The sequence below is a fragment of the Burkholderia sp. BCC0506 genome (assembly GCF_902833145.1).
In the GTDB taxonomy this organism is placed as follows: Bacteria; Pseudomonadota; Gammaproteobacteria; order Burkholderiales; family Burkholderiaceae; genus Burkholderia.
Window position 1 is genome coordinate 114,234 of record NZ_CADFEN010000007.1, and the last position, 57,671, is coordinate 171,904.

51 protein-coding genes and 1 pseudogene (2 of these 52 cut by a window edge) are annotated in these 57,671 nt (G+C 66.4%); 40 read left to right on the forward strand and 12 right to left on the reverse strand.

The window, feature by feature from the left end; translation table 11 throughout:
• Positions 1-40, reverse strand: partial view of a LysR family transcriptional regulator gene (locus HWX62_RS17905; RefSeq protein ID WP_175931492.1) — the 5' portion only. 866 nt of this gene lie to the left of the window's left edge; only the first 40 of its 906 coding nucleotides appear in the window; its start codon is at positions 38-40; its stop codon lies beyond the left edge, outside the window.
• Positions 41-280: 240 nt separating this feature from the next.
• Here HWX62_RS17905 and betC point away from each other — a divergent pair, with 240 nt between their 5' ends.
• The 4 genes from betC to HWX62_RS17925 all read left to right on the forward strand — a co-directional run bounded on the left by betC (position 281) and on the right by HWX62_RS17925 (position 5,723).
• Positions 281-1,816 carry a choline-sulfatase gene (betC, locus tag HWX62_RS17910; RefSeq protein ID WP_175931491.1) on the forward strand — a complete coding sequence of 512 codons (1,536 nt, stop codon included), beginning with the start codon at positions 281-283 and terminating at the stop codon, positions 1,814-1,816.
• A gap of 45 nt (positions 1,817-1,861) precedes the next feature.
• Positions 1,862-2,830, forward strand: a complete 969-nt coding sequence (choX, locus tag HWX62_RS17915; protein WP_175931490.1) for a choline ABC transporter substrate-binding protein — start codon at positions 1,862-1,864, stop codon at positions 2,828-2,830.
• A gap of 260 nt (positions 2,831-3,090) precedes the next feature.
• A complete protein-coding gene (locus HWX62_RS17920) occupies positions 3,091-4,230 on the forward strand; it encodes a porin (protein ID WP_175931489.1) in 1,140 nt (379 codons plus the stop codon).
• A gap of 242 nt (positions 4,231-4,472) precedes the next feature.
• Positions 4,473-5,723: an MFS transporter gene (locus HWX62_RS17925; RefSeq protein ID WP_175931488.1), complete on the forward strand. Its 1,251-nt coding sequence runs from the start codon at positions 4,473-4,475 to the stop codon at positions 5,721-5,723.
• A gap of 12 nt (positions 5,724-5,735) precedes the next feature.
• Here the strand turns inward: HWX62_RS17925 and HWX62_RS17930 are convergent, their stop codons facing one another.
• From HWX62_RS17930 to HWX62_RS17950, 5 genes are all read right to left on the reverse strand, one after another.
• On the reverse strand, positions 5,736-6,098 hold the full coding sequence (locus tag HWX62_RS17930) for a YbjQ family protein (RefSeq protein WP_175931487.1): 363 nt from the start codon (positions 6,096-6,098) through the stop codon (positions 5,736-5,738).
• A gap of 131 nt (positions 6,099-6,229) precedes the next feature.
• Entirely contained in the window at positions 6,230-7,480 is a 1,251-nt protein-coding gene (locus HWX62_RS17935) for a M20/M25/M40 family metallo-hydrolase (RefSeq protein ID WP_175931486.1), read from the reverse strand.
• Between the two features lie 79 nt (positions 7,481-7,559).
• Positions 7,560-9,272 (reverse strand): M36 family metallopeptidase, encoded by a 1,713-nt coding sequence (locus HWX62_RS17940; RefSeq protein ID WP_175931485.1) that lies wholly within the window; start codon positions 9,270-9,272, stop codon positions 7,560-7,562.
• Between the two features lie 478 nt (positions 9,273-9,750).
• On the reverse strand, positions 9,751-10,695 hold the full coding sequence (locus HWX62_RS17945) for a GlxA family transcriptional regulator (protein ID WP_175931579.1): 945 nt from the start codon (positions 10,693-10,695) through the stop codon (positions 9,751-9,753).
• Between the two features lie 109 nt (positions 10,696-10,804).
• The gene (locus HWX62_RS17950; protein WP_175931484.1) at positions 10,805-11,767 is read right to left on the reverse strand and encodes a helix-turn-helix domain-containing protein; all 963 of its coding nucleotides are present in this window, start codon (positions 11,765-11,767) and stop codon (positions 10,805-10,807) included.
• A gap of 241 nt (positions 11,768-12,008) precedes the next feature.
• Here HWX62_RS17950 and HWX62_RS17955 point away from each other — a divergent pair, with 241 nt between their 5' ends.
• The 13 genes from HWX62_RS17955 to HWX62_RS18015 all read left to right on the forward strand — a co-directional run bounded on the left by HWX62_RS17955 (position 12,009) and on the right by HWX62_RS18015 (position 23,633).
• A complete protein-coding gene (locus HWX62_RS17955; protein WP_175931483.1) occupies positions 12,009-13,166 on the forward strand; it encodes an amine dehydrogenase large subunit in 1,158 nt (385 codons plus the stop codon).
• A gap of 7 nt (positions 13,167-13,173) precedes the next feature.
• Positions 13,174-13,728 (forward strand): MauE/DoxX family redox-associated membrane protein, encoded by a 555-nt coding sequence (locus HWX62_RS17960; RefSeq protein WP_175931482.1) that lies wholly within the window; start codon positions 13,174-13,176, stop codon positions 13,726-13,728.
• Positions 13,725-14,360 (forward strand): methylamine dehydrogenase accessory protein MauD, encoded by a 636-nt coding sequence (mauD, locus tag HWX62_RS17965; RefSeq protein WP_175931481.1) that lies wholly within the window; start codon positions 13,725-13,727, stop codon positions 14,358-14,360. The genes HWX62_RS17960 and mauD overlap by 4 nt, the downstream gene beginning before the upstream one ends.
• 39 nt (positions 14,361-14,399) lie before the next feature.
• Positions 14,400-14,939 carry a methylamine dehydrogenase light chain gene (locus HWX62_RS17970; protein WP_175931480.1) on the forward strand — a complete coding sequence of 180 codons (540 nt, stop codon included), beginning with the start codon at positions 14,400-14,402 and terminating at the stop codon, positions 14,937-14,939.
• Positions 14,936-15,436, forward strand: a complete 501-nt coding sequence (locus HWX62_RS17975) for a cytochrome c (protein ID WP_175931479.1) — start codon at positions 14,936-14,938, stop codon at positions 15,434-15,436. Before HWX62_RS17970 ends, HWX62_RS17975 begins: the two co-directional genes overlap by 4 nt.
• Positions 15,433-15,960, forward strand: a complete 528-nt coding sequence (locus HWX62_RS17980; protein WP_175931478.1) for a cytochrome c — start codon at positions 15,433-15,435, stop codon at positions 15,958-15,960. The genes HWX62_RS17975 and HWX62_RS17980 overlap by 4 nt, the downstream gene beginning before the upstream one ends.
• A gap of 33 nt (positions 15,961-15,993) precedes the next feature.
• Positions 15,994-17,499, forward strand: a complete 1,506-nt coding sequence (locus HWX62_RS17985) for an aldehyde dehydrogenase family protein (RefSeq protein ID WP_175931477.1) — start codon at positions 15,994-15,996, stop codon at positions 17,497-17,499.
• A gap of 400 nt (positions 17,500-17,899) precedes the next feature.
• Complete coding sequence (locus HWX62_RS17990) at positions 17,900-18,853, forward strand: choline ABC transporter substrate-binding protein (RefSeq protein ID WP_175931476.1); 954 nt, start codon at positions 17,900-17,902, stop codon at positions 18,851-18,853.
• A 61-nt stretch (positions 18,854-18,914) separates the two neighbouring features.
• Complete coding sequence (locus HWX62_RS17995; RefSeq protein WP_175931475.1) at positions 18,915-19,844, forward strand: 3-keto-5-aminohexanoate cleavage protein; 930 nt, start codon at positions 18,915-18,917, stop codon at positions 19,842-19,844.
• Between the two features lie 90 nt (positions 19,845-19,934).
• Complete coding sequence (locus HWX62_RS18000) at positions 19,935-20,900, forward strand: L-carnitine dehydrogenase (RefSeq protein WP_175931474.1); 966 nt, start codon at positions 19,935-19,937, stop codon at positions 20,898-20,900.
• A 10-nt stretch (positions 20,901-20,910) separates the two neighbouring features.
• Positions 20,911-21,399, forward strand: a complete 489-nt coding sequence (locus HWX62_RS18005; RefSeq protein WP_175873927.1) for a thioesterase family protein — start codon at positions 20,911-20,913, stop codon at positions 21,397-21,399.
• A gap of 57 nt (positions 21,400-21,456) precedes the next feature.
• Positions 21,457-22,413 carry an alpha/beta hydrolase gene (locus HWX62_RS18010; RefSeq protein WP_175931473.1) on the forward strand — a complete coding sequence of 319 codons (957 nt, stop codon included), beginning with the start codon at positions 21,457-21,459 and terminating at the stop codon, positions 22,411-22,413.
• Positions 22,414-22,436: 23 nt separating this feature from the next.
• On the forward strand, positions 22,437-23,633 hold the full coding sequence (locus tag HWX62_RS18015) for a TauD/TfdA family dioxygenase (RefSeq protein ID WP_175931472.1): 1,197 nt from the start codon (positions 22,437-22,439) through the stop codon (positions 23,631-23,633).
• Between the two features lie 190 nt (positions 23,634-23,823).
• Here HWX62_RS18015 and HWX62_RS18020 read toward each other — a convergent pair whose 3' ends face one another.
• The 3 genes from HWX62_RS18020 to HWX62_RS18030 all read right to left on the reverse strand — a co-directional run bounded on the left by HWX62_RS18020 (position 23,824) and on the right by HWX62_RS18030 (position 25,781).
• The gene (locus tag HWX62_RS18020; protein WP_175931471.1) at positions 23,824-24,123 is read right to left on the reverse strand and encodes a DUF4148 domain-containing protein; all 300 of its coding nucleotides are present in this window, start codon (positions 24,121-24,123) and stop codon (positions 23,824-23,826) included.
• A 215-nt stretch (positions 24,124-24,338) separates the two neighbouring features.
• Positions 24,339-25,325, reverse strand: a complete 987-nt coding sequence (locus HWX62_RS18025; protein ID WP_175931470.1) for an oxidoreductase — start codon at positions 25,323-25,325, stop codon at positions 24,339-24,341.
• Positions 25,326-25,490: 165 nt separating this feature from the next.
• Positions 25,491-25,781, reverse strand: a complete 291-nt coding sequence (locus HWX62_RS18030; RefSeq protein WP_006484717.1) for a DUF3331 domain-containing protein — start codon at positions 25,779-25,781, stop codon at positions 25,491-25,493.
• 665 nt (positions 25,782-26,446) lie between these two features.
• Between HWX62_RS18030 and HWX62_RS18035 the strand changes: the two genes are divergently transcribed.
• The 10 genes from HWX62_RS18035 to HWX62_RS18080 all read left to right on the forward strand — a co-directional run bounded on the left by HWX62_RS18035 (position 26,447) and on the right by HWX62_RS18080 (position 36,871).
• Positions 26,447-27,211: an SDR family oxidoreductase gene (locus HWX62_RS18035; protein WP_175931469.1), complete on the forward strand. Its 765-nt coding sequence runs from the start codon at positions 26,447-26,449 to the stop codon at positions 27,209-27,211.
• A gap of 57 nt (positions 27,212-27,268) precedes the next feature.
• Positions 27,269-28,111, forward strand: a complete 843-nt coding sequence (locus HWX62_RS18040; protein WP_089470377.1) for an ureidoglycolate lyase — start codon at positions 27,269-27,271, stop codon at positions 28,109-28,111.
• A 23-nt stretch (positions 28,112-28,134) separates the two neighbouring features.
• Positions 28,135-29,412 (forward strand): L-fuconate dehydratase, encoded by a 1,278-nt coding sequence (locus HWX62_RS18045; RefSeq protein WP_175931468.1) that lies wholly within the window; start codon positions 28,135-28,137, stop codon positions 29,410-29,412.
• A 79-nt stretch (positions 29,413-29,491) separates the two neighbouring features.
• The gene (locus HWX62_RS18050; RefSeq protein WP_175931467.1) at positions 29,492-30,268 is read left to right on the forward strand and encodes an SDR family oxidoreductase; all 777 of its coding nucleotides are present in this window, start codon (positions 29,492-29,494) and stop codon (positions 30,266-30,268) included.
• A 12-nt stretch (positions 30,269-30,280) separates the two neighbouring features.
• Entirely contained in the window at positions 30,281-31,819 is a 1,539-nt protein-coding gene (locus HWX62_RS18055) for a sugar ABC transporter ATP-binding protein (RefSeq protein ID WP_175931466.1), read from the forward strand.
• A gap of 27 nt (positions 31,820-31,846) precedes the next feature.
• Positions 31,847-32,884: an ABC transporter permease gene (locus tag HWX62_RS18060; protein ID WP_175931465.1), complete on the forward strand. Its 1,038-nt coding sequence runs from the start codon at positions 31,847-31,849 to the stop codon at positions 32,882-32,884.
• A gap of 76 nt (positions 32,885-32,960) precedes the next feature.
• Complete coding sequence (locus tag HWX62_RS18065; protein WP_175931464.1) at positions 32,961-33,902, forward strand: ABC transporter substrate-binding protein; 942 nt, start codon at positions 32,961-32,963, stop codon at positions 33,900-33,902.
• A 70-nt stretch (positions 33,903-33,972) separates the two neighbouring features.
• On the forward strand, positions 33,973-34,863 hold the full coding sequence (locus HWX62_RS18070) for an amidohydrolase family protein (RefSeq protein WP_175931578.1): 891 nt from the start codon (positions 33,973-33,975) through the stop codon (positions 34,861-34,863).
• A 67-nt stretch (positions 34,864-34,930) separates the two neighbouring features.
• Entirely contained in the window at positions 34,931-35,698 is a 768-nt protein-coding gene (locus HWX62_RS18075) for a FadR/GntR family transcriptional regulator (protein ID WP_175931463.1), read from the forward strand.
• 27 nt (positions 35,699-35,725) lie between these two features.
• On the forward strand, positions 35,726-36,871 hold the full coding sequence (locus tag HWX62_RS18080; protein WP_175931462.1) for an alpha-hydroxy acid oxidase: 1,146 nt from the start codon (positions 35,726-35,728) through the stop codon (positions 36,869-36,871).
• A 51-nt stretch (positions 36,872-36,922) separates the two neighbouring features.
• Here HWX62_RS18080 and HWX62_RS18085 read toward each other — a convergent pair whose 3' ends face one another.
• Entirely contained in the window at positions 36,923-38,164 is a 1,242-nt protein-coding gene (locus HWX62_RS18085; protein WP_175931461.1) for an FAD-binding oxidoreductase, read from the reverse strand.
• A 745-nt stretch (positions 38,165-38,909) separates the two neighbouring features.
• On the opposite strand from HWX62_RS18085, the gene HWX62_RS18090 reads away from it, so the two are divergent.
• The 9 genes from HWX62_RS18090 to HWX62_RS18130 all read left to right on the forward strand — a co-directional run bounded on the left by HWX62_RS18090 (position 38,910) and on the right by HWX62_RS18130 (position 52,152).
• Positions 38,910-39,608: a YfiR family protein gene (locus HWX62_RS18090; RefSeq protein ID WP_175931460.1), complete on the forward strand. Its 699-nt coding sequence runs from the start codon at positions 38,910-38,912 to the stop codon at positions 39,606-39,608.
• Positions 39,605-40,873: a diguanylate cyclase gene (locus HWX62_RS18095; protein ID WP_175931459.1), complete on the forward strand. Its 1,269-nt coding sequence runs from the start codon at positions 39,605-39,607 to the stop codon at positions 40,871-40,873. Before HWX62_RS18090 ends, HWX62_RS18095 begins: the two co-directional genes overlap by 4 nt.
• An 86-nt stretch (positions 40,874-40,959) precedes the next feature.
• Positions 40,960-41,469 (forward strand): OmpA family protein, encoded by a 510-nt coding sequence (locus tag HWX62_RS18100; protein WP_175931458.1) that lies wholly within the window; start codon positions 40,960-40,962, stop codon positions 41,467-41,469.
• Between the two features lie 279 nt (positions 41,470-41,748).
• Positions 41,749-43,620, forward strand: coding sequence for a type VI secretion system baseplate subunit TssF (tssF, locus tag HWX62_RS18105; RefSeq protein ID WP_175931577.1), 1,872 nt, complete (start codon positions 41,749-41,751; stop codon positions 43,618-43,620).
• 131 nt (positions 43,621-43,751) lie between these two features.
• Positions 43,752-45,872 carry a type VI secretion system tip protein TssI/VgrG gene (tssI, locus tag HWX62_RS18110; protein WP_175931457.1) on the forward strand — a complete coding sequence of 707 codons (2,121 nt, stop codon included), beginning with the start codon at positions 43,752-43,754 and terminating at the stop codon, positions 45,870-45,872.
• 22 nt (positions 45,873-45,894) lie between these two features.
• On the forward strand, positions 45,895-46,317 hold the full coding sequence (locus HWX62_RS18115; RefSeq protein WP_174385289.1) for a DcrB-related protein: 423 nt from the start codon (positions 45,895-45,897) through the stop codon (positions 46,315-46,317).
• A 7-nt stretch (positions 46,318-46,324) separates the two neighbouring features.
• The gene (locus HWX62_RS18120; protein ID WP_244136056.1) at positions 46,325-50,944 is read left to right on the forward strand and encodes a DUF6531 domain-containing protein; all 4,620 of its coding nucleotides are present in this window, start codon (positions 46,325-46,327) and stop codon (positions 50,942-50,944) included.
• 11 nt (positions 50,945-50,955) lie between these two features.
• Positions 50,956-51,396: a hypothetical protein gene (locus HWX62_RS18125; protein ID WP_244136057.1), complete on the forward strand. Its 441-nt coding sequence runs from the start codon at positions 50,956-50,958 to the stop codon at positions 51,394-51,396.
• 492 nt (positions 51,397-51,888) lie between these two features.
• Positions 51,889-52,152, forward strand: a complete 264-nt coding sequence (locus HWX62_RS18130) for a hypothetical protein (RefSeq protein ID WP_175931455.1) — start codon at positions 51,889-51,891, stop codon at positions 52,150-52,152.
• 215 nt (positions 52,153-52,367) lie between these two features.
• On the opposite strand, the pseudogene HWX62_RS33095 reads toward HWX62_RS18130, so the two are convergent.
• Positions 52,368-52,654 (reverse strand): annotated as a pseudogene (locus HWX62_RS33095) (glucarate dehydratase); the annotation flags it as partial.
• 426 nt (positions 52,655-53,080) lie between these two features.
• On the reverse strand, positions 53,081-53,668 hold the full coding sequence (locus HWX62_RS33100; RefSeq protein WP_244136064.1) for a hypothetical protein: 588 nt from the start codon (positions 53,666-53,668) through the stop codon (positions 53,081-53,083).
• On the opposite strand from HWX62_RS33100, the gene HWX62_RS18135 reads away from it, so the two are divergent.
• From HWX62_RS18135 to HWX62_RS18150, 4 genes are all read left to right on the forward strand, one after another.
• Positions 53,592-53,795: a hypothetical protein gene (locus HWX62_RS18135; protein ID WP_175931454.1), complete on the forward strand. Its 204-nt coding sequence runs from the start codon at positions 53,592-53,594 to the stop codon at positions 53,793-53,795. The two genes, HWX62_RS33100 and HWX62_RS18135, sit on opposite strands and share 77 nt — an antisense overlap.
• Positions 53,796-54,518: 723 nt before the next feature.
• Positions 54,519-55,637 carry a branched-chain amino acid ABC transporter substrate-binding protein gene (locus HWX62_RS18140; RefSeq protein ID WP_175931453.1) on the forward strand — a complete coding sequence of 373 codons (1,119 nt, stop codon included), beginning with the start codon at positions 54,519-54,521 and terminating at the stop codon, positions 55,635-55,637.
• Positions 55,638-55,821: 184 nt separating this feature from the next.
• Positions 55,822-56,748: a high-affinity branched-chain amino acid ABC transporter permease LivH gene (gene livH, locus HWX62_RS18145; protein ID WP_175931452.1), complete on the forward strand. Its 927-nt coding sequence runs from the start codon at positions 55,822-55,824 to the stop codon at positions 56,746-56,748.
• Positions 56,749-56,759: 11 nt separating this feature from the next.
• Positions 56,760-57,671, forward strand: partial view of a high-affinity branched-chain amino acid ABC transporter permease LivM gene (locus HWX62_RS18150; protein WP_175931451.1) — the 5' portion only. The gene runs 360 nt beyond the window's last position; 912 of the gene's 1,272 nt are visible here — the first part of the coding sequence; the start codon lies at positions 56,760-56,762; its stop codon lies beyond the right edge, outside the window.

Sequence of the window (57,671 nt, forward strand, 5' to 3'; positions counted from 1 at the left end):
GCAGCGCCTGCATCGACGGTAACGGTTCGGGTTTCGACATAAGTCCCTCTAATGGCCCCATAAGGGCCGGACGCCTACCCGCGCGAATTCGGGCGGGCGATAGTGCGGCGGACGGTACGGCACATGCGCTTCACGCGCCGTCGCGCAACGCATGCCGCGATTCTAGCCAGCGCGGCCGCTGCGCGCGGCAGTTTCCGCGAACCGCCTCCGTCATGCCGGACGTCTTGCCGCCCGAGCGACGATCCGTTCCATTCGAACACCGCATTCCCCACGACTGCCGATGACGAACCCGACACCCAACATCCTGATCCTGATGGCCGACCAGCTCACGCCGTTCGCGCTGCCGGCCTACGGCAACCGCGTCGCCCGCACACCGACGCTCGACCGGCTCGCCGCCGAAGGCGTGGTGTTCGACGCCGCATACTGCGCGAGCCCGCTGTGCGCGCCGTCGCGTTTCTCGCTGCTGACCGGCAAGCTGCCGTCGGGGATCGGCGCCTACGATAACGCCGCCGAATTGCCGGCGCAAACGCTGACGTTCGCGCACTACCTGCGCGCGGGCGGCTACCGGACGATGCTGTCCGGCAAGATGCATTTCTGCGGGCCCGACCAGTTGCACGGCTTCGAGGAACGCCTCACGACCGACATCTATCCGGCCGATTTCGGCTGGGTGCCCGACTGGGACCAGCCGACCGAGCGGCCGAGCTGGTATCACAACATGAGCTCGGTGCTCGATGCGGGCCCGTGCGTGCGCACGAACCAGCTCGACTTCGACGACGAAGTGACGTTCGCCGCGAGGCAGAAGCTGTACGACGTCGCGCGCGAGCGCGCGGCCGGACACGATGCGCGGCCGTTCTGCATGGTCGTGTCGCTGACCCATCCGCACGATCCCTACGCGATCACGCGCGAATACTGGGATCGCTACGACGACGACGAGATCGACATGCCGGCCGTGCGGCTCGACGCGGCCGACAGCGATCCGCATTCGCGGCGGCTGCGCTTCGTCTGCGAGAACGATCGCACGCCGCCGACCGACGCGCAGATCCGCGCCGCACGCCGCGCGTATTACGGCGCGACGTCCTACGTCGATACGCAGTTCGGCAGCGTGCTGGCCGCGCTCGAGCAATGCGGGTTCGCGGACGACACGATCGTGATCGTCACGTCCGACCACGGCGACATGCTGGGCGAGCGCGGGCTCTGGTACAAGATGACGTTCTTCGAAGGCGGCTGCCGCGTGCCGCTGATCGTGCATGCGCCCGGCCGCTTCGGCGCCGCGCGCGTGCGCGGGCCCGTGTCGCACGTCGACCTGCTGCCGACGCTCGTCGAGCTGGCGGGCGCCGCGCCTGCCGGCGGCTGGCCGGACCCGGTCGACGGCGCGAGCCTCGTGCCGCACCTGCACGGCACGCCCGCGCACGACGTCGCGCTCGGCGAATACCTCGCGGAAGGCGCGGTTGCGCCGGTCGTGATGATCCGGCGCGGCGACTGGAAATACGTGCATTGCCCGGCCGATCCCGACCAGCTGTACAACCTGTCGGACGACCCGCGCGAACTGACGAACCTGGCCGGGCGGCCGGAAGCCGCCGATCTGCTCGCCGCATTCCGTGCGGAGGCCGCGCAGCGCTGGAACCTGCCGGAGCTGGACCGGCAGGTGCGCGCAAGCCAGCGGCGCCGGCGCTTCCATTACGCGGCGACGACGCAGGGCCGCATCCAGGCGTGGGACTGGCAGCCGTTCACCGACGCGAGCCAGCGCTACATGCGCAATCACATCGAACTCGACACGCTCGAGGCGATGGCGCGTTTTCCGCGGGTCGGACGCTGAACGTCCGGCAGCGCGAACATTCACGAACGACGGAGGAAGCGGACGATGAAACGGCAATGCAATGCAGCAATCCGAAGGATCGGCGCGGCGCTCGCCGCCGCCGCATGCGCGGCGGCGATGCAGCCCGCGCATGCCGCCGATCCGCAGACGTGCGGCGACGTGAAGATGGCGGCGCCCGGCTGGACCGACATCGATGCGACGAACGCGATGGCGGGCGTCGTGCTCAAGGCGCTCGGCTACCGGCAGGACGTGGCGAACCTGTCGGTGCCGATCACGTACCAGGGGTTGAAGAAAGGGCAGGTCGACGTGTTCCTCGGCAACTGGATGCCCGCGCAGGCGCCGCTCGTGAAGCCGTTCGTCGACGAGAAATCGATCGACGTGCTGCACGCGAACCTGAGCGGTGCGAAGTTCACGCTCGCGGTGCCCGACTACGTGGCCGCGGCCGGCGTGCATACGTTTGCCGATCTCGCGCGCTACGCGGACCGCTTCGGCGGCAAGATCTACGGGATCGAGCCCGGCGCGCCCGCGAACCAGAACATCAAGCGGATGCTGTCCGACCATGCGCTCGGGTCCGCGAACTGGTCGCTCGTCGAATCGAGCGAGACGGGGATGCTCACGCAGGTCGAGCGCGCGGTGCGCGACAAGCGCTGGATCGTGTTTCTCGCGTGGGAGCCGCATCTGATGAACACGAAGTTTCATCTGACGTATCTGTCGGGCGGCGACGCGTATTTCGGCCCGAACTACGGCGGCGCGACGGTCAACACCGTCACGCGTGCCGGGTTCGCCGGCCAGTGCACGAACCTCGCGCGGCTGTTCCGGCAGATGACGTTCTCCGTCGACGTCGAGAACCGGATGATCGCCGACATGCTCGACAACAAGACGTCGCCCGCGCTCGCGGCGCAGCGCGCGCTGAAGGCCGAGCCGGCGCTGGTCGCCGCGTGGCTCGACGGCGTGACGACGGCGGCCGGCGCACCGGGCCTGCCGGCCGTGCGCGCGGCCCTCGACGGCCGCTGATTCCCGCCCGCCGGGCGGCCGGTTTTGACCGTGCCGCCCGTCTACGTGTTTTCCCGACCCGTCGCATCGTGACCATTTAGTGTCGCCTTCAGACGGGTGACGCGAAATATGGGTTTGTATTTTTCGCCAATGGCTGCGTTATTGCGGAAAACGAAATGCCGAAGCCAGCGGGGCGGTCTGAATTGGAATCCACCGGCGCATCGCGGCACGCACCGGGACGAGATTCTATCCATCGAACGGTTCAGGGAGGGTGGTCGACAATGAAGCACAAGAAAGTTGCCGTAGCCGCCGCGCTTGCATGCGCGGCCAGTATTCCCGCCATCGGGCATGCGCAGAGCAGCGTGACGCTGTACGGGATTCTCGACGCCGGTATCACGTACGTGAACAACACGGGCGGTTCGCACGTGGTCAAGTTCGACGACGGCGTCGCCTACGGGAACCGCTTCGGCCTGAAGGGCACCGAAGACCTCGGCGGCGGCCTGAAGGCCGTGTTCGCGCTCGAGAGCGGCTTCCGTCTCGGCAACGGAAAACTCGGCTTCGGCGGCGCCGAATTCGGCCGGCAGGCGTACGTCGGCCTGCAGAACGACTGGGGCACGCTGTCGTTCGGCAACCAGCTCGACATCACGAACGAACTCGTGTCGATCTACAACATCTCGGCGTGGGGCAGCGGCTATGCGATCCACCAGGGCGACTTCGACCGCTTCAACGGCGACCGCCTGCCGAACTCGGTGAAGTTCCTGTCGAACGACATGAGCGGCTTCAAGGTCGGCGCGATGTACTCGTTCGGCAACGTCGCGGGCAACTTCCATCGCAACAGCGCATGGAGCGCGGGCGCGAGTTTCACGAAGGGCGATTTCTCGATCGGCGCCGCATACACGCGCCTGAACAACCCGAACGGCATCTATGCGTTCGACCCGTACGCGATGATCGGCACGCACACGTTCCTCGGCCAGCAGACCGTCACCGTCGATCCGGCGACCGGCGCCCGCACCGACCTGTTCGCGGACACCGCGATGAATGTCGACAGCCAGGGCACGTTCGGCATCGGTACGAGCTACACGATCGGCAAGCTGACGCTCGACGCCAACTACTCGTACACGACGATCAAGGGCTTCGGCCAGTCGTCGCACATGCAGGTGTACGAAGGCGGCGGCCTCTATCAGTTCACGCCGGCGCTCAGCTTCATCGCGGGCTACCAGCACACGCGCTTCGAAGGCCACCACTGGAACCAGGGCACGGCGGGCCTGCATTACCTGCTGTCGAAGCGCACCGACGTGTACATCTCCGGCGATTACCTGCGCGCGTCGCAGGGCGTCGATGCGGTGATCGGCTACAGCTTCACGCCGTCGACGACGCAGACGCAGGCCGATGTGCGGATCGGGATGCGGCATTCGTTCTGATTGGAGTGGGGCGGCGCAGTAACGTCTTCAGCGAGGTCTCTCTTTGGCGCGAACCGAGGTTCGCGCTTTTTTTTGTGCGATGCGTCGGCTTCGTCCGGTTCGCGGTCCGGCGGCCGGCCCGTTTTCGGCGGTTGGCATATCATCGCGGTTTGGCCGCGCCCGCACCGTTGCCGCGCACACCCCTGCGTGTGTCGTCGTTTCCGGAACGGTTGCCGCGCGCACCGCCGACCGCCGAGACCCCGATGACCACTCCCGTGCCCGATTCCAGTCCGTTATCCCCGTTACCCGCGAATCTGTTCCGCCATGCGCCATTCCAGCGCTTCTGGGGCACGCGCGTGATGTCTTCCCTTGCTTTCCAGATCCTGTCGGTCGCAATCGGCTGGTATGTGTACGCGCTCACGCACAGCGCATTCGCGCTCGGTCTCGTCGGCCTCGCGCAGTTCGTGCCGATGTTCGCGCTGACGCTCGTCGTCGGGCAGGTGGCCGACCGCTACGACCGCCGGCGCATCGCGACGATCTGCCAGAGCGTCGAGGCGCTGGCCGCCGGCGTGTTCCTGCTCGGCGCGCTGCAAGGGTGGCTGGCCGCGCCGGCCGTGTATGCGCTCGCGGCGATCGTCGGCACGGCCCGCGCGTTCGAGTCGCCGTCGGTGTCGTCGCTGTTGCCGGCCGTCGTGCCGCGCACCGACTTGCCGCGCGCGACCGCGCTGTCGACGTCCGCGAACCAGGCCGCGCAGATCCTCGGGCCCGCGTTCGGCGGGCTGCTCTATGGTGTCGGCGCGCCGGTCGCGTTCGGCACGAGCGTCGCGGCATTCGCGATCGCGGCGATGCTGAGCGGCACGATTCCGCTGCGCAGCGCGCCGCCCGCCCGCGAGCCGGTCACGTTGCGTTCGGTATTTTCGGGCATCGCGTTCATCCGGCGCGAACCGGCGATTCTCGGCGCGCTGTCGCTCGACCTGTTCGCGGTGCTGTTCGGCGGCGCGACCGCGCTGCTGCCGATCTATGCGCGCGACATCCTTCAGGTCGGCCCGTGGGGGCTCGGCGCATTGCGCGCGGCGCCGGCGGTCGGTGCGCTTGCCGGCACGCTGTGGCTTACGCGCTTTCCATTAAAGGGCCGGCCGGGCCGCGCGATGTTCGGCGGCGTGATCGCGTTCGGCGTCGCGACGATCGTGTTCGGGCTGTCGACGCATTTTGCGCTGTCGCTCGTCGCGCTCGCGGCGCTCGGCGCATCCGATGTCGTGAGCGTCGTCGTGCGCCTGTCGCTCGTGCAACTGCGCACGCCCGACGACATGCTCGGTCGCGTGAGCGCGGTCAACTCGCTGTTCATCGGCACGTCGAACCAACTCGGCGAATTCGAGTCGGGCGTGACGGCTGCGTGGTGGGGCGCGCCGGCCGCGATCGTCGTCGGCGGCGTGGCGACGATCGCCGTCGCGCTGGCGTGGATGCGGCTGTTTCCGTCGCTCACGAACATGAAGTCGCTCGAACGCGACGCGTGAGCGCGTCGCACGTCAGGCGTCCGGCGTCACGCGCACGGCCGTACCGTAGCAGATGACCTCGGTCACGCCCGAGCCGATCTCGGTCGAGTCGTAGCGCATCGCGACGATCGCGTTCGCGCCGAGCGTGCGCGCATCGGCGAGCATCTTGTCGAACGCGTGCTCGCGCGCCTTCTCGCACAGCGACGTATAGAGCGTGATGTTGCCGCCGAAGATCGTTTGAAGCGACGCGCCGAACGAGCCGACGATCGAGCGCGAACGCACGACGATGCCTTGTGCGACGCCGAGCGAGCGAACGGTCGTATGGCCGGGCAGGTCGAAGGCGGTCGTGACGCGGGCGGGCGACAGGTCGTCGATGGAGCGGGTGGGTTCGGTCATGGTGTGCAAGCGCGTGGCGAGTGGTCGAACGACGATTCTAGCCGGACCGCGAGAACGCATTCGAACGGGCGCACCCCGCAGGTGAACGCCCGTTTCGTTGCCGAGCGCGAAAACCGCTCGGCGACGCACGCTCAGCGCTTGACCGCCACGCCGGCAATGCCGCCGAGATCGACCGCATAAGCCAGCGCCAGCTTGCCGAACTTCAGCGCGTGGTTCGCCTGCCGATCCGAGTTCTCCAGCGTGTCGTTCACCGTGTGGATATACGGGCTGTCGTTCTGGTCGGCCTCGAACGGGAACGATGCCGGATACCCTTGCGCATTCCACGACGCGTGGTCCGAGCACGCATACCCGCACTGCGACGTGCCGATCGCGAGCTCCGGCAGGTAGGTCTTCGCGAGGTTCGTCACGTAGGTATTCTGCGCCGCGTTCGTATAGTCGGTGATCAGGTAGATGTCCTTCGGATCGCCCTTGTAGTTCGTCATGTCGAGCTGCAGCACGCCGACCACGTTCGCATTCTGCGTGCGGAACTGCTTCGCGATCGCCTTCGAGCCGAGCAGGCCGGCCTCCTCGGCCGCATAGCCGACGAACTTGACGGTCCGCTTCGGTCGGTAATTGTTCGCGAGCAGCACGCGCAGCGCTTCGGTCAGGCTGGCGATGCCCGACGCATCGTCGTCGGCGCCGGGCGAGCGCGTGTTCTCCGTCGTGCGCCCGACGGTCGAATCGAGGTGGCCGCCGAGCACGACGGTGCCCGCGGCCGGATCGCTGCCGCGGATCGTCAGGACCACGGATTTCTGCGGAAAACCCGTGTGCGCGAACTGCTCGACGGTGATGTCGGCGCGCGACCCCGCCAGCTGCTTCCATTGCAACGCGAGCCAGTCGGACGCGGCGACGCCGTGCGACGTCGTGTAGTAGCGGTTCGTGAAGCCGGACAGCGACGTGATCGTGCCGACGATGTTGCTGGCTTGCAGTTGCTGGAGCCACGTGCCGATCTGCGGCACGTTCGACACCGTGTACGCGGGGGCGGCCTGTTTCGCGAACGTCGCGGGCAGCGGCTGCAGCGCCTGCCGCGCGTCGTCGAACGAATCGTGCGCGACGTAGCCGGGCCCGTGACCGCGCGTGTGGTGGACGGCGTGAGCCAGCTCGCCGAGCCGGGAGTCGTCGATCTCGACGACGTGAACGGTTTCGCGACGCACGGCGCCGTCGGCCGTCTTGCCGGCGTCGACGGTCGTGCTGTATTGCGCGGTTGCGGTCGCGTCGATGCGTTGAAGCTGACGGAAGGCGGTGTCGCCGAGCGTGATCCAGACGGGCGTCGCGTGCGCGGCGGCGGTCAGCAGCATGCCGCCCAGCGCGGCGCTCAGGCGGGTCGGTTTCAGAGTAGGCATGGTCGATCTCGTGAGGATGGCGATGTCGATGAAGGGAGCGCGCCGCAGGTCGTGCGATGCGCTCCCGCCTGCTGCGGTATTACGACTTCTGCGGGACGGTCACGCCGTACGTGCAGCTCTTGTTGTACGCGTTGCCGATCGCGGTGAGCTGCGCGCTGCTGTAGCCGAGCGCGGAGGCGGCCGTCAGCACGGCCTGCGCGGCGGCCTTCTGGTTGGTCGAGCTGTTGGTCATCGACAGCCCCTTCAGGAACGCCTTGTCCATCGCCTGCGCGCCGATCGCATCGCGCGCGACGAGGTTGCACGACGCCCAGTACTGGCCGGCCGTGTGGATCTCCGCACCGCGCGCCTGCGCATAGGTGCGCCCGACGTTCCAGTTGGTCACGCGGCCGCCCCAGAACTCGTTGTGACCGTCCCAGTTGTAGACCCAGTGATACTGCGCATCCGACGGGCTCCACTGGTTGAAGTCGCGGCTGTACGCGGCGGCGAGATAGTCGCCGGTGCCTTCCGACAAGCCTTCCTGTTGCGACAGGCCGCCGTTCGTCACCCAGTCGTGGATGCCGTGGCCGAGCTCGTGGATGACGACGTCCGCGTCTTCCGCGTCGTCGACCCCGCCTTGCCCGAAGGTCAGCCGGCCGCTGCTCGACGAGTACGACGAGTTGTCGTCGCCCGATTCGCCGTGCGGGTCGTACTGCACGCCGCCCGTGTACTGGTACGGCAGCGCCTTGATGCCGAGCGTCTGGTTCACGTAACGCAGGAACGTGTCGATGTGGTAGTACGCGTTCACGGCCTCGAAATACAGGTTGCCGCGCGTGAACTCGAACGCCGGCGTGGACTGCGACGGGCACGCCTTGTCGAGCGGCGCGTCGAAATCGACGCACACCGCATACGGGCCCGTCAGCGTGTAGCGCGTGCCCGACTGCGCGAGATCCTTCAGCGTCACGCGCACGCGCGCGGCCGTGAGCTGCGTCGAATCGGCGTCGTTGCCGTCCTTGTAGCCCGTGCTGCCGTAGCTGCTCTTCGTCGGCGACAGCGGATCGGGGCGGAACACGAAGCCGGTACCGTCGGTCGCGTAGAACGCCTTGTCCTCGGCGCGCAGCACTTCGCCGCTGCCCGCGTCGATCAGCAGTTCCCAGTCGCCCTTCGGGCCGTCCTGCGGGCGGCCGCGCACCTTCCACGCGGTATGCGTGCCGGTCTTGTCGACGAACGCGACGAGCTGCGCGTCGAGATGCGTGAAACCGCTCACGCCGAGGTACGCACGGGCGCGGTCGAGCGCCTGCTGCTGGTCGACGGCCTGCGACTTGCGCGTCGTCGCGACCACGCCGTTGATCGTGTTGCTCGCGACGTACAGGATGCGGCCGTCCTTCGCGACGGTTACCGCGATGTCGCTGCCGTACACGGGCAGCCCGGCGGCCTGCTGCTGCAGGCGCACGACGGTGAAGTCGGCGTCGTTGCGCTCCGACGTGACGACGAGGCTCGCGAGCGCCGCCGCGTCGAGCCCGAGCTGCGCCGCTTGCGACGCGACGAAGTCGCGCGCGGTGGCGGCCGGCGTCGCGGCGGCTTTCTTGACGCGATAGGACGGGTTGTACAGCGTGACGGCGACGCCGTCCGCGCGGAATTGCCCGGCGGCCGTGTCGGTTTTCGCGGCCGGCGGCGCGACGCCGCGCGTGAGGCTTTCGCGCAGGCTCGCGGCCTGCGGATTCGACACCTTCGTATCGGCCAGGGTGCCGCCGACGATGCCGAAACCGAGCGCGAGACCCAGGGCGAGCGGCAATGCTTTGCGTGATGTCTGCATACGTGATCCTCATCTCAACGGTTGGACACGCCCGCCCGCTCGTGGCGAACAGGCACGACACGGCCCGCGCGCCGGTTCGATGGAACCGGTGCGGCGAAGCGGTGTTGGGAATATCGACTGACTAAGGAACCCTAACTGTCAGGTCGAAATGAAGCGGGCAGGCGAAGCGGAGGAGAAGCGAACGGCAGGCAGGTGCGGAGACGGCGAATCGAGCATCGTCATGTCATACCCCTCGGATCGGATCGATATCGGTCGGCAGCCTGCGTGGCGCGACGCGCGTCGCGATGCGGCATGCGCGTCGTCAGGCTGCCTATCTAACTTTTTTTGGTATGTTACAGAATATTTTCAACGACATTCCAAATTATTTTCGAAGACCGCTTCGGTCTGTCGGCCAATCGCCGGTATTGTTCGGCGAACGGCGGGAATCGCTGCCGGAACGCGCAATACCGCGCCGGATTGTGATCAAAAGCCGTGGCGATCAGCGCGTCGCGCGGCGGTCGCTGCGCGGGCTCATCCCGAATCGCGCGCGATAGGTGCGCGAGAAATGCGACGGCGATTCGAAGCCGCACGCGACGCACACCGACGTGATGCTCATGTCGGTCTGTTGCAGCAGCTCGCGTGCGCGATCGAGGCGCAGGTTCAGGTAGAAGCGCGTCGGCGTGTCGTTCAGCGTCGCGCTGAACAGCCGTTCGAGCTGGCGCCGCGTGATCGAGACTTCCCGCGCGAGCGCGTCGGAGCCGAGCGGGTTATCCATGTGCCGCTGCATCGTGCCGATCACCTGGATCAGCTTGCGGTTGTGCACGCCGTAGCGCGCGGCGATCTCGAGCCGCTGGCTGTCCGAGCGCTGCCGGATGCGGCTCACGACGAACTGCTCGGAGATCGCCGCCGCGAGGTCCGCGCCGTGCCGGCGGCCGATCAGGTCGAGCATCATGTCGATCGATGCGGTGCCGCCCGCGCAGGTGATGCGCCGGTCGTCGATCTCGAACAGCTCCTGCGTCGCGTTCAGGCCGGGATAGCGCTCGCGGAACGCGGCCAGCGCCTCCCAGTGCAGCGTGAGCGGTTGCGACGCGTCGAACAGCCCGGCTTCCGCGAGCACGAAGCTGCCCGTATCGATGCCGCCGAGCGTGGCGCCATGCCGGTGCTGGCGGCGCAGCCAGTCGCCGAGCGCGCGCGTGTAGCACACGAGCGGATCGAAGCCGGCGACGACGAACACCGTATCGACCCGCGGGACGTCCGCGCACGCGGCTTCGGCGGCGACCGGAATGCCGTTGCTCGCGGCAACGGGCGCGCCGTCCGCGCTGATCACGTGCCAGCGATACAGCTCGGTGCGAAAGCGGTTCGCAACGCGCAGCGGCTCGACCGCGGACATGAAGCCGAGCGCGGAGAAGCCGGGCAGCAACAGGAAGTGGAAATCCTCGGGCATCGGGGCGTGGGGTGAAAGCAGGTGGTCGTCGCGCATCGCGCGACGCGGCGAGCGGGCCGGCGCGGGCGCCGAACGTTCAAGCCGGGATTATCGCGGGTTTTGCCGGCGCTCAGCGCGTTTTTGCGCCGCGCACCGTGCGGCGCGCCGTCGCCGACGGCAGCTCGCCGAATTGCGCCTTGTACGCGTTCGCGAAATGCCCGAGATGAATGAAGCCCCAGCGGGCGGCCGCCTCGCTGATCGGCAGGTCGGCTTGCCGCGTGTCGAGCAGCAGCCGGCGGACCTGTGCGAGGCGCAGCGAGCGCGTGTAGTTGAGCGGACTCGTCTGGACGACCGACTGGAAGCTGTTCTGCATCGTGCGCCGGCTCACGCGCAGTTGCGCGCACAGGCTCAGGATGTCGACGGGCGCTTCCGGGTGCTCGATCACGTAGTCGTGCACGCGGCGCACGATGTCGGCGTGGCACGCGTACGTGAGCCGGTTCGGCGGCTCGGGCATCCGGTACGTGAGCAGATCGACGAGCACGTTGCCGATGTCGGCGCGCATCGCGCACTGCGCGCGTGCCGCGTCGAACGTATCGGGCGCCGACAGCACACGTTCGAGCAGCGTCGCGAGTTGCACGCTCGCGCGTTCGCGCGCGGCGACCGGCACCTCGATGACGCCGCGCCGCAGCGCGCGTGCGTCCAGCCGGATGTCGGCGGCGTCTTCGATCTGCTGCATCAATTCGGGCTCGACGACCACGCCGATCAGCGACATGTCGTCGGGTGAATGGAGCTCGAACGGCGTACCGCCGCGCGCCAGCACGATCGAGCCGCGCTCGAGCCGCGCACCGCCGAACGCGAAGCTGCCCGAACCGGTGAGCGGCATCCCGAACACCGTATGGCCGTGCGGCAGGCATCCGCGCTGGATGATGCGCACGTTCGCCGCTTCCTGGAACAGCTGCACGCCGTCGAGCACCGCATGTTTGACCGCACTGCGATACGCGCCGGACCCGATCTGGTCGTAACGCTGATCCCAGCCGCGCAGCGCCTCGGCATGCCGGTCTGCGTCGTCGAACCTCTGATGTAACACGCGCATGGCGCCTCCGGCGATCGTTCGGACCGCGCAAGATTAAACCGGCCGTGCGGTCGGTGCAATACGGAGGAGCGCTATTCCGTGCGAGCGCTTCGGAGGGTCGGAAGGGGCGCGGCCGCGCGGCTTTCACGCGCATTTCCAATATCCCGAATCGGCACGCACGCGTTGCCGGTCCGGGTGCTGGGCGGGTTTATTGTCGAACTACAGTCGCCCCACATAACGTGAATTCCCCACTGGAGGCGGCATGAGGACAAGGCGACGAACCGCGGCGCTCGCGGCGACGCTGGCGTTGACGGCGACATGGGCCGGCGGCGCGAACGCGACGGAAAAACCCGAAGAACTGGTCGTGCAGAAGATGCCGCCGTGGCATCCGCACGAGGTCTATGTCGTCGACATCTCGATGCCGTCGATGACCGACGGGCGCATCTACGTCTACGACGCCGATGCGAAGAAGCTGCTCGGCCAGATCGACGGCGGTTTCGCCCCCGGCTTCGCGATCTCGCCCGACCGCAAGACGAGCTTCGTCGCCACGACCTATTTCTCGCGCGGCTCGCACGGCACGCGCACCGACGTCGTCGAGATGATCGACAACACGACGCTCGATCATGCGGGCGAGATCGTGATTCCGGCGAAGCACGGGCAGCACGTGCCGTCGCCGTACAACACCGCGTTCAGCGCCGACGGCAAGCGGCTGTACGTCGCGAACATCACGCCGGCCGCGTCGGTGACGGTGATCGACGCCGTCTCGAAGCAGGTGCTGTCGGAGATCGACATGGCCGCATGCGTGCTCGCATATCCGTCGGGCAACGACCGCTTCACCGCGCTGTGCGAAAGCGGCAAGGCGCTGACCGTCACGCTCGACGCGAACGGCAAGGAGGCGAAGCGCGCGATGTCGGACGCGTTCATCGACGTCGACAAGGATCCGGCGTTCGTCAACGCGTCGCGGTACAAGGGCGACTATCTGTTCACCACCTACGGCGGTAACGTGCGCAGCGCCGATTTCAGCGGCGACACGCCGGTGTTCGGCAAGCCGTGGCCGCTGCTGACGGACGCCGAGCGCGCCGAGGGCTGGCGCCCGGGCGGCCTGCAGCAGACGGCCGTGCAGGCGAAGCAGAACCGTTACTACGTGCTGATGCACAAGGGTGCCGACGGCTCGCACAAGGATCCCGGCACGCAGGTGTGGGTGTACGACCTGAAGTCGAAGCAGCGCGTCGCGCGCTGGGATCTCGCGCAGCTGAAGGTCGAGCCGCTCGTGTCGATCCAGGTTAGCGAGGACGACAAGCCGCTGTTCTACGGGCTGACGGCGACCTCCGACCTCGTCGTGATGGACGCGCGCACCGGCGCGTTGCGGCACGTCGAGAAGCAGGTCGGCAACTCGTCGTCGCTGCTCGTCAACCCGTGAGGCCGCGATGACCGTCGATCCCGTACTCGCCACCGGCGCGCAGGCCGGCGCGGCCGCCGTCGTGCTGCTCGGCGCCTTCGCGAAGATGCGCCGGCCCGCCGCGTTCCGCCATGCCCTCGCCGGCTACCGGCTGCTGCCCGACGCGCTGACCGCCCCTGTTGCGTTCGCGATTCCGCTCGCGGAAACCATCGCCGCCGCGGCGCTGCTGTTTCCCGATACGCGCACGGCCGGTGCGATCGGCCTGATCGCGCTGCTTCTGGTGTTCGCCGCCGGCCTCGCGATCAACCTGCTGCGCGGCCACACCGACATCGACTGCGGCTGTTCCGGCTTCGCCGCCGCCCGGGCGGACGCACCGCGCGGCATCGGCTGGTTGCATGTCGGTCGCGTGCTGCTGCTCGTCGCGCTGGCCGCGACCGCGTTCGTCGAGCCGGGCACGCGCACCGTGGTGTGGTTCGACTACCTGACGCTGTTCTTCTCCGTGCTGCTGATCGTCTGCGCGCTGCTCACCGTCGACGTGCTGCTCGCCAACGTCCCGCGCCTTTCTCACCTGAGGAATTCATGATGCAAACCGCTCTCACCGTTTCCACCGCCCTGCTGTGGGTGGCCGTCCTCGCGCTCGGCGCGATCTGCCTCGCGCTGGTGCGCCAGATCGGCATTCTGTACGAACGCATCATGCCGGCCGGCGCGCTGATGATCGACAAGGGCCCGGCCGTCGGCGCGATCGCGCCGACGTTCGAACTGACCGACATTCGCGGTTCGCACGTGAAGGTCGGCGGCATCGACGCAGCGGGCAAGGCCACGCTGCTGTTCTTCCTGTCGCCGACGTGCCCGGTCTGCAAGAAGCTGTTGCCGCTCTTGCCGTCGCTGCAGGCCAGCGAAGCGACGCCGGTGAACATCGTGCTCGCGAGCGACGGCGATGCCGACGAACACACGCGCTTTGCGCGAAAGCACGACCTCGGGCGCTTCCCGTACGTGCTGTCGCAGGAGCTCGGCCTCGCGTACCAGATCGGCAAGCTGCCGTATGCGGTGCTGCTCGACGAAACGGGCACCGTGCGCGCGAAGGGGCTCGTCAACACGCGCGAGCACCTCGAGAGCCTGTTCGAGGCGAAGGAGCGCGGTGTCGCGTCGCTGCAGCAGTTCGTGCACGGCGATCACGGCCACGGCGCCCACGACGCGCACGCACAGCACGCATGACCGGCCGAACCTTTTTCAACGTCATTGGAGAACGACGACATGGGCGTGTTTGATTCATGGTTCGAGCGGTCGGCGCGCGGCGTCGCGCAGCACAGCTCGCGGCGCAGCGCGATGGCGAAGCTCGGCAAGGTGCTGGTGGGTTCGGCGCTGCTGCCGCTGCTGCCGGTCGATCGCACCGCATACGCGGCCGATGCGGCGGCGTCGGGCGCATCCGGTGCCGCCGCCGCGGGCGCAAGCGACGACCCGACGAGCTGCGACTACTGGAAATACTGCGCGATCGATGGCTGGCTTTGCAGTTGCTGCGGCGGCACGTCGAGCAGTTGCCCGCCGGGCACGACGCCTTCGCCGATCACGTGGATCGGCACCTGCCGCAATCCGCACGACGGTTCGGATTACATCGTGTCGTACAACGACTGCTGCGGGAAGACCTCGTGCGGCAAGTGCTTCTGCAACCGCAACGAGCGCGAGAAGCCGCTGTACAAGCTGTCGCTGAACAACGACATCAACTGGTGCATGGCGAACGGTAATTCGAATTACCACTGTTCGGTTTCGGTTCTGCTGGGAGCGGCAAAGCAATGAAAGTGAAGCAGGCGGGAAAGGGCATCGTTGCGTGCATGGCGGCCGTTGCGGCCTTCGCGTTGCCGCACGCGGCGGGCGCACAGGAAACCGCGCATTACCCGGCCGGGAAAGGCCTGTTCGACGCGCAGTGCGCGGTGTGTCACCAGGCGGGCGGGAAAGGGCAGGACGGCCTCGCGCCGCCGCTGACCGAATATCCGGGCAAGTACGCGGCGTCGGAAGCCGGGCGGGCGCAACTGATCGCGACGCTGCTGCACGGGATGTTCGGCGAGATCGCGGTGCACGACAAGCGCTACAACTTCAAGATGCCGTCGTTCGCGAGCGCGAGCGACGACGACATCGCGCACGTGCTCAACTATGTCGTGTTCGACCTCAATGCGCAGCACGGCGACGCGAAGCCGTTCACCGCGGCCGATATCCGGGCGGCGCGCGCGAAGCAGATGGACGGCGCGGCCGTGCATGCGCAGCGCGCGGCGGTGATCAAGGGGCTCGGGCCGTGAACGGCGTGCGCGCGTCCGTGCAGCGCACGCGGTGCGCGTCGTCGTGGCTCGGCGGCCTGTCGCATCGCCTGTCGTCGTGGCTGCTGCTGGCGGGCGCGTCGGCCTGTGCATTCGCCATGCCTGCGCGGGCCGACGGCGCGGCCGACGCCGCGCTCGCGCGGCAGCACTGGGTGCTCAACTGCATGGGCTGCCACACGGCGACGGGCGGCGGCATTCCCGGCAAGGTGCCGCCGCTCGCGAATTCGCTCGGCTATTTCACGCATCTGCCGGACGGGCGAGAGTACGTGATGCGCGTGCCCGGCGCGTCGAACTCGGCGCTGTCGGATCGGGAGCTGGCCGACGTGCTCAACTGGGTGCTCACGACGATGAACCGCGATGCGCTGCCGCGCGACTTCAAGCCGTACACGGCCGCCGAAGTCGCCGCGCATCGCCACCCCGCGCTGTCCGACGTCGCGACCGTGCGCGCCGGTCTCGTTCGTGCGTTGCAGGCGCGCGGGATCGACGGCGTCGCGGATCGCTACTGACCGACTCACTCAACGAATCAGGGAAACAGGAACATGGAGACGAACGAAACCTTTGCGCTGCTCGACGCCACGCGCGCGTTTCTCGCGAAGCCGAAGAAGATGCTGATCGGCGCCGAATGGAGCGATGCCGCATCGGGCCGCCAGCTCGATGTCGTGAACCCGGCCGACGGTACCGTGATCGCACGCGTGCCCGAAGCGGACGAGCGCGACGTGCAGCAGGCGGTCGCCGCCGCACGTCGTGCATTCGACGCGGGCCCGTGGCGCAGTGCGAAGACGACCGACCGCGAGCGCCTGATGCTCGTGCTCGCCGACCTGATCGAAGCCAACGCGCGCGAGCTTGCCGAGATCGAATCGCTCGACAACGGCAAGCCGGTGATGGTCGCGCAGGGGCTCGACGTCGCGATGGCCGCGCAGTGCTTCCGCTACATGGCCGGCTGGGCGACGAAGATCGAAGGCAGCGTGATCGACGCCGGCATGCCGTACCTGCCGGACAGCGAGATCTTCGCCTATACGCGCAAGGAGCCCGTCGGCGTGGTCGGCGCGATCATTCCGTGGAATTTCCCGCTGCTGATGGCCGCGTGGAAAATCGCGCCGGCGCTCGCGACCGGCTGCACCGTCGTGCTCAAGCCTGCCGAAGACACGCCGCTGAGCGCATTGCGGCTGGGCGAGCTGATCCAGGCGGCCGGGTTCCCGGACGGCGTCGTCAATATCGTCACCGGCTACGGTCACACGGCCGGCGCGGCGCTGTCGCGCGACCCGCGCGTCGACAAGATCGCGTTCACCGGATCGACGCAGACGGGCAAGACGATCGGCCATGCGGCGCTCGACAACATGACGCGGATGTCGCTGGAACTCGGCGGCAAGTCGCCGGTGATCGTGCTGCCCGACGTCGATGTCGACAAGGCCGCGCTGGGTGTCGCGAACGCGATCTTCTTCAACCAGGGGCAGGTGTGCACGGCCGGTTCGCGCGCCTATATCCATGCGAAGGTGTTCGACGGCGTGATCGAGCGCGTCGCGAAGATCGCCGCGAGCCTGAAGATCGGCCCCGGGATGGACCCGGCGACGCAGATCGGCCCGCTCGTGTCGGCGAAACAGCGCGAGCGCGTGTGCGGGTACATCGACTCGGGGTTCGGCGAGGGGGCGCGCGCGGCGGCGGGCGGCCGCGCGATCGACGGTCCCGGCTTCTTCGTCGAGCCGACGGTGCTGGTCGATACGACGCACGCGATGCGCGTGGTGCGCGAGGAGATCTTCGGGCCGGTGCTCGTCGCGATGCCGTTCGACGACGTCGATACGGCCGTGCAGCTCGCGAACGACACGCCGTATGGCCTCGGCGCGAGCATCTGGTCGAACGATCTGTCGGCGATCCACAAGCTGGTCCCGCGTATCGCGGCGGGCACCGTGTGGGTGAACTGCCACTCGCTGCTCGACAACGCGCTGCCGTTCGGCGGGATGAAGCAGTCGGGTTTCGGCCGCGAACTCGGCCGCGCGGTGATCGACCAGTACACGGAAAGCAAGTCGGTGATGATGAACTACGCGTGAGTGGTGCGGCGAATGCGCGGCCGGCATGTCGGCCCGCACGCGCTGCCTGCCGCGCCGTCATGCACGGAGCGGCACCACCCCGAGCATCGGGCGTGCGGCGCCGGCACCGCGGATCGGGTTCGCCGGATGCCGCGCGATGCCGTCAGCAGGGCCATGACGGAATCGAAAGGCTTTCGCCGCATCCGGGCAATCTCGGCGGCCTCCAGAAAAACCCCAAACCCCCGCCCGTCAAGCCTGACGCGAAAGGTAGTGGTTTCCACTCATAGTCGCAAACGGGCAAGAATAGGTCGCCGCCGGTCTTCTCGCGGCGAATATGGCTCGTTACTTTTACTCCCACGATGCAGGCCGGCGCACACTCCGCGCACCGGCTGCCGCGAGACCAACCGGGAGGAATCGAACCATGAAGTCGACGAAGATCGCCGCGCTTGTCGCGGCCGTGCTGGCGACCGGCGCGTTCACGAACGCGGCGCTGGCCGAGACGGAGGCCGCCACCTGCCGCACCGTGCGTTTCGCGGATATCGGCTGGACCGACATCACGTCGACCACGGCGCTCGCGTCGACCGTGTTCGAGGCGCTCGGCTACAAGCCGACCACGACGATCGCGTCGGTGCCGATCTCGTTCGCCGGCCTCAAGAGCAAGCAGCTCGACGTGTCGCTCGGCTACTGGTGGCCCGTGCAGCAGAAGCAGCTGCAACCGTTCCTCGACAGCAAGTCGATCAACGTCGTCGAGCCGCCGAACCTGTCCGGCGCGAAGGCGACGCTCGCGGTGCCGAGCTACGAATACCAGGCCGGCCTGAAGAGCTTCGACGACATCGCGAAGCACCGCGCGGAACTCGACGGCAAGATCTACGGGATCGAGCCGGGCAGCAGCGCGAACGCGACGATCCAGAAGATGATCGACACGAACCAGTACGGGCTCGGCGGCTTCAAGCTCGTCGAATCGAGCGAAGCGGGGATGCTGGTGACGGTCGAGCGCGCGATCCGCGAGAAGAAGTGGGTCGTGTTCCTCGGCTGGGAGCCGCATCCGATGAACATCCAGCTCAGCATGAACTACCTGTCCGGCGGCGACGCGGCGTTCGGGCCGAACTACGGCGAAGCGCGCGTGTACACGCTCACCGCGCCCGACTTCATCGCGCGCTGCCCGAACGCGGGCAAGCTGGTGACGAACCTGCGCTTCTCGACGCAGCTCGAGAACCAGCTGATGCAGTCGGTGATGAACAAGACCAAGCCGGCCGAGGCCGCGAAGGCTTACCTGAAGAAGAACCCGCAGGTGCTCGATCCGTGGCTCGCGGGCGTCAAGACGTTCGACGGCAAGGACGGCCTGCCTGCCGTGAAGGCGTATCTCGGCCTGTAAGGGCCCACGCCCACGCGCGACCTGCAATGCGACACAACCCGAATCAAGCGAGGCATCCAGCATGAACCACGAAGTCATCATCACCTGCGCGGTCACGGGCGCGGGCGATACCGTCGGCAAGCATCCGGCGATTCCGGTCACGCCGAAGGAGATCGCGGCCGCCGCGATCGAAGCCGCGAAGGCCGGCGCGACTGTCGCTCACTGCCACGTGCGCGATCCGCACACGGGCCGCGGCAGCCGCGATCCGAACCTGTATCGCGAAGTGGTCGACCGGATCCGCTCGGCCGACGTCGACGTGATCATCAACCTGACGGCCGGCATGGGCGGCGATCTCGAGATCGGCCCCGGCGAGGACCCGATGCGCTTCGGCAAGGGTACCGATCTCGTCGGCGGGCTCACGCGCCTCGTGCACGTCGAGGAGCTGCTGCCCGAGATCTGCACGCTCGACTGCGGCACGCTGAATTTCGGCGACGGCGACTACATCTACGTGTCGACGCCCGCGCAGTTGCGCGCCGGCGCGAAGCGCATCCAGGAACTCGGCGTGAAGCCGGAGCTGGAGATCTTCGATACGGGCCATCTGTGGTTCGCGAAGCAGTTGCTGAAGGAAGGGCTGCTCGACGATCCGCCGCTGTTCCAGCTGTGCCTCGGCATTCCGTGGGGCGCACCGGCCGATACGGGCACGATGAAGGCGATGGTCGACAACCTGCCGCCGGGCGCGCACTGGGCCGGCTTCGGCATCGGCCGCATGCAGATGCCGATGGTCGCGCAGGCGATGCTGCTCGGCGGCCACGTGCGCGTCGGCCTCGAAGACAACATCTGGCTCGACCGCGGCGTGCATGCGACCAACGGCACGCTCGTCGAGCGCGCCCGCGAGATCGTCGAACGCCTCGGCGGCCGCGTGCTGACGCCGGCCGAGGGCCGCTGCAAGCTCGGCCTGCCGGCGCGCGGCGAACGCCCGCTGGAGCGTCGCGCGATCGCCGAATTCGCGTGAGCTTTTTCATTGACCGACATGACAGGGCGGCCCGTGCCCGCGCGCGGCCGGCCGCCCACCGATTTCCCCTGATTCGAAGGATGCGTTGACATGGCTGTGAAGACCGACATCAAGACGTTCGCCGCGATCGGCACCGGCGTGATCGGCAGCGGATGGATCTGCCGCGCGCTCGCGCACGGCCTCGACGTGGTCGTGTGGGACCCGGCGCCGGGCGCCGAGGCGCGGCTGCGCGCGAACGTCGCGAATGCGTGGCCCGCGCTCGAACGTGTCGGCCTCGCGCCGGGCGCCGATCCCGCGCGGCTGCGGTTCGTGTCGACGATCGAGGCATGCGTGGCCGACGCCGATTTCATCCAGGAAAGCGCGCCCGAGCGCGAGGCGCTGAAGCTCGAACTGCACGAGCAGATCAGCCGCGCGGCGAAGCCCGACGCGATCATCGCGTCGTCGACGTCGGGGCTGCTGCCGACCGATTTCTATGCGCGGGCGACGCATCCGGAGCGCTGCGTGGTCGGCCACCCGTTCAATCCTGTCTACCTGCTGCCGCTCGTCGAGGTGCTCGGCGGCGCGCGCACGTCGCCGGAAGCGGTCGAAGGCGCGATGGAGATCTATCGCAAGCTCGGCATGCGGCCGCTGCACGTGCGCAAGGAAGTGCCGGGCTTCATCGCGGACCGCCTGCTCGAAGCGTTGTGGCGCGAGGCGCTGCATCTCGTCAACGAAGGCGTCGCGACGACCGGCGAGATCGACGATGCGATCCGCTTCGGCGCGGGTATCCGCTGGTCGTTCATGGGCACGTTCCTGACCTACACGCTGGCCGGCGGCGACGCGGGCATGCGACACTTCATGCAGCAATTCGGCCCGGCGCTCGAACTGCCGTGGACGAAGCTGGTCGCGCCGACGTTGACCGACGAACTGATCGACCGCGTCGTCGAAGGCACGGCCGAACAGCAGGGCACGCGCAGCATCAAGGCACTCGAACGCTATCGCGACGAGTGCATCACCGAGGTGCTGAAAGCGATCGCCGCGGTGAAGGCGCGGCACGGGATGCGATTCGAGGACTAAAGGACAGGCCATGACGGGCGATACCCCGCTGACGATTTACCGCGACGTGGTGCGGCCCGAATGGGTCGACTACAACGGCCACCTGCGCGATGCGTTCTACCTGCTGATCTTCAGCTTCGCGACCGATGCGTTGCTCGACCGCATCGGCCTCGACGACGCCGCGCGTCGCGAGCGGGGCCGCTCGGTCTACACGCTCGAAGCGCACGTGAACTACCTGCACGAGATCAAGGAAGGCACGGCGGTGCGTGTCGATGCGCGCGTGCTCGCGCACGATGCGAAGCGGCTGCACCTGTATCTCGAACTGTTCGCCGACGGTCACGACGACGCGGTATCGGCGAGCGAGCAGATGCTGCTGCACGTCGATACGCGCGACGGCGCGAAATCGGCGCCGTTCGACGACGACGTGGCCGCGCGCGTGGCCGAGCTGCATGCGTTGCAGCGCGATTGCGCGGCGCCTGCTTACGCGGGCCGCGTGATCGGGCTGCCGCCGCGCCGCTAGCGGCGCGCTTCACTTCACGATCTTCTATTTTCGATCTTCGACCGCGGAGCGCACACGATGCTCGAACCGGAAATCGCGGCGTTCGTCGCGGCCGTCGACGCGTGGTATCCGGCCGATGCGGCGGCGCGCTCGCCGCACGAGCAGCGTCGCCTGTACGACCGCTTCGCGGCCGAATGGACGCCGGCCGCGCTGCCGGCCGGCGTCGTGCAGCAGGATGCCGTGTGGCATGCACCGGACGGCCGCGCGATCGCGCTGCGGCGCTATACGTGCGCACCCGGCACGCCGCGCGGCACGGTGCTGTTTTTTCATGGCGGCGGCTTCGTCGTCGGCTCGCTCGACAGTCATGCGCTGATCACCGCGCGGCTGGCGGCCGATACGGGCCTCGACGTGATCGCCGTCGACTATCGGCTGGCGCCCGAACACCGCGCGCCGGCCGCGCTCGACGATTGCCTGGCCGTCACGCGCGCCGCACGCGATGCGCGCTGGCCGTTCGGGCCGTGCGCGCATCCGCTGACGCTCGCGGGCGACAGCGCGGGCGGGATGCTCGCGGCGGCGGTGGCGACCGCGTTGCGCGATGCGGGCGAAGGCGGCGTGGACGGCATCGCGCTCGTTTATCCGATGCTCGGTTTCGAGCCGCAATCGCCCGCGCGCGAAACGGAAGCGCACGCGCCGATGCTGACGCTCGACGACGTGCATCGCTATCGCGCGCTGTACTGGGATCGCGACGTGTCCGACGTGCTGCTGAACGATAACCCGCTGTTGCGCGCATCGGTGCCGCTCGAAGCCGGGCGCTTCGACGGCCTGCCGCCGGTGCTCGCGATCGGCGCGGAACACGATCCGCTGCGCGACGATGCGCGCACGTACGTCGAACGGATTCGCGCGGCCGGCGGGGTCGCGCGCTACTGGATGGGAGAGGGACTGGTGCACGGCTGCTGGCGCGCGCTCGGGACGAGCCCGCAGGCCGCACGCATGCACCGGATGGTCGGCGGGTTCTTGCTCGCACCACACGCGTAGCGGGCGTTTTCCGGGAGGCAACGATGCAGGCAGCAGCGCAACACCGTATCGAGGACTGGCGGACGTTTTCGGCCGACGCGGCCATCGCGGCGGCGACGATCGGCGATGGCGCGGTGATCGTCGAGTGGAGCGACGCGCGACGATCGCCGTTTCATTTCGACTGGCTGCGCGACAACTGCACGTGCGCCGCATGCGTGCATGCGGTCACGCGCGAACAGGTATTCGAGATCGCCGATGCACGCGAGGATTTGTCGGCGCTCACCGTGCATGTCGAAGCCGACGGCGCACTGCACGTGGAATGGAACGACGGGCACCGCAGCGCGTGGTCGCCGGGCTGGCTGCGTGCGCATGCGTACGACGATGCGTCGCGCGCGGAGCGCCTGGCAGCGCAAGGGCGCCACGTATGGACCGGCGACGATGCGACGGCGATCGGCGTGTTCGCGTGGCGCGACGTGATGGAGGACGACCGTGCGTTGCTGGCATGGCTCGGTGCGTTGCAGCGCACGGGGCTCACGCTCGTCGAGGGCGTGCCGGCCGAGCGCGGCCGCGTCGACGAGGTCGCGCGCCGGGTCGGCCTGATTCGCGAAAGCAATTTCGGTGTGCTGTTCGACGTCGAATCGAAGCCGCGTCCGGACAGCAATGCGTATACGTCGCTGAATCTCCCGCCGCATACCGACCTGCCGACGCGCGAATTGCAGCCGGGCGTGCAGTTCCTGCATTGCCTCGCGAACGACGCGACGGGCGGCGACAGCATCTTCCTCGACGGTTTCGCGCTCGCGGATGCGCTGCGACGCGAACATCCGGACGATTTCGAGCAGCTCGCATCGACGCCGTTCGAGTTCTGGAACAAGAGCGCGACGAGCGATTACCGCTGTTCGGCGCCGGTGATCGGGCTCGATGCGCGCGGCAACGTGACGGAAGTGCGCGTCGCGAACTTCCTGCGCGGGCCGCTCGATGCGCCGGCCGGCGCGGTGGCGGCCGTCTATCGCGCGTACCGGCGGTTCCTCGCGCTGGCGCGCGAGCCGCGGTTTCGCGTGCAGCGCCGGCTGCGGGCGGGCGACATGTGGGCGTTCGACAACCGGCGCGTGCTGCATGCGCGCACCGAGTTCGACCCGTCGACGGGCCGCCGGCACTTGCAAGGCTGTTACGTCGATCGCGACGAGCTGCTGTCGCGGTGGCGCGTGCTGTCGCGCTCGGCGCCGGCAGAAGCGGCGCGCTGACCGGCGCGCACGGCGGCTCCACGCATACCTCTTCGGGAAAAAGCACCCGGACGCGAGGCGCCCGGGCGAAGCCACCCGCTGCGGGGCGGCGGAGGTATGCGTTTCACAAAAAAACGAGCCCCGCGAAGGGGGCTCGTCCGGACTGCGTAATCATCGCGCGGTGCGCGGCGCCCCCCGGGGGCGCATCGGCTTACTGGCCGAAGAAGATCGAGTCGCGTGCGTTCGACGAAGCGGCAGCCGGCGCGCCCGAGTGGACGAGCGGCGCCGGTTGTGCGCCGTAGCCGCTGGTGTCGGCGCCATGGACGCGCGCTTCGGCGCTCTGGATGTCGTTCGGGTAGTACGGGCTCGACAGGCCCGGCTTGTAGCCGGCTTGTTCGAGCTGGACCAGTTCGTTGCGCACTTGGGCGCGCGTCACGGTGCTTTGAGCGAATGCGCCGAACGAAGCGGACAGGGCGGCAGCGGCAACGACTGCGGAAACGAGCGATTTCATGGTGACCTCCGGTGTTTTATTGAGTTCGCTCTCGACACCATGTCTTGAGCGGTTGATCAAATCTTAGTCACCGGTGTGTTCAGGGTAAACGCTGATTTTGACGATAAATTGTTTCCTGGCTGGTAACAGTGCGGCGTCGAAACAGTCTTTCAGCGGGCTTTCTTTTCGGTTGATGTAATAAGTATGAAGAATTCGCGGCCCTGGCGGCGCGCGGTTCAACGTGCTTCGGCCGCCGCATCGAACGGCCGGCCCGGCGCGCGGCCGGCCGGCGCCCCGGAACTGAGGAGGCGCACGCCCGTCGCGGCTTCCGAGGCTTCCCACAGCAACGCCGCCGACGCCACGTCGCGCGCCGCGCGCGGCACGCTGGCCGGCGCGGGCAGCCCGCGCGATTCGAACCAGCCCGACGGGCCGATGTACGCGCCGCCGGCCAGATCGGGCGACGTGGCCGCGTGAATCGCGGGCAGCGCGCCTTGGTCGGCCGGCTGCGCGAGATAACGGTTCGCGGCACGCATCAGCGCGGCGCGGGCGGGCGAACTGTCCATCGCCGGGCCCGCGAACTGCAGGTTGGTCGCCGCGTAGCCGGGGTGGGCGGCGACGCTGATGCCGGCGAACGCCGCGCGCTCGAAGCGGCGCTGCAGCTCGATCGCGAACACGAGGTTCGCGAGCTTGCTGTCGCAATAGGCGAGATAGCGGTTGTAGCGATGCGCGGCGCGCAGGTCGTCGACCCGAATCCGGCCGCCGCGATTGAAGCCGCTCGACATCGTGACGACGCGCGCGCGTCTGGCGGCGCGCAGCGCCGGCAGCAGATGGCCGGTCAGCGCGAAATGGCCGAGGTGGTTGGTGCCGAACTGCATCTCGAAGCCGTCGCGCGTGTGCCGCAGCGGCAGGAACATCACGCCGGCGTTGTTGCAGAGGATGTCGACGCGGCCGTGGCGTTCGGCCACGTCGGCCGCGAAGCGTGCGATCGACGCGAGATCGGCGAGGTCGAGCGGATCGACTTCGACGCGTGCATGAGGATGAAGCCGGCGGATCGCGTCGGCGGCCTGCGCGCCGCGTGCGGCGTCGCGGCAGCCCATCACGACCGTCGCGCCTTTCGCGGCCAGCGTTTCCGCGATCTGCCAGCCGAGGCCGCTGTTGGCGCCGGTCACGACCGCGACCTTGCCGCCTTGCGCCGGCACGTGGCGCGCGCTCCATGCATGCATGTCTGCCTCCATCGGCGCGGCGGTCGGCCGCCGCACGTAATCGTTACATTGAGTGGTGTAACGATAGTGCGGGCGGACGGAGCAGACAAGCGGGGGAATTAGACCGGCGCTTCTAGGGCAGGCGGATGGTGCGGCACCGTCAGCCGCGCGCACGGCCGGCGGGCGTTACCGGCTGCCGGCCAGCGCGAGCACCTCGGCGGCGGAGATCATGGCGGCGGCGTTCGCGGGGGCCGGGCGCTCGGCCGGGCGGAACACTTCGTCGCCGCGGTGGATCACCTGGCGCGACAACGCACAGGTGCCGGTGCGCTGCGCGAAGCGGCGGCGCCAGCGTTGCTCGCCGTAGTGACAGCGGCCGGGCTCGACCCAGCGGACGACGAGCAGCGTATCGGAACGTTCGAGGATTTCGACGTGGACGTCGGCGGGATCGAGCGCAGGCAGGGATTTGGAGGCCTTCATTTTGCCGTTTCCTAAAGCTCGTGCGGTTTCGGCCGTGGCAGTGGATGTCACTACCCGATGGCGAATCCGTAGCGGTTTCCATGAGTGGTGCGCTAAATGTAAGCGTCTGTGACCGGAAAAAACATCCTGTCTGGCTCAAATTACCTTTTGCCGATTTAGAAACAATCCACGCTTATTTTCTTGAAAAACCAAGGACAAAAAGCCCCGGACGCGGACGTCCGGGGCGGAAAATCGGCCCGCGCGCCGTGACTGCTCGCCCAGTCACGGGATACATCGCCGGGGGACGGAGGTGCCCGCCGAGATCCGGCGCGGGCAGGGGAGGCGATGGACCGGAAGCGCGGTCCGGCAACACCATGATGGCGTGCGCCACCCGTTGGCACCCTGACGCGAACATGACTTTTTTGTCAGTTTGACGCGGCCGCTGCGTGGGATCGCCACGAGGAAACGGCCGAAGGGCCCGTCCGTACTGGGTTTATGCGATCACCCCAAGAAATTTCCAATACCCGTCCGCGGCCGGATTTTTCCTTGTGCGCCCCATTTCCCTGCCCGGGTAAATACTGAATCCCAATTTCGTGACAAACGCCCGATCCGTTTCTATGATTGGTTGGACCTTTGGTCCTTTGTGCCAATCGGCCGACGGGCGGCCGGCTTTTCGGAGAGAGCTCATGAGATTGCAGGGCAAACGCGCGCTGGTGACGGCGGCCGGGCAGGGCATCGGCCGCGCGACCGCGCTGCGGTTCGCGAGCGAGGGCGCCGACGTGCTGGCGACCGATATCAACGAAGCCGCACTGGTGCGGCTCGAAGCCGATGCCGAGCGCGCAGGCGGCCGGCTGGTCACGCGGCGGCTCGACGTCACCGACGCGCACGACATTGCCGCGCTGGCCGCGAGCGAACGCGCGTTCGACGTGCTGTTCAACTGCGCGGGCTACGTGCACCACGGCTCGATCCTCGAGTGCGACGAAGACGCATGGGCGTTCTCGCTGAACCTGAACGTCACGTCGATGTACCGGCTGATCCGCGCGCTGCTGCCCGCGATGCTCGAAGCCGGCGGCGCGTCGATCGTCAACATGGCGTCGGCCGCGTCGAGCGTGAAGGGCGTGCCGAACCGCTTCGTGTACGGGACCACCAAGGCGGCCGTGATCGGGCTGACCAAGGCGGTGGCCGCCGATTTCGTCGAGCGCGGCATCCGCTGCAACGCGATCTGCCCGGGCACGATCGAATCGCCGTCGCTGGAGCAGCGGATCGCCGACCAGGCGCGCACGCGCCACGTGTCCGCCGACGAGGTGCGCCAGGCGTTCGTCGCGCGCCAGCCGATCGGCCGCATCGGCACCGCGGATGAGGTGGCCGCGCTCGCGCTGTACCTGGCGTCCGACGAAGCATCGTTCACCACCGGCACGATTCACCTGATCGACGGCGGCTGGTCAAACTGACCGTGTCTGGCCGGCCGCGCCTTCCCATTCACTTTTCGTTTCCATTCGGATAACTCCATGAAACTGCTGAGATTTGGCGACAAACACCATGAAAAACCGGGCCTGCTGGATGCGCACGGCCAGATTCGCGACCTGTCCGGCGTGATCGACGACATCGCCGGCGACGCACTGACCCCCGCGTCGCTCGCGCGGCTGCGCGACATCCCGCCGTCGTCGCTGCCGCTCGTCGAAGGCACGCCGCGGCTCGGCGCGTGCGTCGGCCGCGTCGGCAAGTTCATCTGCATCGGGCTCAACTATTCGGATCACGCGGCCGAATCGGGGATGGAGGTGCCGAAGGAGCCCGTCGTGTTCGGCAAGTGGACGAGCGCGATCTCGGGCCCGAACGACGACGTCGAGATTCCGCGCGGCTCGGAGAAGACCGACTGGGAAGTCGAGCTCGGCGTGGTGATCGGCCAGGGCGGCCGCTATATCGACGAAGCCGATGCGCTGTCGCACGTCGCCGGCTACTGCGTCGTGAACGACGTGTCGGAGCGCGAATACCAGCTCGAGCGCGGCGGCACGTGGGACAAGGGCAAGGGCAACGACACGTTCGGCCCGATCGGCCCGTGGCTCGTCACGGCCGACGAAGTGCCCGATCCGCACGCGCTGCGGCTGTGGCTGGAAGTGGACGGCCATCGCTACCAGAACGGCACGACCGCGACGATGGTGTTCCGCGTGCCGCACCTGATCAGCTACCTGAGCCGCTTCATGAGCCTGCAGCCGGGCGACGTGATCTCGACCGGCACGCCGCCGGGCGTCGGCCTCGGGCAGAAGCCGCCCGTCTACCTGCGCGCCGGCCAGGTGATCACGCTCGGCATCGACGGGCTCGGCGAGCAACGTCAGCGCACCGTGCAGGCCTGATTTCCTTCAACGGACGGTTCGTCATGCCTATCATTCGATCGATGCGCGTCCTCGACGTGCGCTTTCCGACCTCGCGCCAGCTCGACGGCTCCGACGCGATGAATCCGGACCCCGATTATTCGGCGGCCTACGTCGTGCTCGAAACCGACCGCGACGGGCTCGAAGGTCACGGGCTCACGTTCACCATCGGGCGCGGCAACGAAATCTGCTGCGCGGCGATCGACGCGATGCGTCACCTCGTCGTCGGCCTCGACCTCGACTGGATCCGCGAGGACATGGGCCGCTTCTGGCGGCACGTCACGTCGGACAGCCAGTTGCGCTGGATCGGCCCCGACAAGGGCGCGATCCACCTGGCGACGGGCGCCGTCGTCAATGCGGTGTGGGATTTGTGGGCGAAGGCCGTCGGCAAGCCGCTGTGGCGGCTCGTCGCCGACATGAGCCCGGAGGAACTGGTGCGGGCGATCGACTTCCGCTACCTGACCGACTGCCTGAGCCCGGACGAGGCGCTCGAGCTGCTGCGCCGGCAGGCGCCCGGCAAGGCCGCGCGGATCGCCGCGCTGGAGCGCGACGGCTACCCGTGCTACACGACGTCGGCCGGCTGGCTCGGTTACAGCGACGACAAGCTGCGCCGGCTGTGCCGCGAGGCGGTGGAAGAAGGCTTCGACTACGTGAAGCTGAAGGTCGGCGCGAACCTCGAGGACGACATCCGCCGCGTGACGATCGCGCGCGAGGTGATCGGCCCCGACCGCAAGCTGATGATCGACGCGAACCAGGTGTGGGAAGTCGACGAGGCGATCGACTGGGTGCGCGAGCTCGCGTTCGCGCGGCCGTGGTTCATCGAGGAGCCGACGAGCCCCGACGACGTCGAAGGGCATCGCAAGATCCGCGAGGCGATCGCGCCGGTGCAGGTCGCGACCGGCGAGATGTGCCAGAACCGCGTGCTGTTCAAGCAGTTCATCGCGCGCGGCGCGATCGACGTCGTGCAGATCGACGCGTGCCGGCTCGGCGGCGTGAACGAGATTCTCGCGGTGATGCTGATGGCCGCGAAGTACGGGCTGCCGGTGTGTCCGCATGCGGGCGGCGTCGGGCTGTGCGAGTACGTGCAGCACCTGTCGATGATCGATTACGTGTGCATGTCGGGCACGAAGGAAGGGCGTGTGACCGAGTACGTCGATCACCTGCACGAGCATTTCGTCGAGCCGTGCGTGGTGCGCAATGCGGCATACATGCCGCCGACGGCGCCCGGCTTCTCGATCGAGATGAAGCCCGAATCGCTGGAGCAATACCGGTTTCGCGGCTGACGCAGGGCGACGCACGACGGCGCGCCGCGCGCGTCGTGCATGCCGTGCGCGGCGACAACATGAACGACGGAGACGCGAAGTGGATTTGAATCTGCAACACAAGGTCGTGATCGTGACCGGCGGCGCGTCGGGCATCGGCGCCGCGATCTCGATGCGGCTGGCCGGCGAAGGCGCGATCCCGGTGGTGTTCGCGCGCCACGCACCCGACGACGGCTTCTGGCGCGAACTCACGCGGAAACAGCCGCGCGCCGCGTGCGTCACGGTCGAACTGCAGGACGACGCGCAGTGCCGCGACGGCGTCGCCCAAACTCTCGCGCGCTTCGGTCGCATCGACGGCCTCGTCAACAACGCGGGCATCAACGACAGCATCGGGCTCGACGCCGGCCGCGACGCGTTCGTCGCATCGCTCGAACGCAACCTGGTCCACTACTACGTGATGGCGCACTACTGCGTGCCGCACCTGAAGGCGGCACGCGGCGCGATCGTCAACATCTCGTCGAAGACGGCCGTGACCGGCCAGGGCAACACGAGTGGCTATTGCGCGTCGAAGGGCGCGCAGCTCGCGCTGACGCGCGAATGGGCGGTCGCATTGCGCGACGACGGCGTGCGCGTGAACGCGGTGATCCCGGCCGAAGTGATGACGCCGCTCTACCGGAACTGGATCGCCGGCTTCGACGACCCGCAAGCGAAGGTCGCGGAAATCGCGGGCAAGGTGCCGCTCGGCCGGCGCTTCACGACGGCCGACGAGATCGCCGACACGACCGTGTTCCTGCTGTCGGAGCGCGCGTCGCACACGACGGGCCAGTGGCTGTTCGTCGACGGCGGCTATACGCATCTCGATCGAGCGATCAGCTGAGGGCCGCGTTCCATGCAATCCGACCTGAACCCGAACGCCGCGCCGCCGCTGATCGCGCTGACCGGCATCGGCAAGCGCTTTCCGGGCGTCCAGGCGCTCGACGATTGCCGCTTCGACCTGCGCGCGGGCGAAGTGCATGCGCTGATGGGCGAGAACGGCGCCGGCAAGTCGACGCTGATGAAGATTCTCGCGGGCGTCTATCCGCGCGACGCGGGCGAGATCCGGATGGACGGCCGCCCGGTGGAGATCGCCGACCCGCGCGCCGCGCAGGCGCTCGGCATCGGCATCATCCATCAGGAACTGAACCTGATGAATCACCTGAGCGTCGCGCAGAACATCTTCATCGGCCGCGAGCCGCGCGGCCGTTTCGGCGTGTTCGTCGACGAAGACCGGCTGAACCGGGAAGCCGCCGCGATCTTCCGGCGCATGCGGCTCGATCTCGATCCGCGCACGCCGGTCGGCCGGCTGACGGTCGCGAAGCAGCAGATGGTCGAGATCGCGAAGGCGCTGTCGTTCGATTCGCGCGTGCTGATCATGGACGAGCCGACCGCCGCGCTGAACAACGCGGAGATAGCGGAGCTGTTTCGCATCATCCGCGACCTGCGTGCGCACGGCGTCGGCATCGTCTACATCTCGCACAAGATGGACGAGCTGCGCCAGATCGCCGATCGCGTGACCGTGATGCGCGACGGCAAGTACGTCGCGACCGTGCCGATGGCCGGCACGTCGATGGAATCGATCATCTCGATGATGGTCGGCCGCCAGCTCGATACGGACGCCCGCACGCCGCCCGATACGTCCGCGAACGAGATTGCGCTCGAAGTGCGCGGGCTGTCGCGCGGTCGCGCGATCCGCGACGTCGGCTTCACGCTGCGACGCGGCGAGATCCTCGGCTTCGCCGGGCTGATGGGCGCGGGCCGCACCGAGGTCGCGCGCGCGGTGTTCGGCGCGGACCCGGTCGATGCGGGCGAGATCCGCGTGAACGGCCGGGCCGTGACGATCCGCACGCCGGCCGACGCGGTGAAATATGGCATCGGCTACCTGTCCGAGGATCGCAAGCATTTCGGGCTCGCGGTCGGGATGGACGTGCAGAACAACATCGCGCTGTCGAGCATGCGCCGCTTCGTGCGCCGCGGCCTGTTCCTCGATGCGCGCGCGATGCGCGAGGCCGCGCAGTCGTACGTGCGGCAGCTCGCGATCCGCACGCCGTCGGTCGCGCAGCCCGCGCGGCTCCTGTCGGGCGGCAACCAGCAGAAGATCGTGATCGCGAAGTGGCTGCTGCGCGACTGCGACATCCTGTTCTTCGACGAACCGACGCGCGGCATCGACGTCGGCGCGAAAAGCGAGATCTACAAGCTGCTCGACGCGCTCGCCGCCGACGGCAAGGCGATCGTGATGATCTCGTCGGAGTTGCCCGAGGTGCTGCGCATGAGCCACCGGATTCTCGTGATGTGCGAAGGCCGCGTGACCGGCGAATTGCGCGCGGCCGACGCCACGCAGGAAAAGATCATGCAGCTCGCGACGCAGCGCGAGTCGACCGTATTGTCCTGAATCAGACGCCCAGACGCCTACCCGATCATGTCCAACGATACGCATCCCGTTCCGCCCCTGGCCACCGGCGACACGCCGGCGGCCGCATCGCGCCTGAAGGCGCGCTTCTTCAACCCGGCCGCGCGGCAGAAGCTGCTCGCGTTCGCGAGCCTCGTGCTGCTGATCGTGTTCTTCAGTTTCGCGTCGTCGAACTTCCTCGAAGTCGACAACCTCGTGTCGATCCTGCAGGCCACCGCCGTGAACGGCGTGTTGGCCGTCGCCTGTACGTACGTGATCATCACGTCCGGCATCGACCTGTCGGTCGGCACGCTGATGACGTTCTGCGCGGTGATGGCCGGCGTCGTGCTGACGAAATGGGGGATGCCGCTGCCGCTCGGGATCCTCGCCGCGCTGTGCTTCGGCGCGCTTTCCGGCTGCGTGTCGGGCTTCGTGATCGCGAAGATGAAGGTGCCGCCGTTCATCGCGACGCTCGGCATGATGATGCTGCTCAAGGGGCTGTCGCTCGTGATCTCGGGCACGCGGCCGATCTACTTCAACGACACGCCGGGCTTCACGTCGATCGCGCAGGATTCGCTGATCGGCAGCCTGATCCCCGCGCTGCCGATTCCGAACGCGGTGCTGATCCTGTTCCTCGTCGCGATCGGCGCGTCGATCGTGCTCAACCGCACGATCTTCGGCCGCTACACGTTCGCGCTCGGCAGCAACGAGGAAGCGCTGCGGCTGTCCGGCGTGAACGTCGATGCGTGGAAGATCGCCGTCTACACGTTCAGCGGCGCGGTGTGCGGGATCGCCGGGCTGCTGATCGCGTCGCGGCTGAACTCCGCGCAGCCGGCGCTCGGCCAGGGCTACGAGCTCGATGCGATCGCGGCCGTCGTGATCGGCGGCACGTCGCTGTCGGGCGGCGCGGGCAGCATCGTCGGCACCATCATCGGCGCGTTCATCATGAGCGTGCTGACCAACGGCCTGCGCATCATGTCGGTCGCGCAGGAATGGCAGACGGTCGTGACGGGCGTGATCATCATCCTCGCCGTCTACGTGGACATCCTGCGCCGACGTCGCCGCTGACGCCGACGCACCAGGGCATGGGCTTCACCGCCGGCCGGGCCGGCATTTCAGTCGATACCAACCAAGGAGACGCGAAGTGATCAGGAGCAAGGTGTTGAACGCGATCGTCGGGCTGACGTTCGCCGCCGGCGTCACGGCCGGCGCGCAGGCGCAGGAGACATACATTCCGCTGATCTCGAAAGGCTTCCAGCATCAGTTCTGGCAGGCCGTGAAATCGGGCGCGGCGCAGGCCGCGAAGGACTACAAGGTGAAGGTGACGTTCGAAGGGCCCGAAACCGAGGCGATGGTCGACAAGCAGATCGACATGCTGTCGGCCGCGATCGCGAAGAAGCCGGCCGCGCTCGGCTTCGCGGCGCTCGACAGCAAGGCCGCGCTGCCGCTCCTGAAGAAGGCGCAGGCCGAGAAGATCCCGGTGATCGCGTTCGACTCGGGCGTGGACAGCGACATTCCGGTGACGACGGCCGCGACCAACAACAAGGCGGCCGCCGCGCTCGCCGCCGACAAGCTCGCCGCGCTGATCGGCGACGAAGGCCAGGTGGCGGTGGTCGCGCACGACCAGACGAGCCGGACCGGCATCGATCGCCGCGACGGCTTCCTCGACCGGATGAAATCCGCGCACCCGAAGGTGCAGGTCGTGACCGTGCAGTACGGCGAGGGCGACCAGCTGAAATCGACCGAAGTGACGAAGTCGATCCTGCAGGCGTATCCGAAGCTCAAGGGGCTGTTCGGCACCAACGAGGGTTCGGCGATCGGCGTGGTCAACGGCGTGCGCGAGATGAAGCGCAAGGTGGTGATCGTCGGCTACGACTCCGGCAAGCAGCAGAAGGACGCGATCCGCAGCGGGCTGATGGCCGGCGCGATCACGCAGAACCCGATCGGGATCGGCTACAAGACGGTCGAGGCGGCCGTGAAGGCGATCAAGGGCGAGAAGCTGCCGAAGGTCATCGATACCGGGTTCTACTGGTACGACAAGACCAATATCGACGATCCGAAGATCGCGGCGGTGCTGTACGACTGAACGTGGCGTGCCGGCGGCGATCGCGGCGATCCGTGCCGCCGCCGACGACCTGACCGAACACGAGGGCATCATGGGCGCAGTGCGTATCGATTCGCATCAGCACTTCTGGCGTTATCGCGCGGCCGACTATCCGTGGATCGGCCCCGGCATGGGCGTGCTCGCGCGCGACTACCTGCCCGACGCGCTGTGGCCGCAGCTGCATGCGCAGGCGCTCGGCGCATCGATCGCGGTGCAGGCGCGCGCCGGGCGCGACGAGACGGCGTTCCTGCTGGATCTCGCGCGCGACGACGCACGCATCGCGGCGGTGGTCGGCTGGGAGGATCTCGGGGCGCCGGCGCTGGCCGACCGTATCGCCGAGTGGCGCAGCCCGAAGCTGCGCGGTTTTCGTCATCAGGTGCAGGACGAAGCCGACGTCGGCGCGTTCGTCGCGGATCCCGGCTTCAATCGCGGCATCGCGTGGCTGCAGGCGCACGGCTATGTGTACGACGTGCTCGTGTTCGAGCGCCAGTTGCCGGACGTGCGCGCGTTCTGCATGCGGCACGATGCGCACTGGCTCGTGCTCGATCATTGCGGCAAGCCGGCGCTCGCCGAGTTCGAGCGCGACGACACGGCGTTTCCGCGCTGGCGAGCGTCGCTGCGCGAGCTCGGCGCGCTGCCGCACGTCGTGTGCAAGCTGTCGGGGCTCGTGACCGAGGCCGACTGGCGGCGCGGGCTGCGCGCGCAGGACATCCGGCATGTCGAGCAGTGCCTCGACGCGGCGCTCGACGCATTCGGCCCGCAGCGGCTGATGTTCGGATCGGACTGGCCCGTGTGCCTGCTCGCGGCGTCGTATGACGAGGTGGCGTCGCTCGTCGAGCGCTGGGCCGAATCGCGGCTGTCGGCCGCCGAGCGCGGCGCGTTGTGGGGCGGCACGGCCGCGCGTTGCTACGCGGTGCCGGGCGAGGCGGAGCGCGGCATATAAAATAGGCGCGAGCGGTCCGTGCGATTCGTCGGCCGCCCGCAACGAAACCGATTACCAGCGTCAACGTATGTCCATCCAGCCGATTCAGAACCGCCGCCTCTACCAGCAGATCGCCGACACGCTCAGTGCGATGATCGAGTCCGGCGATTTCCCGCCGGGCAGCTATCTGCCGCCCGAGCGCGAACTCGCCGAACGGTTCGGCGTGTCGCGCACGTCGGTGCGCGAGGCGCTGATCGCGCTCGAAGTGAACGGGCTCGTCAGCGTGCGTGTCGGCGACGGCGTGAAGGTGCGCCATCCCGAAACGGCTGCCGCGCCCGAGCCCGCGCGGGTGCCCGACGCGAAGGTCGCGCCGTTCTCGATCGTCGAGATCGATCCCGAGCTCGGCATCGCGCTCGATCTCGACACCGAAATCCCGCCGTTCGCGCTGTTGCAGGCGCGCCGGCTGATCGAGCCGGAAGCCGCGTCGCTGGCCGCCAAGCACGGCTCGGACGCGCAGATCGAAGGGATCCACGAAGCGTTCCTGCGCAACCAGGACGACAACCGCAGCGGCTCGCTCACGCACCCGGGCGACCGGCTGTTCCATATCCGTATCGCGGAGGCGAGCGATAACGCCGCGTATGCGCTGATGATCAAGCAACTGCTCGCGCACAAGTACGACCCGATGTTCCAGCGGCTGCAGTCGCTGTACATGCCGAACGACATGCCGCATCGCTCGGAGCTCGAGCATCGCGCGATCCTCGACGCGATTCGCGCGCGCGACCCCGACGCCGCGCGCCGGGCGATGGCCGAGCATCTCGACGAAGTGATCCGCATCTTCGGCCGCGCGCTCGACTGAGTGCGTGCGCCGAATGGAGTGTGACGAATGCGCGTGAACGATTGCCACAATTTCCACGACTTCCGCGAGCTGGCCCGGCGGCGGTTGCCGGGACCGATCTTCAACTACATCGACGGTGCGGCCGACGATGAAGTCACGTATCGACGCAACACGAGCGCGTTCGAGCGCTGCGACCTGGTGCCGAACGTGTTGCGTGGCGTGCGCGATGTCGATCTGTCGGTGACGGTCATGGGGCAAAAGCTCGGCATGCCGGTGTATTGTTCGCCGACCGCGCTGCAACGCCTGTTTCATCATGATGGCGAGCGCGCGGTCGCCGCCGCGGCCGCGAAATTCGACACGATGTTCGGCGTGTCGTCGCTCGGCACCGTGAGTCTGGAAGAAGCGCGTGCGATCAGCCCGGGGCCGCAGGTGTACCAGTTCTATTTTCACAAGGATCGCGGCCTCAACCGCGAGATGATGAACCGTTCGAGGCAGGCCGGCGTGAACGTGATGATGCTGACGGTGGACAGCATCACCGGCGGCAATCGCGAGCGCGACAAGCGCACCGGTTTCTCGATCCCGTTCCGGTTGACGCTCGCGGGGCTGACCGAGTTCGCGTTGAAGCCGGCCTGGGCGTTCAACTATCTGACCCACGAGCGGTTCCGTTTGCCGCAACTCGACAAGCACGTCGACATGGGCCGCGGCGCGATGTCGATCAGCCGCTACTTCACGGACATGCTCGATCCGTCGATGTCATGGGACGATGTCGCCGCGATGGTGCGGGAGTGGAACGGCCAGTTTTGCCTGAAAGGCGTGATGTCGGTCGACGACGCTCGCAGGGCGGTGGACATCGGCTGCACCGGCATCGTGTTGTCGAACCACGGCGGACGGCAACTGGACGGTTCGCGCGCCGCGTTCGACCAGCTTGCCGAGATCGTCGATGCGGTGGGCGACCGGATCGACGTGATGATGGACGGCGGCGTGCAGCGTGGTTCGCACGTCCTGAAGGCGCTGGCGCTGGGTGCGAAGGCCGTCGGGCTCGGGCGTTATTACCTGTTTCCGCTCGCCGCCGCCGGGCAGCCCGGCGTCGAGCGTGCGTTGCAGCTGATGCGCACGGAGATCGACCGGGACATGCGGCTGATGGGCTGCGCGTCCGTTTCGCAGCTCGGGCGAGACCAGCTTCGCTTTCGCTGACGGCGGCGGGTGCGCCGCCGTCAGGCCGGCGTGCCGGCCGATATCGCGCGCTCAGAAGCGATCCGCGCGATACGGCGCCGGATCGGTGAACGGCGCCTCGCCGGTCATCATCTCGGCCAGCAGGCGGCCGGTGACGGGGCCGAGCGTCAGCCCGTGATGGTTGTGCCCGAACGCGAACCACAGCCCGCGATGCGCGGGCGCGGGGCCGATCACCGGGCGCATGTCGGGCGTGCACGGCCGGAAGCCGAGCCACGGATGCGGATCGAGCCGCTCGCCGAAACCGAACACCGGCCGCGCGACGCGTTCCGCGCGTTCGAGCTGCACGCCCGTTGGCGGAAGCCCGCGCCGCGCGATCTCGACGCCGGTCGTCAGCCGCAGCCCGCGCCGCATCGGCGCGATCACGTAGCCGTATTCGCGATCGACGATCGGCGCCGACGGTACGCCGCGTGCGGACGGCGCGTAGTGCATGTGATAGCCGCGCTTCTCGCGCAGCGGGATCTTGTAGCCGAACTTGCCGAACACCGTGTCGGACCACGGGCCGAGCGCGACGACGACGGCCGGCGCGGCCGCCGGGCCGTCGTCGGTCCTCACCTGCCAGCCGGGCGACAGCGCGTCGAGGCTCGCGGCGTCGCCCGTCAGCAGCGTGCCGCCGCCCTGCACGAACAGTTGCGCATACGCTTTGACGAGCGCGGCAGGATCGACGACGCTTTTCGGGTCGAGCCAGTGCAGCGCGCCGCAGAAGCCCGGTGCGAGGCTCGGCTCGTGCGCGAGCAGCGCGGCCGCATCGAGCGGCGTGATGCCGAGCCCGTGGCGGCGCGCGGTGAGGCCGGCCTCGGCCACGCCGCGTTCGAATGCGGCCGGTGTGCGGAACGCCTCCAGCCAGCCGCTGGCGCGGACCAGTTCGCCGGCGCCGGCCCGCGCGATCAGCGCGTCGTGTTCGACGATGCAGCGCTCGATCAGCGGCAGCATGTCGCGCGAGGCCGCCGCGTGGCGCAGCGGCGCCGATTCCCACCAGAACCGCGCGAGCCACGGCGCGAACGCGGGCAATGACGCGCTGTGCCAGTAGAGATCGGTCGAGCGGTTCAGCGCATAGCGCATCAGCGTGAACGGGCTGCGCGGGAACGGGTACGGCTCGACCGACGAACGCTCGATCAGCCCGGCATTGCCGAAGCTCGTGCCTTCGCCGGGCGCGCCGCGATCGACGAGGGCGACCTTGCGGCCGCGATCCTGCAGGTGCAGCGCGGCGGAGACGCCGACGATGCCGGCGCCGAGAACGATGACGTCGAAATCCATCGATGGTGAGTGACGGTTGGCGGGGCGCCTGCCCGCGGTACGGTGCGCGCGCCCGGGTTGGAGAAGGTGCGAGCTGCAAGCATACTCGCGGCGGCGCCGGGTACCAAGAGGGCGGTGGGCGGCCGGCACGTGCCAGATGGCCCGCGTGCGACGATTGCCGCCGACGACGAAGATACGGGAAGGCGGGGCGGCCGGCACGTACGAACAGCCGAACGCGCGAGGCGTGACGAGCGCACGGCTCGGGATAGCCGTCGAGAACGTCGACGAGCGAGCCGCGCTCGTGCGTATCAACGCATCGGGAACCGCGTCGTTCGTCCCGCGAGCACGCATGTACCTATCGAGCCCGTGATCGTCGACGTGTTCCACACGATGGTCGGCACGGTGTCGTTGCAGGCGCAATCGTGGTCGCGAGCGGCTCGTCGAACGCGCGGGTGCAACGCGCGATGTACGTCGACGGCTGCGTCGCGCGCGAGAACGTATGAAGTTTGCGTCGTACGAGTACCCAATCCGCTGATCAATCCGCCGACGTCGACATTGAAGCGACGTCGCTAGACCCATGCACCCGCTTCGTCGGGCAGCAACACGGAATCCGCATACGTTCCGACCTTTTCGCGGGTGTTTCCCACTGCTTGGTCGTCCGAATTTTTACCTAAGATGAAGAAATCGTGCGCGTCATTCGGTGCTTGCATGCGCATGGAGGGAGGCAGGAGGCAGCGCCGGAGCGATGCCAGCGGATGTTGCCATCATGGAAGCGAAAGTATGCGCGGCGGCTGCCTGTCTTGCGACGGCAACGACGCCAACGGGCGCGGCGGAGATCGCCGCACGGACGACGAGCCGGCCCGGCCGGATCGCTTCCGTGCGCCACGCGTTGCTCGCAATCGTTTGCGTTCTGTGTGCCGCCCCCGCCGTGCTCGCCGGGGCGCCCGCCGATACGGACGGCCCGGCTGACGACGTGCTCCTCGCCGCAGCCGCGGCGCCCCCCGCCGATCCCGTCGTTTCGTCACACGATGCGGCCGTGCGTCAGGTCGTGCTCGGCATCATCAGCTTCACGCGCTGGCCGACGACACCCGTGCGCCTGCATCTGTGCATCGCCGGGCGGCCCGACTACGCACGCGGCCTGACCGACACGCTGCAGGCCGGCTCGACGTTGCTCGACGTCCAGCGCGTGCGCTTCGACGATCCGTCGCTCGGCATCGCGTGCGACGTCGTCTATCTCGGCGCGTTGAGCAACGACGAGCGCGCGCGGGTGCGAGCGGCATTGGCCGGCCATCCGGTGCTGACGATCGCGGAACACGACCCGTCCTGCACCGCGGGCGGCATGTTCTGCCTCGATGTCGACGGCGATCGCGTGTCGTTCGAGATCAATCTCGACGCGGTTGCGCGCAGCGGCGTGCGCGTGCATCCGAATGTCCTCAATCTCGCACGACGACCGGTGACGCCATGAGCCGGTTCCCGCTTCCCGTTTCGTCTGCGCACATGTCGCGCCCGACGCTGCAAAGCGTGTTGCGTCGCGCGCACCTGCGCCTCGCGTTCGTCGCCGTGACGATGGCCGCCGTGTCGTTGATCGTCGTCGCCGTGATCGCGCTGCGCGCGTATGCCGGCAACAACCTGAACCTGCTGGCGCGCTCGCTCGGTTATACGGTCGAGGCGGCGCTCGTGTTCGGCGACCGCGTCGCGGCGAACGAGGCGATCGGGATGATCGCCGGCGACGAGGACGTCGCGCAGGTGGTCGTCACCGACAGCAACGGACAACTGTTCGCGACGTGGCAATTGCCGGCCGGAAACGGGATTGCGCGGCTCGAGCGCGCCGTTGCCGACATGGCGCTGCCGGGGCCGGTGACCGTCCCGGTGATGCACGACGGCATCATCGTCGGCCACGTCGTCGTGCGCGGGCGCGGGCATCAATTCTTCGGCTTCCTGCTCGGCGGCGTCGGCGGCATTCTCGGTTGCCTGGCCGTCAGCGTGTTCGGCGCGTACGTCAGCTCGAAGCGCCTGCTGCGCGACATCGTTTCCCCGCTGCGCGCGCTGGCCGGTGTCGCGCACGCGGTGCGGCGCGAGCGCGCGTTCGCGCGGCGCGTCGAGCCGGCGGCGATCGCCGAACTGAACCAGCTCGGCGACGACTTCAACGCGTTGCTCGACGAATTCGAAGACTGGCAGAACACGCTGCGCGACGAGAACGCGTCGCTCGAGCACAAGGCGACGCACGATGCGCTCACGGGGTTGCCCAACCGCGTGCAGTTCGAATCGCGCCTCGCGCTGGCGCTTTGCGACGCCACGTTGACGGGGCAGCGGGTCGCCGTGCTGTATCTCGACTGCGACCGCTTCAAGGAGATCAACGACGGTCTCGGCCACGACGCCGGGGACGCGGTGCTGATCGGCATCGCATCGCGGCTGCGCACGCAGGTGCGCGAGACCGATCTCGTCGCCCGCCTGGGCGGCGACGAATTTGCGGTGATGCTGGCGCCGGTGCCTGAAGCGGGCAGCGTGTGCCGGATCGCCGACGAGATTTTGTCCGGCATGGCGCCGTCGATCGAGCTGTCCGACGGCCGCGTGGTGGCCACCATGATGAGTGCCGGCGTTGCGCTGTATCCCGATCACGCGTCGGACGCGAGCGGCTTGCTGCGCGCGGCCGATATCGCGATGTATCGCGCCAAGCGCGCACGGCCGGGATCGTGGCAACTGGCGCAGAGCGTTGCGGGGCCGGTTTGATGGCGATCGACTCGCGCCGCGGGCGAGGCCGCGGCGGCAGTTAAAAGAAGCGCTTGCAGAGCGGGCGCGATGGAAGGGGATGCGACATGAACCACTCGTTTCCTGTGAGCATGGGGCGGATGTGCGTCGGGAGTGCGCTGCTGCTGTGCATGCTGCTGGGGGGCTGCAAGACGCCGCCGCTTCATCGGGGGCTGACGCAGACGCAGGTGACGGCGCTGAAGTCGGCCGGGTTCCAGGAGACTGGAGAGGGATTCGAGTTCGGGTCGACCGGGCCGATCCTGTTCGATTTCGACCGTTACAACCTGAAGCCGGACGTTCGGCGGATCGTCGAACGCATCGGGCGGACGTTGCGGTCGGCGGGGATCAACGGGGTGCGCGTTTATGGATACTCCGACGACGAGGGGACGGAGAAATACGACGTCGAGTTGTCGCGGCGGCGGGCGGAGGTCGTGGCGATCGAGCTGGTCGACGTCGGGCTCGACGCGAAGCAGATCGCAGTCGCCGGAAAAGGGAAGCTCGATCCGGTGGGGGATAACAGGACGCCAGGCGGGCGGGCGCAGAATCGGCGGGCGGCGATCGTGGTGTCGCCGAGGTGAGCGGGTGCGTTGCGTGTCGGTCGTCGTGCCGACACGCACGCTGTACCGTCTGTCGTAACGGTTCGCCATCATTGTCGAGAAAACGTTCGAACGGCCGTTTGCAAGCGGTGAGCCTTGATGTTGGCGGCATTTCGGAGGGGCGTCGATTGAGTTCGTCGTCGCCAACCTCGCGATTTTCGATTCAGTGAGAATGAAACAATCCGTCATCCCAATAAAATCGTTTCGCCTTTTTTGAACGCTGCATCGTCATACGCACATGCAGCGACGGACGGAACGAGGATGGCCATCGAACCCAAGGATCTGTTGCCGCACTTCGAACGCGAGATGACGCTGCTGCGCCGTTCGGTGCAGGCGTTTGCTCAACGCTTTCCCAAAATAGCCGCTCGCCTGGCGATCACCGGCGAGCATTCGGACGATCCGCACGTCGAACGCCTGTTGCAGTCATTCGCGTTGATGGCGGCGTGTCACGACATTCGTCTCGAAGATGACGTGCCTGCGTTTACGCACGGCTTTCTCGACACGCTGCACGGCGCTTTCCTGCGCCCGTTTCCATCGTGCGCGATTGCGCAATTTCATGGCGACCGCAGCAGCGAACTCTTTGCGCCACGCGTCGTGCCGCGCGGCGATCGGCTGATCGCGCCTGTCGGCAAGGAAGTATTCCGCATCGCGGACGACGTCGCGATCGTGCCGCTGACCGTGTCGTCGGTGCGTTACACAACATCGTCGATCGCGCCGCGCGACGTCGCGTTGCCCCCGGAAGCGACCGGTTTGCTGACCTTCACGTTCGAGCTCACGGCACCGCAGGCGACGTTCGCCATCGTGCCGGACAGCGTGCGCCTGCATTTCACCGGCGCGAGGGAAGTCGTCGCGGCACTCACCGATGCCGCGTTGCTCCTTGCCGGCCGAAGTTTCGCCGAAGCAGGCGATTCGACGCGCTGGAAGCGCCTGCCGGACGCGACGTTTACGGCCGTCGGCTTCGATCCGGCCGATGCGCTGCTCGACGTGCAGCCGGACGACGCCCTCTGGCCATTCCACCTGCTGATGGCGTATTGCGCGGTGCCGGAGCGTTTCGACTTTGTCGACCTGGACATGCGGGCGGTCAAGCGAATCGCCGGTGGCAGCCATCGCGTCGCGCTCCACCTCGCGATCGCGGGTGTGCATCCGGATTCGCACCGCGCGCAGCGCCTGGCTGCCGCCACGGCCGACCACGTCCGGTTGTCTTGTACGCCGGTCGTCAACCTGTTTCCGGACGACGCCCAGCCGATCGAGACGCGCGCCGGTTGCGCCCATTACACGGTAAGTGCACTCGCGCAGGCCGGAGCGTCGCGCACGGCTATCTGGTCGATCGACACCGTGCGTCAGGTATCCGACTCGGGCACATCGACACTGGCGCCGTTTCAGTCGCTACGGCATGGCACGGACGTTCGCCCCGGGTTGTTCTGGACGGTGTTGCGCGACGAGGCAAGGCGGGCACCGCGGGAACCTGTCGATCCCCGGACCAAGGAGACCTCGCCGCCGGCTCCGGCCGACGCTGCGGAGGCGCTCCGCGGCGTCGAACTGGAACTGGTCGACGTGGACGGACGACCGGCCGATCCGGGCCATCGCAAGCTGGAGATCCGGCTGTCCTGCACGCAGGGCGATCTGTCCGGGATGCAGGAGCGCGAACTGGCATTGCCCACCGGCGATCCGGCAGGAACGGTCATGCTGCTGAACCGGCCGACGTCGAGCCGGCCGCCCGCTTTCCGCTACGGGGAGCTGTGGGATCTGCTGTCGCTCCTCGTGCCGCAGGCGATCCGGCTGGACAAGGGCGGCCTGACCCAGCTCAGGCGGCTTTGCGCGCGCTGGGCGGAGGACGCCGTCGACGCCGGCCGGCGTTTCGATGCGCTCGTGTCGTTGTCGACGGCGCGCGTGCGGTGCTGGCTGCCCGGCAAGCCGGCATCGGCTTTCGTGCACGGGCTGGAGGTGCGGCTGGTCGTGGACGAGCAGCGTTTCGCCGCGTTCAGCCTGAGCGGATTCGCGCAGGTGATGGACCGGTTTTTCGCGCCCTACGTGCCGGTCACCAGCTTCGTGCAGGTCGTGCTGTTTTCGGCCGCTACCGGCGCGCCGCTCCGGCGCGGGGCGCCGCGTCCCGGCACCCAGCCGCTGGTCTAGGTCCCGATTTTCAGGGACCGAACGAAAACGTTTGCGGCATCTTTCAAGCCGTCGGGTTTTACCCTACATTATCGGGGCTTCGGGCCGGCGAGCCGGCTCATGGAACCTGAGATCACACGCAAGGAAAAAGAATGAGTTTCGCTCCGAACGGGGGTATTCCCAGTGGATTGGGCGGTGGTGCGCTCGGCTCGTTGAGCGCGCTCGGGGGCCTCGCCGGCCCGGTGGCGTCGGGCGTGGCCGGCAGCGTCGGGCCGCTCGCGGGCCTGGCCGGGCACGTCGACACCCTCCAGCGCGCGATGCAGCTCGCGCAGACCGGTTTTTCGCTGATGCAGAAGACGCCCGGCGCGATCGCCGAAGCGATCAACAGCGCCGCCAACCCCGCGCGCCTGACCCAGCTCAATCGTTACGTCACGCTCGATACGCCGCTCGGCCCCGATGTGCTGCTGGTCAGCGCGGCCGTCATCGACGAGCACGTGAATCGGTTGCCGGAGATCCACCTCGACCTGCTGTCGCACCGCCACGACCTGCGCCCGGAGGACCTGATCGGCCAGCAGGTCAAGATCCGCTTCGACCAGCAGGCGCGCCTGTCGACGCTCGAGCGCGTCGTGGCGTCGGGCACCGGCGACAACGACCGCTACTTCGACGGCTACGTCGCGTCGTTCGACCGCGCCGGCAACCCCGGCAACGTCACGCAATACCACCTGACGGCCGTGCCGTGGTTCTGGTTCCTCACGCGCTCGACCGACTGCCGGATCTTCCAGAACAAGACCGCGCAGGACATCCTCACCGAGATCTTCCAGGAACACGGTTTTTCCGATTTCGTGTTCGACATCCGGACCGGCCAGAAGCCGCTCGAGTACGTCGTGATGTACCAGGAGAGCTACTACAACTTCTGCGCGCGGCTGATGGAGCAGGAGGGACTCGTCTGGACGCACCGCTACGAGAAGGACAAGCACTTTCTCGTGATCGGCGACACGAACCTGCTGTTCCGCCCGATCGACGGCCTCGCCACCGTGCCGTTCGCCGCGACCGAGGCCAGCGAGGACAGCGGCATCGACCAGTTGCACGAAGGCCGGCGCTTCGGCGTCGGCAAGGTGACGTTCCGCGACTTCAACTACCAGAATCCGTCGTCGCCGCTGATGCTGGTGGAGGCCGGGCCGCAGAACCTCAAGCACGCGCGGCTCGATGCGACCGAGCGCTTCGAGCACCAGTCGCTGTACGACCACGGCGACGACGGCCACCGCTACGCCCGTTACGCGATGGAGGCCGAGGAGGCCCAAGCCCATCGCTATACCGGCGGCGGTTACGCGTGGCGCATGACGACGGCCGGCACCGTGACCGTCGCGAATCACCCCGTCCTCGAAAACAACCAGGAATACGTGATCCTGCACGTGCGTCACGAGGCCGTGAACGACTATACGCAGCACAGCGCGAAGCTGCCGTACCGCAACAGCTTCTCGTTGCTGCCGAAGAAGATTCCGTACCGTGCGCCGCGCGCGACGCCGAAGCCGGTGATTCACGGCACGCAGTCGGCGATCGTCGTCGGGCCGAAGGGCGAGGAAATCTATACGAACGGCAGCGCGGTGAAAGTGCATTTCCCGTGGGACCGGCGCGGCAAGAAGGACGGCTCCGATTCGATGTGGGTGCGCGTGTCGCAGCCGTGGGCGGGCGACGGCTGGGGCGCGGCCGCGATTCCGCGGATCAAGCAGGAAGTACTGGTGGCGTTCAATCAGGGCGATCCGGATAACCCGGTGATCGTCGGCCGCGTGTTCAACGGCGAGCAGGGCAACCCGTATCACGGCGCGGCCGGTCAGACGATGGGGATCAAGAGCCAGACGCACAAGGGGCAGGGGTCGAACGAGTTGCTGATGAGCGACGTCAATGGCGCACAGATGTTCTACATGCATGCGCAGAAAGACATGCATACCGTTGTCGAGGACGCGCAATGGACTCAAGTTCTCAAAGGCGACCGGACCGTCGAGGTCGGCAAGGGAAACCATACGACGGCTGTCGCGGTTGGCAACCTGTCGGACGTTGTCGTACAGGGCAATACGCTGCATCAGACTCCGCAGGGTGTGCACACCTTGGAAGCCAAGGAACTCTGGATCAAGATCGGCGGCGATGGCGGCACGCGGATCCATATGACAGCTGACTCGATCGACATCTATAAGGGCGATTCGGTGATCCATCTGGATGACAGCAACATTAATATCCAGGCAGCTCGAACCGACATCAACCCGAAAAACGGATAACCCCCAATAAGGATAACAAAGCATGTACCAGATGCAGGAAGGCACGTTGGCACTGCCCGTGGAGTGGCAGGACAAAACGATGAACGTATTTGTGTCGGCAGCGACTGGCACGGAGGGGGTGAGTTTCGTGATCACGCGCGAGCGGCTGCCTTGGGGCATGAAGTTCGCCGAATATGTGACAAGCGAAATCCGGAAGGTGGCGAAGCAGGTCCCGGATTACGCCGAGGTGGCAAATGAAGACGCCACGGTATCGGGGCGCGCCGCGCACGTACACGAGTTTACTTGGACGAACAACCAGGCGCCCATTCACCAGCGGCTGACGATGGTTGAATACGGGCAGGTTGTCCTGATGCTCACCTTCACTGCGCCCGGTACGCTGAGTGACACACAGCGCGAACAAATTCGGGCGGTGATTCAGAGCCTTCAGTTGCGCGATCCGATCTGAGGCTGCAATGTCGGACACGCCGAATTACAACGAGCCGAGCGGCAACGCACAGGAACGTCTCGATCAGATCGCCAAGCTGGAGGACGGTGAAGCCGCGAAAGCGGCCGAGCAGCCGTTTTACGAGCACCTGAACTATGGGATGCTCGGCGCCGACGCGGGCCTGACCGCCATTGAGGGGACGGCCGCCGGGCTGAGTGCGGCCGGTACAGCGCTGGCGGGTGGTGCGACCGGCGGGGCGGCACTGGGTGCGGGCGCGGTTGCGGCGGGCACTGTCATGCTTCCGCTGGCGATTGCAGTCGGGGGAGCTTGGGCGCTCGACAAGGTTGGCGTGACCGGCTGGCTGTCGAAGGAGTTCACACAGGTTGGCGACGCACTGGGCCTCACCATCGGCCGAGGCGATCCACACCCCGCATGCATTGGCGATCGGATCGCGCACTCGTCAGGTTTTATGGGGATTCTCGCCGGCATTGCCGTGGGGGTTGCGATTGGCGTGGCAGTGGCGGCGACTGTGGCAACAGGTGGACTCGCCGGGGCGCTGATCGTTGGCGCGTGCATGGCCGGCGGCCTGACGCTTGGTGGTGCGCTCGCGTCGGCCAGCCAAAGTATGGGCAGCAACTGTGGCGAGATCGTCACCGGTTCGAGCAACGTATATTTTGAAGGCAAAAAGGTGGCGCGTGTCACGGACCTGGTGAAATGCGATCACCATTCCGGCGCGCCGCAGGCACTCGTCGACGGCAGCAAAACCGTGTTCGTCAACGGACTGCCGCTGGTGCGGATCGGCCACGAGACTCACTGTAGCGGCAAGGTCAATTCGGGGCGCAACAGTATCTGGATCGACAAGACGACCGGTAATTATGGCCCGAAGAATCCGGAGTTGTCTGCGACTCAGGAATTCCTGGCGGGTTTGCTCGGCGGGATTGTAGGCGGCGGAGTAGGAAAAGTGGGCGGCAAAGGGCTGCGGGGGTTGCGCGAGAAATTCCGGCCCGAGCCTACCCGATCTGCGGAACAGAGGGGTATCAAGGACGAGAATCGACCGAAGTGCAAGGATCCGGTTGATCCGGTATCCGGAGAAATGCTGGAGATCCGTACCGATCTCGCCATCCCCGGAATCCTGCCTCTTGAGTTCAAACGACGCTATCGGACTCGATCGGACGATCATGGATTGCTCGGTCACCGCTGGTCGGACAATTGGTCGCAGCGATTGACGTTCGATGGTGGCCGCTTCGTGAGATTCCACGACGGCGCTGGCCTGGTGATCGGCTTTGACGCGCCGGATATGGCGCTCAACGGCATCAACCTGCGTGAGCCGCGTTATCGGCTGTTCGGAAGCCGACTCGAACCGCGCATCTTCGATCGTGACACGCGGCAACTCCGTATTTTCGCACCGCTCGTCGACGGGCGCTCGTCTCGCCTCGAACGGATCGAGGACCTCGACGGCAACGCGATCGTTCTTTCCTACGATACTGCTGGCCGTTTGAGCGGCATGGTCCATAGCGATGGCTATCGGCTCGAGATTGCCTATCCTGGCCGCGACCGTCAGTTGCAACGGATCGTTCTCCATGATGCGGACGGTGGTTCCAGAACGCTTGTGGACTACGACTACCAGCATGGCATGCTTACCCACGTGGCGAGCTTCCAGTTTGGCCAGTTCTATTACGCGTACGACGAATACGGCTGGATGACCCAATGGCGGGATACAGACCAGACCGATGTTCGATATCGGTACGACACCGCTGGTCGTGTAGTCGAAACAGGTACACGGCAGGGCTATCACACGGGCCGATTCATCTACGAAGCCGGCTGCACACGCGTGATTGACGTCGATGGCGAATGGACCTACGCCTATAACGACGAAGGCCTTGTAACGGCCGAAACTGATCCGCTCGGTCATTGCACTTACTCCGAATGGGAGCTTGGTCGTTTGATGGCCCGGATTGATCCGCTTGGCCGACGGACGGACTATCGATACGACGAGCGAGGCCAACTGACTTCGGTCGTCGAAAGCTCGGGGAGGACGGTTGATTTCGATTATGACGATGAGCAGCGCCTAACCGGCGCGCGCTTGCCGAACGGCGGCACGATCAAGCTCGAGTACGACCATCTGTATCGGTTGATTGCACGGACCGAGCCGGACGGCAACAAAACGACCTATCGCTATGGGCCCCGTGGCGAACTGCTGCGAGTGGTTCAAGGTGATCGCGAGACACGCCTGGACTACGATGACCGGCTGCGGCTGACCGACATCGAATTGCCAACGGGTGCGCGCTTTAGGCGCAAGATAGACGCGCTGGGCCGGCTGCTGGAGGAAACGTCGCCCGACGGGAATGTGACGCGTTACGACTATGCTGACGGCCCGGCAAATCCGCGCGGTCTGCTGAGCGCGGTTACGCGCCCCGATGGCTCGGTATCGAGGGCACGCTATAACAGCGAGAGCCTGCCCGTCGAGTGGATCGATCCGCTAGGACGTACGATCCAGCGAACCTACGGTCCATTCGACCTGCTTACTGCGTCGATCGACGCGGCCGGACATGCAACGCGTTTTGAGTACGACCATGCGACCCGGCTGACGAAGGTTATCAATGCGCTGGGAGAGACTTACACGTACCGCTACGACGCGGCCGGGCGTCTCGCGGCCGAAATTGACTGGGGAGGCCGCGCGACCGAATACGAGCGCGATGCTGTTGGTCGCCTGCTGACGAAGACACTGCCCGACGGTGGCCAGTGGCGTTATACATACGATGCATCCGACCGGCTCATCGAGATCGATGCCGGCGACGTGAAGCTTGCCTATTGCTACGATGCGAGCGGACGATTGGCATCGGCGGAGGTCCAGGGTGAGTACGCTCATGTGACGCGCTTTGCCTACGACAGGAATGGCCGCTTGATCGGAGAAGATCAGCATGGCGAACTGTTGCGGCACGTCTACGACGCCGATGGACAACGCCGTCTGCGGATGACACCTAGGCGCGAGACCGCCTATGCGTACGATGTATCCGGGGCTTTGACGCAAGTCGGGGAACTGACGATCCGGCGTGATGGGTTAGGGCGCCAGATCGGCCGTGAGGCGGGAGATTTCGTCGCGCAGCAACAGTACGATGCGCTCGGCCGGATACGCCGGCAGATTGCAGGGCCTGCCGTAGCCTTCGATGCTTTGCAAGCCGATCCGGCTCGTGCGCTCGAGCAATTGACGCGGCAGGTCTATCACTACGACGCAGCCGGACAACTGGAGCGAGTCGACACCGACATAGATACGCTTACGTATCGGCGCGATGCACGTGGCCAGATCGTCACCGCAGAAAGTCTGCTGCAGCCGACTGAGCACTTCCGCTACGACGCGGCAATGAACATTGCCGCGCACGGGCGTCAGGCTCCCGTGGACGCTCACCATTACCACCGAGGCGGCCTGCCGGAACGGATCGGCCATGCGCGCTATCGGTATGACGCACGTGGCCGCACGATCGAGAAGACGGTCGAACAGCCCGGGTTCAGGCCAAAGACGTGGCAATACACGTGGGATGGGCTCAATCGGCTAGTAAAGGTCGTGACGCCGGAGCACGGCGTTTGGGCATATCGATACGACGCTTTCAATCGGCGAGTCGAGAAGCTCCAGCTCGGCGGCCGCGAAACCGTGAAATTTCTGTGGGACGGTACGACGCTGGCGGAGCGATGGGTCGAGCAGAGGGACGGCACGACCGGGCAGGCGGTGACATGGCATATCGAGCCGGGCAGCTTCTCGCCGCTGGCGCAGGAGACCGACGACGGGCTGTATCCGGTTCTGACAGACCAGGTAGGTTTGCCGAAGGCGGTGTTCGACGAACATGGCAAGCCAGTATGGAAGCCCGCATACTCGCTGTGGGGGAGATTGCTTCCGGCAAAGCGTGCGGAGAATGACGCGCCCACCGTGCCGATCGACACGACGCTGCGCTTCCCCGGCCAGTGGGCGGACGACGAAACGGGGCTCAACTATAACCTGAATCGCTACTACGACCCGGATTCGGGGCAGTACCTCAGCCCTGATCCAATTGGACTGGAGGGCGGCCTGCGGACGCAAGGTTACGTCACCGATCCTTTCGTCGAGTTCGATCCTCTTGGCCTCGCTACTTGTAACACTAACGAACCTCAAATCGACAAGGGTTTGAGCGAGCGTGGTGTGCGCCCTGGACCCGGTGAACGTTCGCTGACGAAGGAGCAATACCGTGAGTTGATGCGCAATCGAAATCAGGGTGATGCGCTACAGGCCGCTTTGGATCAGAAAATTGCGTCTCAGGACTATGTTTATCGCGCGACCACTTGGAGAGCTGTCGAAAATTACCGCAAGCAAGGCAGTATCAGTGGCTATAAGGGTGCGGGAACGTACATGTCGACGGACTATGTCGGGACGAATCAAGGCGTGCTGATGGACCGCGGTCAAGTTTTCCAGCATTGGGGACCGCCGGACGTTTTGTTGAAGATTCCGACATCGGAGCTGTCTTCCGCAACCGTTCCGAGGCCACTCGGTGGAAAGCTACCCGTCGGATGGGAACCCGAGACATCGTTCTACCCGGCAGCTGGATCCGGTGGACAGAATCAGTTCATGGGAACAACCAAATCGTGGTCTGACGACTGGATTATTCTGGTCGAAAAATGAGTGTGAATACCATGGATCAAGATATTCAGAGGATGCTTCGTCGCTATCGCGATCGAGACATTGATTTGCAGCAACTGCGCGTGTGGTTAGGCAACGAAAGCGCTCGTGTCGAGGCGCAAATTCCAAGAGGTCAATTGCTGAAGTTGAAACGAGGAAGCGAAGCGCAGAGCAATGGGGTGATCGCGCAGTTGCTTCCGGCATGCACGTACTGTCTCCGGGTCGGCTTGCCAAAACAGTTCGTATCACGCTTGGAATATCAGCAATATTCGCAACGTCGTGACGCTGCCGTTGTCAGTGGGGTCCTCGCGGAAATTGCTCCTCCTCCTTTCGACTCCGAAGGGAGTGGGTCGGCAGGATCTGCAATGTACTATCGCTGCACTCGGTGTCATTCGATTTGGGTATTTGTGGAGCCGGAGAGGGCGGAAAACGGTTTATGGAATAGAGTTATTTAGAATTGGATCGATGAGTGATGGTGCTCTTAAACAACGGCTCATGTCAATATGAGAAATCGCGCTGAACTGCGGGCTCATATTATTGGGGGCGAGCCATAAATAAGAAGCCGCCTAGGTTTTTCTAGAAGGCGAGCATCCATCGGGGATTTCGAAAAATATGGTATTGGTCAACGCGGCGGCACATCATTTGTAATGACAAAAGCGGAGGCTGATCAATTGATCAAATCGGCAAATGGAGATGCTGGGGCAATGGAAAAGGCATTGGGGCTATCTCCAGATTTCCTTTCCTCTGATTAATTGTATCGAATCGACATGCCTAACCCGAGGGAGTTAAATCTCCGCATGCCGTCCGGAAACGAGGCCGGTGCCAACGAGTTTTGGATTCCCGGCGGCAAACTGTCGACCGGCAACTTGGATGCAGTGATAGATGCGGGCAACATATCTTCGTTGCAATATATAGTAAATCCAGTTGATATAAATTAAGGTTTGGGCATGAAATTCAAGGATATTTTTTCTTCGAAGGAAGATAGGTATTCGGTAGGGGGTGAGCTGGACTCGGGCAGGTACTACTTGTCGATTCCTGTCAGCAATGGCATGGTGGATTACGAGGAGTATTATGAAATAACCGAGTCTCAGGCGAAGGAATTTTCCGAAAACAAGGTGCTGGCCAATGATTTTGCGAATAAGTGCAGAAATCGTCTTGCGGACGATAGTCTGATTATCAAGCTTGGGGCAAACCGCGGGACGCCATCTTAATAGGGCCGAATTCGATATCGTAAGTGACTCGCAAGTTCATCGAATCGATCGGCGGCATTGTCGAAATCGGCGAATACCGATAGCGCTGAGCGGTTCGGCACGAAGTGTTTCACCATCGTCTCGACTGTCGAACTGGCCGGAGCGCGCACCAAAAAGAATCGCTCCGTGCCAGTCGGTGCCGTTTTCGCGTGAGGCCGGCGGCAACCACCATCACCCCGCCCGAAATTCGGCCGCTTCGGATCGTACGTCCACCCCGGCATCGACCAGATAGAGCATCGCGACTGCATCATCGTGCGCCGCGCGGCCGACTTCCCGATACGGCGCATGCGTAGTGCGCCATGTCGCGCTCGATCCCGAGCCCGGGTTCAAGCCCAGGTCGCTTCAGTACGGCCGCCTGCCGGCTGACGATCTCGAGCGGCTCGCGCGTGCGCCGCCGATCGCCTTCCTGCCAGATCCAGTGCGTATCGATCGCGGGGGCCGTGCCGGGCGCCGCCGCGGCCGCTTGCTTGTAAAGGTCGTGACGCAGGAGTGCGGTATTTGGCTCTATCACTACGATGGAAGCTGAACCCCAATTAGGAGATACCGATGTCGTCTGAAAAGGCGACGGGTTCCGCAATGTACTATTCCTGTGCTCGGTGCCGTTCAATTTGAGTATTCGTTGAGCCAGAGAGGATGGAGGACGGCTCATGGAATAGAGTTATTTGGAAATTTATTGGCGAACGATGGTGCTCGCGAGTGATGCATCACTTTGATCAACGATGCGTGTTTTGTTCCGGGCCGCAAGGCGCGGATCGAGATTGAGCCGGGGAGGCTGATCATCACGCAGCTGTAAGCGCAACGCCGCAGGATGCGGCCGCGCTGCGCGACGTCGCGCAGCGCGCCGGACAGGGTGGAGCAGCCGCAAGCGGCAGCCGCCCGAAACCCCGCATCACCAAGCGATATCGCAAGACGAGCGCGACGTCCCCGCACCACCGGTAGCCGTGCACTTCGTCCCCGATTCGTTGTCGTAGAACGTCCGCGTCTCTGGCTGCGGTACCGACGGATCGAACGGATTCGGTGCTCCGTGCGGACCGCGCGGAGCATCGTACGGCCGCTGGGGTGCATACGCATTGCCACTTCCAACTGACCGAGAGCCGTTCGCGCGCAGGTATTCGTTCCTGTTCTGCTCGCGCTGCTCATGCCCGGGCACTACGCGACCCAAGCTATCGCTCCCGCCCGCGCCAAGCGCGACGCGGTTCGGGGCCAAGGCAAAATCGGGTTCGGGTTTAAAAGGAGGCGGCGATGCCACCAGCGCATCGCTTGTCACCCGCAACGGCCGCGTATCCGGCGTATCGAACGGACTACGTTCGGCAGGCGCGGCGAACTGTCCGCGTGGGCGGCTCATCCTCACCGCGCGCCCGTCATCCCGAGCAGCCGCACGCCGCTCCGAGCGAAATACATTGGCACCGGCCGACCGATCGGTCAGCGCATCGCGTCCTGAAGCATGGGAAGCAGAAACAGAAAGCGCGCAAGCGATCGCGGCGGCGGAAGAGAGGCGGACTGGGCAATTCATGGGCGATTCGAAGCAGGTGATGTGCATTGAACAAAAACGGCAGATCACTGGCTGGCGGCTGAGCGACGAGGGGGCGTCGAAGCGGCCCTGAAGCGACTGCGCGGCGCGGCGGGCGCGACTTGCAGGGAGGCTGGCTGGATTGCAGAAGGCGAGTTCGAATTATTTCATGAATATCTCAAAAAGCTTTCAAAATGTTTAGTTTCATAGGTAAACGGAAAGATTTGCCGCCTTCTCAGACGCCCCGTCCTGGTGCGCGCCCACACAATGATCAGTCGATTGATTTCCGCCGACCGATTCCCCAGCGGCCCAAAAAGCGCCCCTCGGGGAACCATCCTTCGCCGAAAGCCACGCCCAGCAAGGGACTCCCCCTCAATCTCCCTGCCAAATAGCAACCCGATTGCACCCAAAGCAAACGTTCCCGCCCTACCTAGGTTGCGCCCCCATCGCCACCCACCCGCCTCAAAAACCTACGTGTTTTCCCTCAATCGACAGGCATTTTTGACAGACGATTGAAAAACGCCCATATAATTTCGGCTGCCTTGCCAATGGCTGTCGGACCATCCCTCCGAACGAGCGATTTGGCAAGCGGGGCAGGCGAAACGCTTGCGCAATGCAAGACGCATCACGATGTCTTTCCGAACCAGACGTCCCCTTCGGGGACTGCAAGAGCCGGGCCCCGCTACGCAACATTCCGCTGGAGTTCCGTCTTCTATGTGTCTCGGGCGTGTCCCATGTCCTCGCCCCGGGTGCTGTTCGATTGCGCAAGTCATGCCGCCTTTGCCCGTATGACTAAACAACATCGAGGAGCTCCCAGATGACGCTGTCCCGTCTTACGTCCATTTCCGTCGCCGCCGTGCTGTTCGCCGCCGGCGCCGCCGCCGCGCAAGCGGAAACCGTGAAGATCGCCATCGCTGGTCCGATGAGCGGCTCGGTCGCCCAATACGGCGACATGGTGAAGGCCGGCGCGCTGACCGCGATCGAACAGATCAACGCGGCAGGCGGTGCGGGCGGCAACAAGTTCGAAGTGGTGATGATGGACGACGCGTGCGAACCGAAGCAGGCCGTCGCCGTCGCCAACAAGATCGTCAGCCAGAAGATCAAGTATGTGATCGGTCACGTGTGCTCGGGTTCGACGATTCCCGCGTCGGACATCTACGAGAACGAAGGCATCGTGATGGTCACGCCGTCGGCCACCGCGCCGCAGCTGACCGAAGGCAAGAAGCGCCACTTCATCTTCCGCACGATCGGCCGCGACGACCAGCAAGGCCCGGCCGCCGCGCACTACATCATCAACAGCGTGAAGCCGAAGAAGGTCGCGGTCCTGCACGACAAGCAGTCGTACGGCCAGGGCATCGCGTCGTCGGTGAAGAAGGACCTCGAAGCGGCGAAGATCCCGGTCGTGCTGTTCGAAGGCATCAACGCCGGCGATTCGGACTACTCGGCGATCATCACGAAGCTGAAGTCGCAAGGCGTCGATTTCGTCTACTTCGGCGGCTACCACCCGGAAATGGGCCTGCTGATGCGCCAGGCGCGCGAGCAGGGCGTGAAGGCGACGTTCATGGGCCCTGAAGGCGTGGGCAACAAGGACGTGACGGCGATCGCCGGCCCGGCTTCGGAAGGCATGCTCGTGACGCTGCCGGCCGACTTCTCGGCCGACCCGGCCAACGCTGCGCTCGTGAAGGCGTTCGCGGACAAGAAGCGCGACCCGAACGGCCCGTTCCAGATGCCGTCGTACGCGGCGGTGAAGATCATCGCCGACTCGATCGCGGGCGCGAAGACGACCGACCCGACGAAGGTCGCCGCGTACATGCACAAGACGACGTTCGACACGCCGATCGGCAAGGTCGCGTATGACGCACAGGGCGACCTGAAGGCGTTCAAGTTCGTCGTCTACACGTGGCACAAGGACGCGACGAAGACCGCCGCCAAGTAAGACGGAGTACCCGCCCGCGCACCCGCCCTGTCCGAGACCCGGACGGGGCGCGTGCGCATTTGGCCGCGCATTCCCCGTGCGCGGCCAACGAGGGCGGCCCGAGACGACACCGTGCGTTGCGCGCGGCCGACCGCCGTGATCCGGCGACGGCATGCGACCCAATGCCAACGGGAGCTTCCCGCACATGACTGACTTCTTTCCTCAATTCGCCCAGCAGCTGGTCAACGGCCTGACGCTGGGTGCGATCTATGCGTTGATCGCCATCGGCTATTCGATGGTCTACGGCATCATCGGCATGATCAACTTCGCCCACGGCGAGATCTACATGATCGGCGCGTACGTGGGCCTCGTGACCCTGACGGCCATCGGCATCTCCGCCGGCTACCCGCTGCCGCTCGTGCTCGGCGCCGCGTTGATCGTGTCGGTGATCGTCACCGGCCTGTACGGCTTCGCGGTCGAGCGCGTCGCGTATCGCCCGCTGCGCGGCGGCCCGCGCCTCGTGCCGCTGATCTCCGCGATCGGCATGTCGATCTTCCTGCAGAACTACGTGCAGATCGGCCAGGGCGCGCGCGACGTGTCGGTGCCCGTGCTGATCTCCGGCGCATTCGACATCCATCTCGGCGGCGACTACGACGTGACGGTTCCGTATGCGCGTCTGCTGATCGTCTGCGTGACGATCGTGCTGATGATCGCGCTCACGCTGTTCATCTCGCATTCGCGGATGGGCCGAGCGTGCCGCGCGTGCGCCGAGGACATGAAGATGGCGAACCTGCTCGGCATCGACACGAACCGCGTGATCTCGTTCACGTTCGTGCTCGGCGCGATGCTGGCGGCCGTCGGCGGCGTGCTGATCGGGCTGACGATCGGCAAGCTGAATCCGTACATCGGTTTCGTCGCGGGCATCAAGGCGTTCACCGCCGCGGTGCTCGGCGGGATCGGCAGCATCCCGGGCGCGATGCTCGGCGGCGTGCTGCTGGGCCTGGCCGAAACCTTCGCCGCGGGCTACATGCCGGCCGAGTACAAGGACGTGGTCGCGTTCGGCCTGCTCGTGCTGATCCTGCTCTTCCGCCCGACCGGCCTGCTCGGCAAGTCGGACATCGAAAAGGTTTGAGGGAGACGCAGATGAGTCAAGTCATTTCCGTTCGCCGCCCGGCCGCCGACGCATCGATCGGCCAGGCGCTGAAGAATGCCGTGGCCGCCGCGATCCTGACGGCGATCCTCACGATTCCGGTGCTCGGGCTGCAACTGAAGCTCGACGGCTATCAGGTGGTGCTGACGCCGCACTGGCGGCCGGTGTGGATCGCGGTTGCGGCCGTGTTCCTGTTCCAGTTGTTCAAGCCGTGGCTCGTGCGCGCGAAATCGGCGGTGAAGCTGCCGGCGATGCCCGCGATGGGCGCGCGGCAGCAGCACGCGATCATCTGGGTGCTGCTCGCCGTCGGCCTCGTGTGGCCGTTCTTCGGCTCGCGCGGCGCCGTGGACGTCGCGACGCTCGCGCTGATCTACGTGATCCTCGGCCTCGGGCTGAACATCGTGGTCGGTTTCGCGGGGCTGCTGGATCTCGGCTATGTCGGGTTCTACGCGGTCGGCGGCTATACGTATGCGATGCTGAACCAGTATTTCGGGCTGTCGTTCTGGGAATGCCTGCCGATCGCGGCGGTGGCCGCGGCAACGTTCGGCTTCCTGCTCGGCTTCCCGGTGCTGCGCCTGCGCGGCGACTATCTCGCGATCGTCACGCTCGGCTTCGGGGAAATCATCCGCCTGCTCGCGAACAACCTGACGAGCCTCACCGGCGGCCCGGACGGCATATCGAGCATTCCGAAGCCGACGGTGTTCGGCTTCGAGATGGCGCGCTCGGCGAGCGTCGAAGGCGCGAAGACGTTCCATGAACTGATCGGGCTGGAATACAGCGGCGAACACATGGTGATCTTCCTGTACCTGATCGCATTGGTGCTGGTGGGCTTCACGCTGTTCGTGACGAGCCGCCTGATCCGCATGCCGATGGGCCGCGCGTGGGAAGCGCTGCGCGACGACGAG

Excerpts from the sequence above, each read along its gene's own strand:
- betC (WP_175931491.1), top strand. The coding sequence starts at position 281 with ATGACGAACCCGACACCCAACATCCTGATCCTGATGGCCGACCAGCTC.
- choX (WP_175931490.1), top strand. The coding sequence starts at position 1,862 with ATGAAACGGCAATGCAATGCAGCAATCCGAAGGATCGGCGCGGCGCTC.
- HWX62_RS17920 (WP_175931489.1), top strand. The coding sequence starts at position 3,091 with ATGAAGCACAAGAAAGTTGCCGTAGCCGCCGCGCTTGCATGCGCGGCC.
- HWX62_RS17925 (WP_175931488.1), top strand. The coding sequence starts at position 4,473 with ATGACCACTCCCGTGCCCGATTCCAGTCCGTTATCCCCGTTACCCGCG.
- HWX62_RS17930 (WP_175931487.1), bottom strand. The coding sequence starts at position 6,098 with ATGACCGAACCCACCCGCTCCATCGACGACCTGTCGCCCGCCCGCGTC.
- HWX62_RS17935 (WP_175931486.1), bottom strand. The coding sequence starts at position 7,480 with ATGCCTACTCTGAAACCGACCCGCCTGAGCGCCGCGCTGGGCGGCATG.
- HWX62_RS17940 (WP_175931485.1), bottom strand. The coding sequence starts at position 9,272 with ATGCAGACATCACGCAAAGCATTGCCGCTCGCCCTGGGTCTCGCGCTC.
- HWX62_RS17945 (WP_175931579.1), bottom strand. The coding sequence starts at position 10,695 with ATGCCCGAGGATTTCCACTTCCTGTTGCTGCCCGGCTTCTCCGCGCTC.
- HWX62_RS17950 (WP_175931484.1), bottom strand. The coding sequence starts at position 11,767 with ATGCGCGTGTTACATCAGAGGTTCGACGACGCAGACCGGCATGCCGAG.
- HWX62_RS17955 (WP_175931483.1), top strand. The coding sequence starts at position 12,009 with ATGAGGACAAGGCGACGAACCGCGGCGCTCGCGGCGACGCTGGCGTTG.
- HWX62_RS17960 (WP_175931482.1), top strand. The coding sequence starts at position 13,174 with ATGACCGTCGATCCCGTACTCGCCACCGGCGCGCAGGCCGGCGCGGCC.
- mauD (WP_175931481.1), top strand. The coding sequence starts at position 13,725 with ATGATGCAAACCGCTCTCACCGTTTCCACCGCCCTGCTGTGGGTGGCC.
- HWX62_RS17970 (WP_175931480.1), top strand. The coding sequence starts at position 14,400 with ATGGGCGTGTTTGATTCATGGTTCGAGCGGTCGGCGCGCGGCGTCGCG.
- HWX62_RS17975 (WP_175931479.1), top strand. The coding sequence starts at position 14,936 with ATGAAAGTGAAGCAGGCGGGAAAGGGCATCGTTGCGTGCATGGCGGCC.
- HWX62_RS17985 (WP_175931477.1), top strand. The coding sequence starts at position 15,994 with ATGGAGACGAACGAAACCTTTGCGCTGCTCGACGCCACGCGCGCGTTT.
- HWX62_RS17990 (WP_175931476.1), top strand. The coding sequence starts at position 17,900 with ATGAAGTCGACGAAGATCGCCGCGCTTGTCGCGGCCGTGCTGGCGACC.
- HWX62_RS17995 (WP_175931475.1), top strand. The coding sequence starts at position 18,915 with ATGAACCACGAAGTCATCATCACCTGCGCGGTCACGGGCGCGGGCGAT.
- HWX62_RS18000 (WP_175931474.1), top strand. The coding sequence starts at position 19,935 with ATGGCTGTGAAGACCGACATCAAGACGTTCGCCGCGATCGGCACCGGC.
- HWX62_RS18005 (WP_175873927.1), top strand. The coding sequence starts at position 20,911 with ATGACGGGCGATACCCCGCTGACGATTTACCGCGACGTGGTGCGGCCC.
- HWX62_RS18010 (WP_175931473.1), top strand. The coding sequence starts at position 21,457 with ATGCTCGAACCGGAAATCGCGGCGTTCGTCGCGGCCGTCGACGCGTGG.
- HWX62_RS18015 (WP_175931472.1), top strand. The coding sequence starts at position 22,437 with ATGCAGGCAGCAGCGCAACACCGTATCGAGGACTGGCGGACGTTTTCG.
- HWX62_RS18020 (WP_175931471.1), bottom strand. The coding sequence starts at position 24,123 with ATGAAATCGCTCGTTTCCGCAGTCGTTGCCGCTGCCGCCCTGTCCGCT.
- HWX62_RS18025 (WP_175931470.1), bottom strand. The coding sequence starts at position 25,325 with ATGCATGCATGGAGCGCGCGCCACGTGCCGGCGCAAGGCGGCAAGGTC.
- HWX62_RS18030 (WP_006484717.1), bottom strand. The coding sequence starts at position 25,781 with ATGAAGGCCTCCAAATCCCTGCCTGCGCTCGATCCCGCCGACGTCCAC.
- HWX62_RS18035 (WP_175931469.1), top strand. The coding sequence starts at position 26,447 with ATGAGATTGCAGGGCAAACGCGCGCTGGTGACGGCGGCCGGGCAGGGC.
- HWX62_RS18040 (WP_089470377.1), top strand. The coding sequence starts at position 27,269 with ATGAAACTGCTGAGATTTGGCGACAAACACCATGAAAAACCGGGCCTG.
- HWX62_RS18045 (WP_175931468.1), top strand. The coding sequence starts at position 28,135 with ATGCCTATCATTCGATCGATGCGCGTCCTCGACGTGCGCTTTCCGACC.
- HWX62_RS18055 (WP_175931466.1), top strand. The coding sequence starts at position 30,281 with ATGCAATCCGACCTGAACCCGAACGCCGCGCCGCCGCTGATCGCGCTG.
- HWX62_RS18060 (WP_175931465.1), top strand. The coding sequence starts at position 31,847 with ATGTCCAACGATACGCATCCCGTTCCGCCCCTGGCCACCGGCGACACG.
- HWX62_RS18070 (WP_175931578.1), top strand. The coding sequence starts at position 33,973 with ATGGGCGCAGTGCGTATCGATTCGCATCAGCACTTCTGGCGTTATCGC.
- HWX62_RS18075 (WP_175931463.1), top strand. The coding sequence starts at position 34,931 with ATGTCCATCCAGCCGATTCAGAACCGCCGCCTCTACCAGCAGATCGCC.
- HWX62_RS18080 (WP_175931462.1), top strand. The coding sequence starts at position 35,726 with ATGCGCGTGAACGATTGCCACAATTTCCACGACTTCCGCGAGCTGGCC.
- HWX62_RS18085 (WP_175931461.1), bottom strand. The coding sequence starts at position 38,164 with ATGGATTTCGACGTCATCGTTCTCGGCGCCGGCATCGTCGGCGTCTCC.
- HWX62_RS18090 (WP_175931460.1), top strand. The coding sequence starts at position 38,910 with ATGGAAGCGAAAGTATGCGCGGCGGCTGCCTGTCTTGCGACGGCAACG.
- HWX62_RS18095 (WP_175931459.1), top strand. The coding sequence starts at position 39,605 with ATGAGCCGGTTCCCGCTTCCCGTTTCGTCTGCGCACATGTCGCGCCCG.
- HWX62_RS18100 (WP_175931458.1), top strand. The coding sequence starts at position 40,960 with ATGAACCACTCGTTTCCTGTGAGCATGGGGCGGATGTGCGTCGGGAGT.
- tssF (WP_175931577.1), top strand. The coding sequence starts at position 41,749 with ATGGCCATCGAACCCAAGGATCTGTTGCCGCACTTCGAACGCGAGATG.
- tssI (WP_175931457.1), top strand. The coding sequence starts at position 43,752 with ATGAGTTTCGCTCCGAACGGGGGTATTCCCAGTGGATTGGGCGGTGGT.
- HWX62_RS18115 (WP_174385289.1), top strand. The coding sequence starts at position 45,895 with ATGTACCAGATGCAGGAAGGCACGTTGGCACTGCCCGTGGAGTGGCAG.
- HWX62_RS18120 (WP_244136056.1), top strand. The coding sequence starts at position 46,325 with ATGTCGGACACGCCGAATTACAACGAGCCGAGCGGCAACGCACAGGAA.
- HWX62_RS18125 (WP_244136057.1), top strand. The coding sequence starts at position 50,956 with ATGGATCAAGATATTCAGAGGATGCTTCGTCGCTATCGCGATCGAGAC.
- HWX62_RS18130 (WP_175931455.1), top strand. The coding sequence starts at position 51,889 with ATGAAATTCAAGGATATTTTTTCTTCGAAGGAAGATAGGTATTCGGTA.
- HWX62_RS18140 (WP_175931453.1), top strand. The coding sequence starts at position 54,519 with ATGACGCTGTCCCGTCTTACGTCCATTTCCGTCGCCGCCGTGCTGTTC.
- livH (WP_175931452.1), top strand. The coding sequence starts at position 55,822 with ATGACTGACTTCTTTCCTCAATTCGCCCAGCAGCTGGTCAACGGCCTG.